Origin of the sequence: Trichocoleus sp. FACHB-46 (assembly GCF_014695385.1) — a bacterium.
Lineage (GTDB): Bacteria > Cyanobacteriota > Cyanobacteriia > FACHB-46 > FACHB-46 > Trichocoleus.
In genome coordinates this window covers 1-57,671 of record NZ_JACJOD010000030.1, presented here as the reverse complement: position 1 = coordinate 57,671, position 57,671 = coordinate 1, and the positions used below count along the sequence as shown (strand labels likewise).

Here is a 57,671-nt window from a genome sequence, read left to right as displayed (position 1 = left end):
AGATGTCACCAAGCCATTGCCGTAGTCATTATTAATGGTCAAAATTGCCACTGTTTGAAAGCCTTGATCTTTCGCTAGTTTTGCTAGGGCTTGCCCCTGAAAAGTATCGGGTGGGGCAGTGCGAAACCAAAACCCCTGAAAGTCACCGTTTTTAGCTCGTTCTGTGAAAACAGGACTCGTGCTAGCAGGCGAGATTTGTGTCACTTGATTCCGAACAGCAATATCGACTGCTGCACTCGAAACGGCACTTGATGCGCCTCCCACAACACCAGCTACTCGATCGACTTCGGCCAATTTAGTCATGGCTGAAGCACCAGCCGCAGGTTCAGTTTGGTCATCTTCTGAGATCAGCTCTACTGGCTGGCCTAAGACTCCACCACAGTTATTGACCGTCTTCACCAGCAACCGAGCACTGTCTTGCATAGGTGAACCATACTGGGCCAAGTCCCCTGTAATTGGTAGCAACGTGCCCAGTTTCAGACCGTTGCTGGATTGAGTGGGAGACTGACAACTCGATAAAGTCAGCAATAGAGCGATCGCAAATTGGGCTTGTACAATTCTGCTTACAGCCCCATGTCGTATCTCATCTGCGACCCGCTTAACTTTAGACTTCTTGCGATAGGAGCACTCAAAGCTTAACCAGATAAAATTCATAGGGTTAATCTGAGGTTTGTGTCGGTAAAATTTAGTTGCTAACTACAGTTACAATTCAAACGGCACAGTAGTACTAAACGAAAGTTATGTATTTAACCAAGTGTGCACTAATTAAACATCACACTGACGAACCTAAGTTAGGCGTTTAACCAAGGCAAAGACCTAACTCAGTTTGTGTTAGTATCCTACAAGTCTGCTGGCTCATACCAAGAAAAAGGCTTATTGAATCGATAGAGCCGTTTCCTTACTTCCCCTGGAACCATTTTCTCTAAGGCGAAGTCACCTGTAAATGACATTAGGAGTACGCGGATCATTCATCAATGCTTCCGGTTCAACCATTTCTTCTCATGGAGTGAATTAGTGTAGAACTAATCTGTGAAGCTAACTGAGAAACGATAACTTTGCCCGATCTCCAGCTTGAAATTTGGGTGGTGCCAGTGATAAAAGACACCCTAGATTCAGTGAACTTGCAATTGCATAATTAGCGAACAGCCAGCAAACTAATTCATGACAATTGGCAAGTGAGCAAACTATCAGCCGCATCTCGATTTTTCACTCGCAAACGCTACTTAAAAGCGTAAATATTAACTCCTTTACAATCTTTTTCCAGGAGCAACTAATGAAGTCTTTTGTCCGTTGGAGTGCAGTTTTGAGTCTAGTTGGAGGCGCATTACTAGGCCCCTCTATTGCAGGTAACATGCAAGCTCTGGCCCTACCTAAAGAGCAGGTGCTACAAAAACTACGTGCAGTTCCAGTGTTCACGATCGCTGACGCTCAGGGAGCACCCCTAGTTGCTTCTCCCCCCAATGCTGCGAATGGTCAAAAGAATGCGCCTGTCGCAGGGGTTTTTGTTAGCCAGCAAGATGCTCAAGCTTTTTTGGACCGACTGAAAAGCAAGAATCCTGAGCTAGCCAAGAATGTGAAGGTGATGCCCGTTTCGTTGGCAGAAGTTTATGAATTGGGTCTGGCCAACAAAAATAAGCCTAATGGCCTCAACTTTGCCTTTGTACCCACTCAACAGCAAGTTGCCTCAGCCGTTGCGCTCTTGAAGCAGAGTGGTCAAAAGGTAGAGCGCTTTAATGGCGTGCCTGTCTTTATCGCTAGAGGCGGGAAAAACAAAGGGTATTTGACTGTGAAGCGGGGTAATCAACAGATTATTCCTCTGTTCCTGAAAAAAGAGGAATTGCAAAATATGGTGCAGCGCCTCAAGCAGCAGCAGCCTGACCTAGCATCCAGCGTGGATATTCAGGTGGTTAACCTTGAAGGTGTGATCCAGACTCTGACAGATAGCAATAACAAGGAACTGGAAGAAATCGCTATTGTGGCACCGCAAGAGTCGATTGAATTTCTGCGATCGCTCCAGCCCGCCCAGGGTCAAGCTAGGCCCAAAGCTAAGTAACCCCTCAATCTCAACAACCTTCCCTCGATTGTGACTGTTCCGTGACAAGCATGTATTCCCCCAAGACTTGGGCGGTTTCAGGGCAGGAGCTTTGGCAATGGCGGGATGAAGCTTGTGCCGCAGCTACCGCTGCGGCAATTTCGTCTGCCGAAGTAGACTGGCTGCTGCAAGAGTTGGCTGGGTTAGATCGCTTAACCTTGCGTCTAGAGTCTTTCAAGCATTGGCCACAAGTTCAATTGCGGCTATCTTTATCAGAACTCACAAAACTGTGGCAGAAGCGGATTGAGGCTCGCGTTCCAGTTCAATATTTGGCTGGAACGGCACCTTGGCGACAGTTCAATTTAACGGTGTCTCCAGCGGTTCTAATTCCACGGCCAGAGACAGAACTAATCATTGACTTAGCAGTTGTTGCAGCCCAGTCCTCTAGCCCTGAGCTTGGCAGTTCGGCACCAGAGGTTTGGGCCGACCTAGGCACAGGTAGCGGTGCGATCGCAATTGGTCTAGCAACCGCGTTTCCAAAAGCGACAGTCTATGCCGTAGATTGCAGTCCTGACGCGATTGCTGTGGCCCAACAAAATGCAACTGAGCTCGGATTGATCGATCGCATCCAGTTCTTTCAGGGTGCTTGGTTTCAGCCTTTGAATGGCTTAGAAGGTCAGTTGCGGGGTATGGTGTCAAACCCTCCCTATATTCCTAGTGCGATGGTGTCTAGTCTGCAACCAGAAGTTGCTTGGCATGAACCGCATTTGGCTTTAGACGGCGGGGAGGATGGGTTAGACTGCATTCGCCATCTGGTAGCAACAGCCCCCACTTATCTCAAGCCAGGTGGAATTTGGCTAATCGAGATGATGGCAGGACAGGCAGAGCAAGTCGTGGAATTATTAGAAAGGCAGGGCGACTACGATCGCATTCAAGTTCATGCTGACTTGGCAGGAATCGATCGCTTTGTCTTAGCTCATCGTCGTTAATGCCACTCGTTGTAATTCAGGGTTCCTCGTAGCTCCTCTTCCACGACATGCCTCAAGTTTCCTTAACCGCTTTAGTAACTCATGCCAAAGCGGGCGATCGCGTGATTAGCTTTCCGACCGATACGGTACCCGCTTTAGCCGTCCGTCCAGACCGTGCTGATTTAATCTTTGCCGCTAAACAACGGAGTCAAGAGAAGCCACTAATTTTGATGGCGGCAGCACCAAATGATTTATGGCCGTTCGTTGAGGGTGAGGCAGAGGCGCAGCAAATTTGGCAAGAAGTAGCCACCCGATATTGGCCTGGAGCCTTAACGCTCGTTTTACCTGCCAGCGATCGCGTTCCCAGCGCCATCCATCCTCAGGACTCGACGAGTATTGGCCTGCGAGTACCTAACCATCCAGTCGCCCAAGCGATTTTGGCCCAGACAGGTCCCTTAGCGACAACCAGTGCTAATTTATCGGGTCAGCCTCCTCTAGAAACCATGACTGCGATCGCCGCTCAGTTTCCAGAAGTGCTGCTGCTCTCACCGGAGGAATTGGCCTACCTAATCCCAACGGGCGAGGCTGCCGCGAACCACTGGAGCGAATCAGCTTCTGGTGTCCCTTCCACTGTCATCAAGTGGAGTCATTCGACCTGGCAAGTTCTTCGCTCTGGAGCAGTTAAGCTAGAACTTTAAGTCAGTCAGCAGGGCACGTCGATGGCAAACCAAGAGAGTAGCCAAACAATTTCAACATTGCAACAAGAGCTGGAGCAAACGCGACTGGCCTATCAAATGGCAGTAGAGATGCACCAGTTTAAATCTGGGTTTCTAGCTAGAGTCTCCCATGAGCTGCGATCGCCCTTAAACGGCTTGATTGGCATGCATCAACTGATCCTGTCTGACCTCTGCGATGACCCAGCAGAAGAAAGAGACTTCCTTGGCCAAGCAAATCAGTCTGCCCTAAACCTGATGCAGTTATTGGACTTAATCTTGGATGTGGCTCGATTAGAGCATGGCTCTCGGCAGATGCAGCTTCAGCCGCTAAAACTAGGCCAAATCCTCCAAGAAGTTTACAACCTGACTCATTTGCAAGCACGCGATCGCAATATTCGCTTGAAGCTCCTGCCAATTCAGGAAGACATTTATGTCCAGGCTGATCCCAAGTGGTTGCAGCAAACATTAGTGAGTTTGCTGGACACTTCCATTCGTTTAACGCCTGAAGGCACCATTTCGCTGTCAGCCACAGTCCAACCAGAAACAGAGCAGGTTACGATTTGCATTGAGGCTCCTTACGCTGCAAGCCTCTGGAGTGAACCTGCTCAAATTTTATCGACTCAGGCTTTACCAACAGCGCCCAATACCCCAGCAGCTTTGTCACCCGGTCTTGCTCTCTTGATGCACCAAAGCGTGATTGAGCGCATGCAAGGTCGTTTGGAAATCATCGCTTTGCCCAGTGAACCAGACAGCAACGCAAATCCGACAGACGCGACTGAATCTACTCGTATTCAATGCCTGATGCCCCTGGTGATGCCAGAGACTGATTTAGCCTAAGTGCTCATTAGAGCATATAGATCCAGAGATCAAGCACTTACGAGGTTTGAGGCATTTCTACAACTGCAGGAGTGGGTGGTTGCTCCATGGGTTGATTGCACAAAACCATTGTGGTGCTGGCATTGAGTTGAAATCCAATCCGCTCGTAAAACTGTTGTTGATGGGTCGTCATCAAATACACCCGCTCCACCCGATTCATCCGGGGATGAGTTAAAACAGTTTCGACCAACTTCCGACCCAAGCCTGCGCCCTGGTAGTCAGGATGAATCACCACATCCCAAATCGTGGCGCGGTAAATGCCATCAGAGGTGGCACGAGCAAAACCAATCATCTGGTTTTGGTCCCAAACACTAATCACGGGGTCGCTGTTGGTGATCGCGATCTCTAGCTCTTCAACCCGTCGGTCCTTGGCCCAGAAAGCTGCAGCTTGAAACAATGCCTGGAGTTGCTGCAAGTCAATGCGAGACCGCTGATGGCAAAACTGAATATGACGACAATCCATCACAACTAAATTTCCTCTCCCTTAGGGAAATAAGTAGTGGTTCTGTAGCGCCTGCAAGAACGGTAGTGGGCTCCGCTGCTTGGGTACGACTGCTGAACAAGGCAGACACCTTGCTGACTTAAGCACGAATGCTTAATCAAAAAGATAATGCCTATTTCCCCAATCTGATGCGGGGCGATTCCTAATTCCGTGGAGAAATGCTGACAAGCCAATCGTGCTGCGCTAATTTGGTGGCCCTAATTTGGTGGCCCTAATTTGACGACCACTTTATTAAGTTTTGCATTTAATTTTAGCGATCGCTCTGCTTAAGCTATCTATAGCTCTCGGTAGAAATCACCCCGGCCTTTTGGTAGGTTAGTTTTCAGACCGATAGTAGAAATCATTTCCCTCTCTAGCCCGCCACATTACTCTGATTGAGGTTCTGGGATGAGGCAGTCTAGGCACCTGTGAGTTAAAGATAACGTCACGACAACTGTTAACATCCTGAAGTTCTTGGTAGTGAGTTCATAAGCATGTCCCGCCCTTCTCAACCAACCGATGCCAGAGAATCTCATCCCACTCTGGAGGAGAAGCCAAACTCCAAGCGACGACTCCGCAGGCGATCGCCCGTGATTCTCTTGGTGTTAGTTCTATTGTGGAGCGTGGCGTTGGGATGGGGTTTAGCCCAAGCAACAGAAACGCCCCAAGCGGCTCAACTCGCTCAATTTACCCCTAGCGTTGAAAAGCTCACGCCTGCCGCAACTCCTGTGGGCACCGTAGACCCAGTACCCGCCAAATACCAACTCGGCCAAGAACTCTATTTAGAAAACTGCGCTACCTGCCATATTGGCTTGTCCCCCGCAGTTCTGCCCACAGAAACTTGGCGCCAAATATTGCAAGACCGCCAACACTACGGCCAGCAGATTAAACCCCTCGTTGACCCGCCCCGTCTCTTGGTTTGGGACTACTTACGTACCTTTTCTAGAGTTCAAGATCGAGAAGAAGAAACACCTTATCGCATCGCTGACTCCCGCTACTTCAAGGCTTTGCATCCACGAGTCCAGTTGCCGCGATCGCTGACGATGGCCAGTTGTGCCAGTTGCCACCCTGCTGCTGCCCAGTTCAACTTCCGCCGCCTGACGCCAGAGTGGGAAAATTCGCCCTAATTTCTTAGGAAATCATCTCTAAACGCGGACTAGTTGATAAAGGGTTGAGATTACCACCAAATCAGACGGCGATCGCGCCATGCTATCCCGCCTCAGGCAGGGCCAAAATGATACGATAAATAATGATTTGGGTCGGCAATCTGAGTCTATAAGCACATCGGTTGCTTAGCTGCATAGTTCTGCTGCTTCTATTCACTCAATCAGCCGTTAACTTACAGGTTGGTTGAAACTCCCAGACCTAGCTTTGTTACATTGGACTTTTATCTCGTTAACAAAGCGCTTTCAAGGAAATATCTCTCCCTCCTGCCATGCTTAAGAATCTGCTAGGCGATCCCAACGCACGCAAGCTCAAAAAATATCAACCCATTATTACCGAGATCAACCTGCTCGAAGAAGAAATCCAAGGGCTCTCTGACCAAGAGTTGCGTGGTAAGACAGCAGAGTTTAAACAGCGGGTTGAAAAAGGGGAATCCCTTGACGACCTTCTACCAGAAGCCTTCGCCGTTGTTCGAGAGTCTGGTAAGCGTGTGCTGGGGATGCGCCACTTCGATGTCCAGCTCTTGGGCGGCATGATTCTCCACGACGGCCAGATTGCCGAGATGAAAACTGGGGAAGGTAAGACCCTGGTTTCTACATTGCCAGCTTACCTAAACGCTCTCCTGGGTAGAGGTGTTCACGTCGTCACCGTTAACGACTACCTGGCTCGTCGGGACGCAGAGTGGATGGGGCAGGTACACCGTTTCTTGGGCTTGAGTGTCGGTCTGATTCAGCAGACCATGACCCCCAACGAGCGGAAACGCAACTACGACTGCGACATCACCTACGCCACCAACAGTGAGTTGGGCTTTGATTATCTGCGCGATAACATGGCTACCTCAATGGTTGATGTGGTGCAGCGGCCATTCCAATATTGCGTCATTGACGAAGTGGACTCAGTGCTAGTCGATGAAGCTCGTACTCCCCTGATCATTTCGGGTCAAGTAGAGCGACCCAGTGAAAAATATATTCGGGCGGCTGAAGTGGCCACTCGGTTGGAAACAGAGACCCACTATGAAGTGGATGAAAAAGCCCGCAACGTCCTATTAAGCGACGAAGGCTTTATTGAAGCAGAAAAAGCCTTAGGGGTTCAGGATTTATTTGACCCCAAAGATCCTTGGGCGCACTATATCTTCAATGCCATTAAAGCTAAAGAACTCTTTATTAAAGATGTAAACTACATCGTCCGCGATGACGAAATCGTGATTGTGGATGAGTTTACGGGACGGATTATGATGGGTCGTCGCTGGAGTGACGGCTTGCACCAAGCGATCGAAGCTAAAGAGCACGTCGAAATTCAGCCCGAAACTCAGACCCTCGCCACAATTACCTATCAAAACTTCTTCTTGCTTTATCCCAAGCTGGCAGGCATGACTGGCACCGCCAAGACGGAAGAAGTGGAATTTGAAAAGATTTACAAACTCGAAGTCACGATCGTTCCCACCAACCGTAGAACGGGTCGGGCTGACGTCTCTGATGTAGTCTACAAAACTGAAGAAGCAAAGTGGAAGGCGGTTGCGGCTGAATGTGCCGAAATCCACCAGTTGGGCCGCCCGATCCTGGTGGGTACGACCAGCGTAGAAAAATCGGAAGTACTGTCTCATCTGTTGCATCAGCAAGGCATTCCCCATAACCTCCTGAATGCAAAGCCAGAAAACGTCGAGCGAGAATCAGAAATTGTCGCACAGGCGGGTCGCAAGGGAGCCCTGACCATTGCCACTAACATGGCGGGTCGAGGCACAGACATCATCCTGGGTGGTAACGCGGACTACATGGCCCGTCTGAAGGTGCGTGAGTACTTCATGCCTCGGATCGTGCAGCCAGAGGATGAAGATACTTTTGATGTCACCAGAGTCGCAGGCGCAAGTGAAAGCCGAGGGGGTGGACAAGGGTTTGTCCCAGGCAAGAAAGTCAAAACCTGGAAAGCTTCTCCTCAAATTTTCCCTACTCAACTGTCGAAAGAATCCGAGCAAAAGCTGCGAGCAGCAGTTGACTTTGCGGTGCAACAGTATGGGGAGCGATCGCTGCCAGAACTAGAAGCCGAAGATCTGGTTGCGGTGGCGTCTGAGAAAGCGCCCACTGACAACCCAGCGATTCAGCGACTGCGGGAAGTATATAACTTGATCCGCAAGGAGTACGAACAATTCACCGAACGCGAACATGAAGAAGTGATTCGTCTCGGCGGTCTGCATGTGATTGGTACAGAGCGTCACGAGTCTCGCCGGATTGACAACCAATTGCGCGGTCGGGCAGGACGGCAAGGTGACCCTGGGTCTACCAAGTTCTTCCTCAGCTTGCAAGACAACTTGCTGCGGATCTTTGGTGGCGATCGCGTGGCAGGTTTGATGAACGCCTTCCGCGTCGAAGAAGACATGCCGATTGAATCTGGTCTTCTGACGCGATCGCTAGAAGGAGCACAGAAGAAAGTCGAAACCTACTACTACGACATTCGAAAGCAGGTTTTTGAGTACGACGAGGTGATGAACAACCAACGTCGAGCTATCTATGCCGAAAGACGCCGCGTTCTCGAAGGGCAAGACCTGAAAGAGCAGGTGATTAAGTACGCCGAGCGCACGATGGATGACATTGTGGAAGCTTACGTCAACCCTGACCTGCCTTCAGAAGAGTGGGATCTTGGCAGCATGGTGAGCAAGGTGAAGGAGTTCGTCAACCTATTGTCTGACCTAGAGCCTGACCAGTTGATTGACCTAAATATTGGGGAAATCAAAACTTTTCTCCACGAACAGGTGCGGATTGCCTACGATTTAAAAGAAGCCCAAGTCGATCAAATTCAACCCGGTTTGATGCGGCAAGCAGAGCGCTTCTTTATCTTGCAGCAAATTGATACCCTATGGCGGGAACACCTCCAGCAGATGGATGCACTACGGGAATCCGTGGGACTGCGCGGCTACGGTCAGAAAGACCCCTTGATCGAGTACAAGAGCGAAGGCTATGAACTCTTCCTGGAAATGATGACCGATATTCGCCGTAACGTGGTTTACTCTCTATTCCAATTCCAACCGCAAGTTCAACCTGCGGTCGAGGCACCTACCGAAATGGTTTAAAGCAATGGGTTAAACCATTACATCACTGGACTAAAAGTTAAGGGACAGGTGTCTAAACCTGTCCCTTAACTTTTAGAGCTGCTTGGAGGATTCTGTTTTAGAAGAAGCCAGTGGTATTGCCTCGGTTAGCGTAGGTTTTATCTGTGGGCGTCGCAGCCGCAAGGGGAATGACCAAACGACTCAAAACGCGACCATCCTCCAGCTTGTAGAGGTTGAATTCACCCCCCATTTGTTTAATCAAAGATTGGCAAACCAGCAAATGTAAGCCAGGGGGCTGATCGAGTGTTGAGGGAGCCAGAAGGTCTACGGAGCGTCCAGTTTGTAACTCTGCCACCAACCTTGGCTCAATCACACCATTATCGGTAATTGACAGCTCTAGCCACCGCTCCTCTAGAGTGCGGCACCAGATATCAATGCGCCCACTGGGTTGACAGCGATAGCAAGCCGTCACCAGTAATTCATACAAAATTGCCTCAATTTTGGTGATATCTCCAGCGATCGTGAGGTTGCCTTCGTTGTTATGTACCTGCGACCAAAGCTGGCGTTGCTTGATTAAGTAATCAACCCGCTCTAGCGATCGCTTAAGCAGCGTAGCCAGAGGCACTGTTTCGTAATAGGCCCGTAACCGCCACGGTTCGTCTTTAATCAGTTGACCGACGGTATTGAGGGCATCTCCCATCTGGCGGAGGTTTTGTTGCAAGCGAGTGCCCACCAAGGGATCTTTCTGCGTCGAGAGTTCGCTCAGGCGCTTAAGTGTCAAGTTGAGCGAACGATACAGTTCTTCAATGCGGCGCTGTTTGTACCAGTTCAGTCGCTCCAAGCTTTCGCGCTGGGCTTTCAAGCTATCAGTGAGTAACAAGTTACGGCGTGACCAGGCTAACTGGCTGACCAGGGTACCTAGAGCATTCAAATGCCGCTCTGGCCAATGCCGCGATCGCTCATCCGCAACAATCACGATTCCAGTCGGTTCATGCTCTGGGGCGGTGCGGAGTGCTATGACTAGAACTTGACCGATTCCAGATCCAGAGAGCCACTGTCGCGTTTCTGCGGTCAGATCATCCACCGTCAAGGGCAACAGCCCATCGGCTTGAAGCGCCCACTGCACCAGGGTATCTGTCTGCACAGGCACAACTATTTCTGTGTTGAGCATGAACTGACTGTTCGCCATCACTGGAGCCACAATCCGCCCGCCTCGTCGCCCTGGTAGCCAAGTCACCATCATGGCAAAAGGTACTTGAAGAATTTGAGCAATATGTTGTAAAGCCGAGCGCTCCAGTCGGTCTGGTTGGTAGGTTTGCTGGATAGTAGTGAGGCCCCACTGAATCGTTTGAGAGATTTTCTGCTGTTGTTCGGTTTGCCGCTGGAGTTGCCATTGATGCAAGATCAAACCAATTTGTTGACTCACCACGCGGAGAATCTCTCGCTCTGGACGGCTCCAGGTACGAGTTGCTTCATGGCAAATCACCACCAAACCTTCTAAAGGATGACCAATCGAAGTACTGCACATAAGCAGCGATCGCACGCCAATTTCCAGGAAGACATCCTGCCAAGCCATCAGCTTTAAGTCTTCTTCTAAGTTCTCGATGCCCACCGCCTCAGTGCTGCGCTCCAGCATTTGCCAATCCACATCGTTCAGCATATTTAGCGGTGTGGTTGCAGGCCGACGATTCGCTGGTTGACTTTGGTAGCAAATCTCAAACTTCTCTTGGTCCTTGTCGTAGAGCAAAACTAGGAAGCGCTCCGCTCGCAACCGTTGGCAGAGCTTGTCTGCACAATTTTTGAGCGTACTCTTCCAATCTTCATCACTGTAGATGGCATGGGTGATTTCAGCAGTGAGTGCTTGATCCAACCGCGTCTGCTGAATGATCTCCTCCATCTCTTCTAGAGGAGCCGTCAAAGCAATTAGTTGGGCTGCGCCTCGAACATAACTTTTTTCTTCCTCCTCCCAAATTCGAGCCTCATTGCCTTCTACCGCGAGGAAACCCATCAGCTCATTTTGGAATAGGATTGGTGCTGCCAAGAGCGATCGCGCCTTGATTTGCTGCATCAATCGACTCGTTGTATCGGCTTTGAGCGAGCTGTGAGCTTCCCCAATCGACACCAGTTGATCCGCTGCCAGGGCTTGATAAAAACCACTAATCTCTTGAACCGTGATGCCAGAAGCGATTTGATTCGCATCACTAAATCCTGCTGTCTTCTGACGGTTACTGATTCGCCGCCAAAAATAGCGCCGTTCGCGTTCAAACCAGTAAATATTCGTGCGCGAAGGGCCAATAAATTGATGGGTTTCTTCCACCATTGCTTCTAGGCGTTGTCCCAAAGTTGGCAACTGCCGCAACTTAGACAGGAGGGTCAACAATGGCTGTTCTGGACGCTTAGTTTGCTGTCGCTGCCAATCTGCTTCGATTTGATAAAGCGCTGCGGCCAACCCGCCAAAAATCATTGAGAGTCGCGCTTTCTCGTCGGAGCGAGGAGAAACCCCCCAAAGCGTTGACCCTAGTAGAGACACGCCAAAGCAGCGATCTTTGTAGCGAATCGGAAAGAGCATCGTGCCTTGAATATTGAATTTCTGAGCCGCCTTCCGCCACTCTCCAGCCCTTGTTTCTTCTCGCAAATCTGGTACGCCGACGGGACGCTGCTGAATTACCACCTGCTCCAAAAGATCGCCAGGAGACAGCACGAAGCGTTGCCGTAGAAACGAACTGTCGCCATTGGGCATGACACCGCCTTTACCAAACAGACGATGCTCTAGGCGATCGTAAAGCCCAATCCAAATCAAGCTATAGTCGAATTCATCTTGTAGATAATTGAGTGTGGTTTCAATTAAAACATCGACGCTTTCCTCTTCCCTCAGGGTCTGGAGGACACGACCTAAAGCAACTAATTGTTTTTCGTAGGTTGTCGGCTCTTTCTGCTGACCCATGTTATTTGGACTCCGGTTCCGGGCAGCTTATGCTTTTTGCACAAAGGATGGGAAGAGAGATCCTAGGCACCTTTAGACCTAAAAGGGTACTTGCAGCCTGGATCACCATATTTCTAACTCATTTATCAGGTTGCGATGGATAGTCAACCCATTGTCGATAAGATCGATGGCTGACAACGAGCCAGTTGGTAGACAACAAAAAGAACTATTTTCTCAAGCTCTCAAAATTCTATCTGGTGATGCCCCTTTTCCTCATAGATCTACTCAACCAGTTATTCAAGAGAGCCTGTAATATCTAGGATGCCCATAATATTAATGAGTGTTTGCGTTCGCTCCTAAGCTGGCAATTTTACTCGTCCCTATTTATTTTTGTCGTTCGATCCCTGACAATTGCACCCAAAATTGGACATCTATCAAGTTGGTTTACGTCCCCTTCTTTTCTCTGGACTGAAAGCAGATCCGGAACAGTTGCATCGGCAAGCGCTTCAACTTCTGGATTGGCTAGACCATACGGGCAACCGTCCACCTGCTAGTTGGGTTCAAGCTCGATTGCTGCAATCTTGTGGCTTCTCAGATTCTCGACTAGAGCGATCGCTGTGGGGATTAAGCTTCCCTAATCCTGTTGGGTTGGCCGCCGGTTTTGATAAAGATGGTGTGGCCGCCGGCGTTTGGCCTAGTTTGGGTTTTGGGTTTGCCGAAGTTGGCACTGTGACGTTTCAGGCTCAGCCTGGAAATCCTCAGCCGCGTTTGTTTCGCCTACCTCTAGATCAGGCGGCCTTAAACCGGATGGGTTTCAATAACCAAGGCGCAGCGGCGATGGCGGCAATGTTTAAGGCGAGAAGTCAGCGACAAACAGAAAGGCCAGGCGCTTCTCAGCTCAAAATTCCTATTGGCATCAATCTGGGCAAGTCTAAAATTACGCCCTTGGAGGAAGCAGCCGCAGACTATTTGGGCAGTTTCCGGTTGCTCAAGGATTGGGGCGACTATTTTGTGGTTAATGTCAGCTCCCCAAATACTCCAGGCTTGCGATCGCTCCAGGCTACCGAACAACTAGAACCGATTTTGGCAGCTTTGCAGCAAGAAAACCAGCGACAAAAGCCGATGTTGATCAAGATTGCGCCTGACCTGGAATGGGAGGCGATCGCGGATGTGATCGCTTTGGCACAAAAACATCACTTAGCTGGGATCATTGCCACCAACACCACCATCCGCCGGGATGGCCTCAAGACAGAAGTGCTGGAAGCTACAGGTAAATCAGTGCAAGACGAAGCAGGCGGCATTAGTGGTGCTCCAGTCAAGCAACGCTCTACAGAAGTGATTCGCTTTATCTATCAGCAAACTCAAGGTCAGTTGCCCATCATTGGGGTGGGGGGCATTTTTACCGCAGAGGATGCTTGGGAGAAAATTACCGCCGGAGCCAGTCTGGTGCAGGTTTACACAGGCTGGATTTATGAAGGTCCGTGGATGGTACGACGAATTTTGACAGGGTTGGGGCAAAAGCTAGAGCAACACGGACTAGCCACTCTAGCAGATGCAGTCGGACAAGAAACCTAGAGGTGTGAAAAATGCCGTTTCTACCTAAAGCGATCGCTAGTCACCGCTATTCGCTCTTACTTTACTTAGCAACGGCAGATGTTGGTTTCACCTTAATTTACCTGGTTAGTAGTCTGCTTCAGAATCAGGCACTACCTTTATTTAGCTTTGAGCAAAAATTTACGATTCCGGTCGTCTATGCCGCTATTAAGCTATTTTTGATCGGCTGCTTTTTAGTCACCTCGGCTCTTTGGAAATATTGCTTATTTCAGCGCTCCTCTCGCTATCTCCTGCTAACAATGGGAGCAGGATTTCTGTATCTCTCAACAGACAAGCTATTCAAATTTCATCATCTGTTACAGCTTCCCAACTGGATGTCGAGCCTTCCCGGAGGGGGAGGAGCCTGGATACTTTTTTACTTATTCATCCAGTTACTCATTGTTACTGTTGGCTTTCGCGATCTCACCAAGCTTTGGCGTTTTTACCCTCAAGGGGCATTAATGATTTGCCTAGGCATTGCTTTGTTTATAGTTGGAGGTCTCGGTACTGAAATTTTTAACCATCAAATCTTACAGCCGCTACTTTGGCACATGGGGTGGGGCGATCGCGCCACTTTCTCAACTCTAAAAAATACAGTGGAAGAGTCCTCAGAACTATTAGGAGAGAGTATTGCGTTGCAAGGCTTGGTTTTATTTCTACTGAAGCAGCGTCATCTATTACTTCAACCTGCAAGCTAAAAAACTTAGTTAGCTCCCTGTATTTTTTTAGGCAAACTTTTACATCGACTCAATCTTACGCTTGCGCGATCGCCATTAGAGTTACCTCCCAAACCAAGCGAGGCTGAGCATAACTGAGGAGAGCTTGACGAGCTTTCTCTAAATGTTGTAACAGTTGGGGTTGCCGCCGCGATCGCCAAAGCGCATGTTGCAAATAGTCTATCAACCAGAGTTGCGCCTCTGTATCTAAGGCTTTGTCCAAACGCCGAGCCAACTCTAAAGCTTCACGTGCTGCGCGCAGGGGTTGAGTCAGGGTGGCTAGCAGGTCTGGAGGAATCGCTTGCAACTGCTGCCAACTGGCGATCGCTTCTCCAGGACTTCCTTGGGCAATCTCCAATAATTCTGGATGCTGCAAAATCTCGGCATGGCCCGCCTGTTTTAATACTTGCCCTAGTGCTTCCGGGCTCAGCCGATAAAAGGGAATCCGCTGGCAACGAGAAACCAATGTGGGCAATAGCGCTTCGGCTCCCGGCGCAATTAAAATCAGCGTTGCTGGTCCTGGTTCTTCTAGCGTTTTCAGCAAGCCATTTGCCGCTGCTTCTGCCATCGTTTCTGCCTGCTCAATCACCACAACCGAGCGAGCCGATTCCATCGGTGGACGCCCCAAAAACTGAGCGAGTTGTCGCACTTGATCAAGGCGAATTTGCGGAGGGGCTTTGCGTTTCAGCCCTGCTGCGGCTGCTTCCGCTGCTGACAACAATTTTCCCTGATGCAGATAAGTTGGCTGCACCCACAGTAAATCAGGATGATTCCCTTGTTGTAGCCGATTTTGCAAGCCTTGTTTTTTAGCGGGGAGTACATCTAGCGCTAACAACGACTCCAGAAAACACCGAGCCGCTAAGCTGCGCCCCACACCCGAAGGGCCTGAAAACAAGTAAGCAGGAGCGACTCGCTGCTGGAGCACCGCTTGATGCAGCAATTCTATAGCCTGCGATTGTCCAATTAGGGGTGCAAAAGCGGTTGATACCATTGCGTTAAGCGCTGACTGAGAACTTGTTGAATCTGGTGGGCGACTCTCTGTTCACTCTGACTAGCATCAATGCGAACAATCCGCTCTGGGTACTGCTGATGTAAAGCCTGAAACCCCTGCTGCACCCGCTGATGAAAGGCTAAATCAGCTTGCTCAATCCGGTCGGCTTTACCTCGCTGTCGCATCCGAGCCAAGCCTAGTTCGGCATCCACATCCAACCATAAAGTCAAATCACTTTCCAGTCCACCCGTTGCAGCTTGGTTGAGTTGGTCAATTAAAGCTAAATCCAACCCCCGCCCGTACCCTTGATACGCGATCGTAGAGTCGGTATAGCGATCGCATAAGATCACGGCTCCTCGAGCTAACTGCGGCTTTAAATAACCATCTACATGCTGAGCGCGATCGGCGGCATACAGCAGCAACTCGGCTCGATTTTGGATTGCTTCTTGACCTTGATAGCCCAGTAATAACTGCCGCAACTCTAATCCCAGCTCTGTCCCTCCTGGCTCCCGCGTTACTAGTATGGGTGGAGCTAAATCTTCTTTGAGTGACTGGAAACATTGATTCTCCAGTAGCCATGCTTGCGATCGCAGCATTTGAGTGGTTTTTCCACTGCCTTCAACTCCTTCAAAAACAATCAATCGACCTTGCATAAGCTGCTATTGAACGACTCCTGACTCCGCACCCAGATTCCGCTCGAAGTGTTATTAGCAGGACCACTCCACGAATTGATTCATTGACCCTTGCCCCGACGCACTCTAACAGAAATTGGGGACCGACAGCACACGCAAGATCATTCCATCAGAAAAAATTGATTTGATGTTGCTTCGCCTAACCTCGACTTTCTGAATTAGAACCATTCTGTCCGGATCGGAGGCTGGTATGCTAGAAGCTGGTAAAGGCCAAACCAATTCAAATTTGGGCTCATTACAAAGCTTCTCGCTTTTACGCAGCCTGAAATCTGAATCGTACGATTGGCCTTTATGCTTGAGTCTTGTTATAGCTACTAACCTAAGTATGACTTAGCCATGCTTAGCGAACGTTATGATAAGAAGGTCTTAAAACTGCCACGCCTGGGGTTGCCTATGGCTCGCTATACTTGTCTGTTTACCGTTGAAGTTCCTGTTAACAATCTCCAGCATCTGCTGATTGAGATTCTGGAATCCTGCAATCTCGACATCATTTATGACACTGGGGATTACATGATGGCTCGTGAAGTCCCTGGTCATGTCTCCTTCTCTAAATTAGTGACGGTAGAAGTTCTAATTGATAAGTCGGTCGCTGCCGAGCGAGAAATTCGCCTGAATTTTGTAATCAAGAACGAAGAACTACCCTTGCATCTCGACAATCACTGCCACCAAATGTATGAGCTTGTCAGCCGAGCTGTAGCGGAAAATCGGCATTGGCAGTTAATTGAAGCCGTTGCTGGGTAACTTTTCTTAGAGCGGCTAGCCCCAAATTAGATGCTCTGATTAGTCCATTACAACGTCCATTAAGACTTAGACTCAGCTCTAAGTCAGCTCTTCTGGTTCACCGATCATGCCCGGACTAATCAGTGTAATGTCAAACTCATCGGGGGGCACAGTTGACATCCCGTCTTGCTTCAGTAAGTAATAGACGGCTTTGACTTGTGGCCCAAATACGATCTCATCTTCATTTCGCAAATCATGAGCTTGTAGCTTACGACCATTAATTAAGAGGCCATTGGCGCTCGGTTTACCTTTAAGGTTGCCATCCACCACTCGATAATAATAAGTGCCATCTTCATGGGGTAGCTGCACCAAAGTGGCATGACGACGAGAGACAAACTGCGAAATCAAGCGAATGTCACACTTAGCATCTCGACCAATTGAATAAATGGGATTATTAAGAACAAACTCTCGGCGGCCTTTGTCGTCATCAATAATTAATAAATGATTTTGGGGCGGTTCTGGTGCCATTGCCAAGTAAGTGGTGCCGTGAACAAGTGAATAAGTCAGGATTGTGCCTGTATCCTAGCCTATTTTCCCTAATTATCGACCTAATTGAGTCGTAATAGGTCTTTAAGCATGCTGCAACTATAACGAGTCACTGCTGCCAATTTATGCGAGCTACAGCAGCGATCGCCTCTCAATCTTCAGGAGCAACACCCACCATTTTGGGATCAATTAAAGTGATATCAAATTCAGGGATGTCCCAAGTATCGGGATCAAAACTGTTGATCGTGCCGTCTTCTAGGATGAAGTAGATTACACGGACGCAAGGGCCAAAAACAACCACATCTTCGTTTTTTAGGTCATGGCCTTGAAGCTTGTGGCCGTTGATCAGCAATCCATTCACACTAGGCTTACCGTCAAGATCACCATCTACGATTCGATAGTAACAGCTTCCATCCTCATGGGATTTTTGAATCAAGTTCGCATGATGACGGCCTACAAATAAGGAAGAGAGACGGATATCACACCCGACATCTCGACCAATTGAATAAAGAGATTTACCAAGAACAAACTTGCGCCGACCTTTGCCGTCTTCAATGATTAATAAGTGATTTTGGATCGGTTCTGATGCCATCGCCAAGTTGTGGGTGCAGTGGACGAACTTATTTCAGTTATAACTGGCAAATGACGCCAGGTCCATTCAAAGTGGCAGGGTTTGGAGTTAGCCGTCAATCTTCCGAAGCAACACCTACCATCCGAGGATCAATCAGCGTTACATCAAATTCCGGGATCTCTAGATCGTCAGGATCTAAGTTGGCTAGTGCATCTTCTTCCAAAACAAAGTAAATGATCCGAACCGAAGGACCAAACACCACTACGTCTTTGTTTTGCAGGTCGTGTCCCTGTAACTTATGGCCATTGACCAACAACCCATTCACGCTAGGCTTGCCTTTGAGACTGCCATCCTGAATTCGATAAAAGTAGCTACCGTTTTCCTTTGGCAGCTTTACTAAGGTGGCGTGCCGTCGAGATACAAATAGTGAAGCAAGACAGATGTCACATTTAACATCTCTGCCAATCGTGTATACCGAGCCATCAAGGGTGAAGTGTCTTTGCCCCTTATCGTCTTCAATAATCAAAAGATGATTTTGCTTAGGTTCTGAAGCCATAACGCTGAATTTCAAATAACTGGAAAAAACTTATAATGCAGAGCCTGACGAAAGTTTGAGAGGTTTGTGCCTAAAAATTACTCATAGTAGCCATGTCTTAATTAGTTTACCCATTTGAATCAATAGATAGAGGTTGATGGCTCTTAAACAAACATTTCAGGTTTTTAACAATCGCTTGTAATATCAGAATTCAATTAAGCTTTGCCACCCGTTTCATTCTTAAGGGGAGACTGGGTGTAACGAAGTAAAAGTGAATTTGTCACCACACTGACAGAACTAAAAGCCATCATTGCTCCCGCCGCCGCTGGGCTCAGAACAAACCCTGTTGCCACTAGGAAAGTACCCGCAGCGAGAGGAATCCCTAGGATGTTGTAAGCAAAAGCCCAGAACAAGTTCTGACGAATTTTTTTAAAAGTGGCGCGACTCAGTCGAATTGATTTTACAACGTCCATCAGGCGATCGCGCATCAGCACAATTTCGGCGGTCTCGACAGCCACATCTGTACCAGAGTACAAAGAAATACCGATATTGGCTTGGGCCAGCGCTGGAGCATCATTGATACCATCGCCTACCATCGCAACTTGATGACCCAGTTTTTGTAATTGAGCGATCGCGGCAGCTTTTTCCGCAGGCTGAATTCCAGACTGTACGTTTTCCGCAGCAATGCCCACAGATTTAGCAATCAGAGCCGCAACCTCGTGGCGATCGCCACTTAAGAGGTGAACCCGCAAGCCCATTTGTTGTAGCTGTTTGACAGTGGCATGGGCATCAGGCCGCAGAGGATCAACAGCAGCAATTAAGCCAACTAGTGTGTCTGCGATCGCAACATAGACCACAGTTTTGCCAGCTTGTGCTAATACTTCTGCTTGAGCCTGAGCAACGTCACTCACCACAATCCCTTGGTGGCTCAGCCAATCGGCATTACCCAACACCACTAAGCGATCGCTGACTAAGGCCGAAATTCCCCGTCCTGGCTCCGTGTAGAAATCTTTAGCGGGTAAAAGATCTAACTTCTGAGTTTGGGCTTGTTGCAAGATTGCGGCAGCTAAGGGATGACGGGCTCCACTTTCCACAGTGGCAGCGAACTGTAATAAATCTTGAGGAGAGAGCGGTTCAAGATTGGCGTTAGCAGTAACTAGAGGTAAGCAATCAGTAACAGTCGGCTGACCCGCAGTCAGAGTCCCAGTTTTATCAAACACGATGGTGTCGAGGTGATGGACTTGCTCCAAAACATCTCCGCCTCGAATTAACAGACCCTGCTCAGCGCCCAAGCTAGAACCCACCAAGATCGCGGTTGGAGTTGCCAAACCTAAAGCACAAGGACAGGCAACGACCAACACGGCGATCGCTAATTTGAGGCTTAACAACAACGGTGAGGTCTGCGTCGGCAAGTCTGCTAAGTGGCTCTGCTGCATCAGATGAGCATGAGTCGTGAGGGACGCGATCGCGATGTGGTGGCTTAGCACTTCAGGCCAAACGTGAGTGCCAATTCCGTACCAAAAGACAAAGGTGACAGTTGCGATCGCCATAACTGTGTAGGTAAAGTACCCAGCCACAGTGTCAGCTAAATGCTGGATCGGGGCTTTGCGAGTTTGAGCCGTTTCTACCAGAGCAATGATTTGAGCCAGCGTCGTGTCCTTGCCTGTGCGGGTGGCTTGGATGGCGATCGCCCCTGATTGATTCAGGGTGCCTGCTGCGACCAGCTCCCCAGGCTGTTTGAGCACGGGTAAAGCTTCTCCGGTCAGCATCGACTCATCGACTGTGGTTTGCCCAGCCACCAATTTGCCGTCCACAGGCATCTTTTCTCCCGGTAGCACTTGCAGCCACTCCCCTACCCGCACTCGCTCCGCCGGAATCTCTACACAGGTCTGTGAGGCGATCGCAGTTTGATTGCCCGGATCAATGGTGGGTTGGGGGATCAGGCGAGCAACGCGCGGTTGAAGCGCGATCAAAGCCTCAAAAGCGGCAACGGCTCGGCCTCTAGCTCGCTGCTCCAGCGTACGGCCTAACAAGATAAACCCCACTAACATCACGGGTTCATCAAAGAAACACTCCCAGCCCAAGCTGGGAAAGAACAGAGCAATACAACTAGCGGTGTAAGCAGTGAAGGTGCCCAAACCAACGAGCGTATTCATGTTGGGGGCGTTGCGTCGTAGCCCTCGCCAGCCTTCGACCAAAATGAACCGCCCTGGCCCTACCAGTGCTATTGTTGCCAGTCCCCAATGGAACCAAATATTGCTGAGGATGGGAAGGGTTAACCAGCCCCACTGTCCAACGTGGCCTAACCCAGACAGCAGTAGGAGTAAACCTGCGATCGCAGTTCGGCGGGTTTGTTGTTGAATTTCGAGTTGATGTCGTTCTCTAAAGCTTGTCGAGGTAGAACCAACCCCAGGAGTAGCATCATTCTCTGCGGCTACAAATCTCGGTTGTGTCGGGAAGCCTGCTTCGGTCACGGCTTGAGCCAAAATAGCAGGATCAGCAATGCCTGCTGCACACTCAACTGTTGCGACTTCAGTTACTAAGTTGACAGAGGCAGAAATTACTCCAGGGTGTTGGCTGAGTTGCTGTTCTACCGTTCGGACGCAGCCTGCACACTTCATCCCCGCAACTTCTAAAGTTACAATTTCTGAGGAGTTTGGAGTTGCAACAATTTGGTCTGGAGTCAGTTGCATAAGCTTTTCGATCTACCGCCATCACGGGATACCTAAATGGGTATCTCTTCTTTGAGGGTAGGCGAAGACTCCAAAAATTGCCGTAAAGCCGCTAAGTTTTTTGCTCTCAAGCCCAAATTTGAAATTTTAATTGCTCAGCCGCATGCTGCAGCCTAAGTTGAGCCACTGCCCAGAATAAAGAGACTCAGCAAAGTGCCGCTATTCCAAAGGCTGTGCATCAGCATGGGAGCAAGGAGATTGCGCGATCGCGTGTAGACAAACCCCAACACCATCCCCAAAACCATCAGCGGTAATATTTCTGACAGGCTCAGGTGAGCCAGGGCAAATAGAAAAGCACTGATAGTAATCGCTCCCCAGACAGGCACGTAGCGGGTCAAGGATGGCAGCAGGAAGCCCCGGAACATCACTTCTTCAAACAAAGGAGCCGCGACCGAGGCGGTCAGGAAAAAGATTACCAAGGCCACATTATCTCGGCCCTCTAACACAATCGGCAAAATGGGATTGCTACCTCCCTGTCCTTGCCAAAACTGTTGGTTGATCAACGACACCAAAATTACTAGAGGTAGAGCCATGAAATAACCGCCCAGTCCCCACCAAAACCAGTTGCCTCCGCCCTTGATGCGGAACCAGTCTTCATACTCTTCATCAGGCAAGGGTAGGAATGGCTTCAAAGAGCTGTAGAGAACCAGAAGCCCGACAGTTACAAGCAAGGCATACACAGCCAGAATATAAATGGCTTGCGTCCGGCTATCAAAGCTAGCAGGGTTGATGCCTAAAAGTTGCAGCCCCAAGGGCAAGGCAATTTGACCGACAAAAAATTGCCCTACGAAAAAGAGGACTAAAACTTGCCAAATAGTTTCGCCATTCCAAAGAGTCGGCCAACTCAAGGCTCCATTTTGCACTAACAAGGCTTGCTTACCTTTCACGAGCCATTGCACAACTAAATAGACCAAAATGCCAATGCCAATCAAAAAGCCAAACACTGGAATCCCAGCAATGAGTAGCAACTTCAAAGCGGCTTGCTGAGCCAGGTCTTGTTCGGTAGTTTGCAATTCACTGAGACTCGTTTGGCGTTGTTGCAATTTGTACAATCGCGTCAGAGCTTGGTAGCGAAACCAGCCATCTAATTCTTGTTTGATTTGCAGTTCAGCATCGGGTAGAAGGCTGGAAGGAGTACTCCACAAACCTACTAAAGCCGTTGCTGTCTTACCCAGACTGCTGAATTGGCTACTAGGTTGAGTCGTGTCAATCAACTGGTTCCAAGTTGCCAAAGCCGCATCGGTTTGTTCTTGTTGGGCCTGTAAAACCCCTAACCGCAAGTCCAGCTCATGAATGAGGCGAGTCATCTGAAGAATGGGTTCTTGGCTTTGTTGGGCTTGAGTTTTGGGAGCGGGTGTTTCTGTGGCTGGAGCAACTTTAGGCTGCGTTTCAGGCTTTAAGGTGCGAGCTAATGGGCGATCTTCTAATGTAGGCTGCGATCGCGTTTCCAATTTAGCTAAAGTGCCTGCCACCGATTGCCGAGCTTCTTGGTACTGTTTCAAAGCGGCTTTGACGGGTTCATCGCCAATCAATTTATCCCGTGCGTCTTTGAGATCTACATCGCTATTGGCATCGCCTTGCCACTCGGAAGCGTGCAGCAACAGATTGGTTTGATAGAGTTCTAGACGGCTCTGAACTTGAGGCTGACTCCAGCTTTGGGCTAAAGATAAACCAATAAAAGCGATCGCAATAATCGTCAGAACCCCTAAAATCAATTGCTTCAGTTTCATTCCCTTCCCCAGCAGCAAGTGCAGTGATTTCACCCCCAATTTGGAGTGATGAACCCGTTCAGCTCGATCAATGTGAGTGCAATGTTAATCAGCCTCAAAGGCATTATCTCATTGCTAGTCCTGCTCCGTGGCCTATCAGCAGTTAGAGCCATCAGCTTCTCAGGAGAGATAGGCGATCGCGGCTAGTACAAACAGCAGCATAGACCGTATCTTTCGTGATCCAGCGCGTCTCCTCGACGGGGTAAAATTCTTCTGGTCTCTTTTGTATGGGTCTTTAATAAAGACTCTGCATTATTGGCGATCGTTCGCTCTATTTCTGACACCCCTGCCCTGATTTGATTGGAGGATAAAGCCCTGAGTACTCGTGTCATTCTTGTGCGCCACGGCGAGAGTAGCTATAACGTTGAGCGCCGTGTTCAGGGTCACTGTGACCAATCAACCTTAACTGAAGCAGGTCGTGCTGCGGCTCAAAAAGTTGGGGCAGCTTTGAGTGGCCTCACCTTCGATGCGGTGTATAGCAGTCCGCTGAAACGAGCGAAAGAAACAGCTCAGCTAGCGCTTTCCTGCTTTCCGACGGCTACTCATTATCCTCCCGAAATCCAGCTAACCGACAACCTCAAAGAAATCAATCTGGTGCTCTGGGAAGGCATATTGTTTGATGAGGTCGAAGCTAAATTCCCCGAGGATATCCAGTTGTGGCGAGACCAACCGCATAAACTACGGATGGAAATCCCTGGACCGAACGGCACAGTTGATTTCTTTCCAGTCCCAGCGCTTTACGAACAAGCTCGACAGTTTTGGCAAGAAGTTTTACCTCGGCATGGGGACCAAACCATTCTGGTTGTCGCTCATAGCGGCATTAATCGAGCTTTGATCAGCACTGCCATTGGTCTAGATTGCGATCGCTACCAATCTTTGCAGCAATCTAACTGCGGCATCACTGTCTTGAATTTTGCAGGTGGCTTAGACGCGCCTGTGCAGGTAGAGTCTCTGAACTTGACCGCTCACTTTGGCGAACCGTTGCCAAAGCGTCGCTCTGGTCAAAAGGGGCCCCGCCTCTTACTGGTGCGGCACGGAGAAACAGAATGGAATCGGCAGAAGCGCTTCCAAGGTCAAATTGATGTCCCACTCAATGACAATGGGCGCGAACAAGCTCGACAAGCAGCTGAGTTTTTGCGCTCCATTAGCATTGATGCGGCAGTAAGTAGCTCAATGCAGCGGCCCAAAGAAACAGCAGAAATTATTCTGCAATACCACCCCAACATTGATTTAAAGCTCGACGATACCTTGCAAGAAATCAGTCATGGTTTGTGGGAAGGCAAGCTAGAGTCAGAGATTGAGGCAGAGTTTCCTGGTGAGTTGCAACGCTGGCAAGCCACCCCCGAAGCCGTGCAAATGCCTGAGGGTGAGAACTTGCAACAGGTATGGGATCGGGCGATCGCAGCTTGGAACGCCATTGTCGAAACAGCGGCTGCATCTCCCACCCCCCAGACCGTATTGGTGGTGGCTCACGATGCCATCAACAAAGCCATTTTGTGTCATGTGGCAGGTTTAGGGCCAGAAAATTTCTGGAACTTCAAGCAAGGGAATGGTGCGGTGAGTGTGATTGACTACCCCAAAGGCCCAGCAGGGCACCCTGTCTTGCAAGCAATGAATATTACGTCTCACCTAGCAGGTGGAGTTTTAGACAAAACGGCAGCAGGAGCTTTGTAAGTACGAAGGCATCATGACTAATGAACTGCTCCAACAAGTCCGGGTCTTAGATCCTGCGGCGATGACCGATCGCGTGGCCGATGTCTTGATTGTCGATGGCAAGATTGAGGCGATCGCAGACTCTATCTCTGAGTGGCCCACCGATAGTCAGGTACGAGATGGTCGAGGCTTGATCTTAGGGCCAGGGTTAGTCGATTTGTATAGCCACTCTGGCGAACCCGGATTTGAGGACAGGGAAACCCTACGTTCTTTACAGCAGGCCGCGATCGCAGGTGGATTCACGCGCCTAAATATCCTGCCTGACACGACCCCCGCTCTAGACAATCCCGCTGGACTCGCTTGGTTACAAGACAAACGGCAATTTCAGCTTCCAGTCCAAGTTCGGGCATGGGGCGCTTTGACGCTAGGAGTGCAAGGACAACAAATGACCGAGCTAGCCGAGCTAGGAGCAGCAGGCGTTGTGGGTTTTGCCGATGGCCGAGCTTTATCCAGTTATGGACTCCTGCGGCGACTTTTGGAATATCTCCAGCCATTGCAAAAACCTGTGGCGCTTTGGCCTTGCGACCCCAAGCTAACAGGGAATGGGGTGATGCGAGAGGGACCAGAATCGATTCGCTTTGGCTTGCCTGGAAGTCCTGCGATTGCCGAAACCACTGCGATCGCGGCTCTCTTCGAACTCGTTGCAGCGATCGGTACGCCTGTGCATATCATGCGAGTCTCGACTGCCCGTAGCGTGGAATTGATTCAAGTGGCTAAGGAACGGGGTCTGCCCATTACGGCTAGCACCACCTGGATGCATTTGTTGCTCAATAGTCAGGCGATTCAAACCTACGACCCCAACTTACGGCTGGAGCCTCCATTAGGCAACCTAACGGATCAAGCCGCTTTAATTGATGGCATCAGGCAAGGCGTGTTAGATGCGATCGCGATCGATCACACTCCTTACACCTATGAAGAAAAAACAGTGGCTTTTGCCGAGGCTCCTCCAGGCGCGATCGGATTAGAGTTAGCACTCCCTCTGTTATGGCAACGCTTTGTCATGAGTGGTGAATGGACAGCGCTAGAGCTTTGGCGCGTACTCAGCAGCAATCCAGCCAAATGTTTGCAACAGCCTGTCGCCACAGTCGCACCTGGCCAACCTGCTGAACTGGCTTTGTTTGACCCCAGCCAGCCTTGGGTGGTGAGCGGGCAGTCTCTTAAGTCTTTATCTATTAACACACCTTGGTTGGGTCAAGAGCTGCTTGGTCAGATTGTGCAAACCTGGTGTCCTAGTTCTTAAAGAATTACTGAGCAGACTTAAGTTCATAAGCTGGCTCTTGGCCTAACTCTCCAACTCGATTGGGAGGCCAGAAACGCACCACAGCTCGACCAATGATGCGATCGCGAGGGACAAACCCCCAGTAGTGACTGTCGTAGCTGTTATTGCGGTTGTCGCCCAGCACTAAATAAGAGTCAGAAGCTACCTGCACAGGCCCCCACTGGTAGCTGGGTTTCTCGTCAATGTACTCTTCTCTCAACGGTTGGTCATTGATATAGACTCGCCCTCCCTTGACTTCTACCTTCTCACCCGGTAGACCAATCACCCGTTTGATGAATGCATCCTTAAAGCCTTGGTCTTTTAAGGTTTGAGTTGGAGAGAACACGACAATATCGCCTCGCTCTAAGCTATGGAAGTGGTAGCTTAATTTATCTACAATCAAGCGATCGTTGATTTGTAGCGTTGGCAGCATTGACCCGGATGGGATATAGCGCGCTTCAGCGACGAAAGTGCGAATTCCCAAAGCTAAAATGACACTCAGCCCAATGGTTTTGAGTCCCTCTAACCAAGGATTTTCAACTTGTGGTTGGGTATTTTCGTCAGACGCTTGATTCTGCACACGAGTCATAGGTGTTTACTTACCAAGGAAAAGAGCGGTATCAATTCAGAGTTATAAGCGTTACTCAGACTACCAGCCTATCAATTCAATCCAACAAATGGGTTTGATACTGCCATGTAACGATGGGGAGCTTGTAAAACTCTGACATAAAAATCGATATTTAGACACGCATCAATTTACGTTATCTTAGCCAGTTGCTTATCTCACAAACGGTTAGCGCCATGCATTCTGCCTCTCATCTACTCATTCGCCAGGCCCAAGTGCTCCTACCCAGTGGTGAACTCATGGTAGGAGATGTACAAATCGAGGGACTATTATTCAGGTTGCACCCGACCTCTCCGATACGATCGATAGCGCAGTCAGCCAGGAAATAATAGACGCTCAAGGACTCACTTTGTTGCCAGGAGTGATTGACCCGCAGGTTCACTTCCGCGAACCAGGTTTGGAGCACAAGGAAGATTTATTTACCGCCAGTTGTGCCTGTGCCCAGGGAGGCGTTACTTCTTTCCTGGAAATGCCCAACACCCGCCCACTAACCACTAACCAAGCCGCGCTAGACGATAAACTGCGCCGAGCGGCGGAAAAGTGTTTGGTGAATTACGGCTTTTTTATCGGGGCAACGGGTGACAACCTCACGGATTTACTAGAGGCGCAACCAGCTTGTGGCATCAAGATTTTCATGGGCTCAATGCATGGCCCTTTGTTGGTAGATCAAGAGTCAGCCCTAGAGTCCATCTTTGCCACAGGCGATCGCCTCATGACAATGAGGCGTTATGGCAAGCCTTACTCGATGACGTAATTGACTTTATTGCCACTGACCACGCCCCACACACCTTAGAAGAAAAAGCCCAAACCTACCCCAACACACCTTCAGGCATGCCAGGTGTTGAAACCTCGCTGCCTCTGATGTTGACTCAAGCTAAAGCGGGACGCTGTACCGTGGCCCAAGTAGCTCATTGGATGTCCACAGCCGTTGCCAAGGCTTATGGCATTCCGAAAAAAGGCGCGATCGCTCCAGGTTACGATGCTGACCTCGTACTTTTGACCTAGAAAACTATGCTTCAGTCAGGCGTGAAACCCTCCAAACCAAGTGTCGCTGGAGTCCCTTTGAAGGTTGGGAGTTAACAGGCTAGCCTGTAACGACTATTGTGGGAGGCCAAGTGGTTTATGACCCCGGGAAGCTGAACACAGAGGTCCGGGGTCAAGCATTGACCTTCAGCGAAACTTGAGGAATTCACTAACAGTCTAATCCGGACAGGGAGCCACAAATTCAGCAGTTGCGGTTTGCACAACCCTGGAAACTTTAAAGAGATGGTGTAGTCAAACTGCAACCGCTAAAGCTGGGGTTAATTCCAGATAAACTCCTATTAGTGACGTACCAAGTTCATCTAAGTAACTGGGCATGCTTAAGGTAAAGAATTCCATTAAGTTCTCCTTTGAGCTGTCTTGGCTCGCTTAGGTGCATTTTTCCAAACAAAAATCATGGCAAATACAGAGCTGCTACATTCGATCGCCCATGACCTAGAACAGCATCCAAACTCAATTCGGATTAAAAAGCTAATTTTTTATATTTGCAAAAATTTTTGGGAAAACAATTTAGATATTATCAACTCTCATTCTCTAAAAAATCTTATTCAAGAATTACTTAGCCTTCATCCCACTTCCAGCGCTCTCAACTCTCATCTAACCAGGGTCGCTCAAGGTTTGAGCAAACCAGCGGAGTACAGTTTAATTGCCAATCTTATTTTCCAAAAAATCAAAAGTCTTTATTCTGAGATTTCATTAGAGTCAAATATTACCTCAAAGCAACAAGAGGCACTTAGAGTCGCTGGTAGGCTTGCTCAAGACAAAAACTCAATTAGAATCAAAAAAATCCTCACTTATATTTGCAAAAATATTTGGGAGAATAACTTAGATCAGCTCCAGCAATACCACTGGCAAGAGTTAGTCGAAGAGTCTTTGGAGCTAGCACCAACTCTAGAGAGCCTAGAGCTAGTACTTAACAGTATTGTAAGAACCCTTAATCGCCAAACCGAATATTCTCTGGTTGTGGGTAGCATTATTAATTGTTTCAGTACCTTATACGCTGAGAAGCCAGCTTCAACTCAGTTAATGAGTGACAACGGCGATACACAAATAGTTATTCAAACTGAGCAGACGAATTTGGTAGTTGAGCCTCAATTTGCTCAAGAAGCTTATTCCAAAGAGTCAACTTGTTACACACAAGTTTCCTCCCATCTAGAAGCTCAACCAGAGAAGATTCGGATCAAAAAGCTAATTCTTTGCGTCTGTAGGAATTATTGGGAGAATGATCCAAGCAAGCTACAAGCAATACCCCTAGAAGTTTTAATTGCCGAGCTACATGCGATCGCTGGCAACCTCACTGACCTAAAACTACTTTTAAGCAGTGTTGTTAGTACCTTAAACCGGAAAGCAGACTACTTTTTAATTGCCGATACAATCACTCAGTCTCTTGAAGCCCTCTACTGCCAATCCATTAATTCAGCCCCAGTAGCTCTGCCTTCAAATAATCAAGCTGAAGCTAGTTTCACCCAACCGATAGATCAACATTCAGCTTCTCAGGTAGCGCGATCGCCAGGAATAGAGACAGAGCTAGCGAAAAGTGCGTATGCTCCTTTTGAACTACGGCTCGAAATCATGAAATATACCAATCCTCTTCGAGCCAAAATTTTGCTCTTTTCAGTACTTCAGCATAAGTTCTCTTTTAGCGCTTCTGATTGGTCAGCTCTCAAAGCTTGTGAATTTGATTATTTACTACAACAACTATTTGAACAGTGTGAAACCCTGTCCACCCTTGAATCTCGGCTAGAAATCATTGCCAGCTGTTTAGAAGATCCCTATGAGTACAATCAGGCAGCGGGAGCCATCATTCAGTGCGTTAAACCCTTTTATTCACTCATACAACGCCAGCCGAAACTTAGTTCAGCTGAGTCTATATCATCACCAATTTACTCAGAGCATTTCTCCCCTGAGCAAACCAGGATTAAGTTCAATTTTGAAGAAACCCTCTTAACTTCTGGCCATGTTGATATCGAGGTGGAGACCGAGCAGACTTGCCAGTTTGGCTCTACTGCGAAACCCGTTTTTAAGGATGAAGCGCGATCGCTAGATGACTTAGATCAAACCTGCGAACTATCGTCTACATTAGCTCCTAAAATATCAGCTCAAAGCTGAAATAAAATTGCTGATTAGGATGAGGCTTTGGTCATAAATAATTACAAGTAACTTCTATGAACGCAGATGAATTAATTGGGCGATATGCTGCTGGTGAGCTTGACTTTAACGCCTTGAGTTTGAGCGGCATTAACTTAAACGGAGCTGATTTAATTGGAATCAACCTCTCTAAAAGTGATTTGCAGGGTGCATCATTCATTTTTGCCTACCTCAGTCGAGCTAATTTAAGTCAAGCCAACTTAATAGGTACAAAGCTGAGTGGAACTAACCTCAATCAAGCAGATCTACACCGCGCCAACCTTCATGATACTGATCTGCATGGTGCTAGCTTGCAAGCTGCGGATCTACGCAGTGCTGACATTACTTTGGCTAATTTACTCGATGCCAATCTAATCGACGCGGATCTACGCAATGCCAACTTAAGCGGTGCGAATCTCACAGGTGCCTGTTTACGAGGAGCTAATTTTCGCCAAGAGAACCGTCAATATGTTGCTAATCTGAGAGGCGCAAACTTAGCTAAAACCGATCTGAGAGGTGTTAATTTAACAGGTGCTGACCTAGCAAGAGTGAACCTGCGCGGCGCAAACTTGAGCGAGGCTATGTTAAGAGACGTTGATCTGAGTGAAGCAGATCTCACAGGTGCTATTCTTAGTGGCGCTTTTCTCACAGAAGCTCAACTCAGCGGTGCCATTCTAGTCGGAGCAAACTTGGTCAACGCCAAACTGGAGCGAGCTACATTATGCGACGTTGATCTAACAGGCGCGAATTTACACAACGCCATCTTGCCTGATACCAAGCTGAGCAAGGCTAAATTAGAGCAAGCTAATCTCACTGCTGCGAAGTTGAGTCGAGCCGACCTAAGCCGTACCAACCTTCGCCATGCTAACTTGACTGACGCTAACTTGATTGATGCCTATTTAGCGAGAGCCGATTTGAGTTACGCCAATCTGACTGATGCCAACTTGGTCCGAGCCGAGCTCAGTAGCACCAATTTAATGAATGCCAACCTCAAGGGAGCTAAAATGCCTGACGGCAAAGTTAATAGCTAACTTAACTAGAATAGTTGTCCTTACGGGCGGTTAGGAGAAGCCAAGTTACGAAAACAGGTGAACTGCGGCTCAAATAGCAGTTTTACCGTTCCCACCGGACCATTACGATGCTTGGTAATAATCACCTCAGCAATTCCGCGATCGGGTGTATCTGGGTTATAGTACTCGTCGCGGTAAATCATCATAATCAAATCCGCGTCCTGCTCGATCGATCCCGACTCCCTCAGGTCAGACATCATGGGTCGCTTGTTAGTCCGAGATTCCACACCTCGGCTTAACTGCGATAAGGCAATCACTGGAACACCGAGTTCCCGTGCTAAACCTTTCAGTCCGCGAGTTACTTTCGACAACTCTTGAACTCGGTTGTCTGAGCCGCTACCCTCCATTAACTGCAAGTAATCGATCAAGATAAGTCCCAAGGGTTTTCCATTCTCTGCCTGCAAGCGACGGGACTTGGAGCGCATCTCGGTCACACTGATGTCCGGCGTATCATCGATGTAAACATTTAGCTGTGACAATGTGCTGATGGCGTGCCCCAAAGGTTCCCATTCAGTCTGGCTGATCCGCCCAGAGCGTAAACGCCCGCTCTCAATGCGAGACTCACTGGAAAGTAAGCGGTAAACCAACTGCTCCTTGGACATCTCCAAACTAAAAACTGCTACGGGTAGCTTGTGAAACGCGGAAATGTTTCGAGCAATATTTAAGACGAAGCTGGTTTTCCCCATTGACGGACGACCCGCCACAATCACCAAATCCGATCGCTGGAAACCTTGGGTCATGGCATCCAGGTCGTAAAAACCACAAGCGATCCCTGGCATCACCATGCCTAAAGAGCGGCTTTCAATGTCGGAGAAAGTGTCTGTGAGAATATCGGAAGTGGGGACTAGACCTTGTTGCGGGCGGTCTTGAGTAATGCTGAAAACTTTTTGCTCAGATTGATCGAGGATCTTGACTAGTTCGCTATTAGTTTCATAACCGAGTTGCGCGATCTCTGTGCCAACTTGAATCAACTTGCGGCGCAAAAACTTATCCATGACCAGCGAAGCATACTGATCAATGTTGACGGCGCTGATCGTGCGATCTACTAGTTGAGCGAGTCGGCTTTGCCCACCCACTTTTTCTAGCAGGCTGTGATCTTGCAGCCAGCTTGTGAGGCTCATGAGATCGGTCGGCTTACCTTGGCTATGGAGCGTGACCGCTGTTCGATAGATTTCTTGATGCGCACTAATGTAAAACGCCTCAGGCCGCAGAATATCAATCACTCGATTGATGGCTTCTGGGTCGAGCAAGATACCGCCCAAGATGGCTTCTTCCGCATCAATGTTTTGCGGGGGCAGGCGATCGCTCAGCGGTTGGAAACTTAAGTCGTGAACCATAACAGGGACAACTGTAAAAAGGTTTGGATCAAATGAGACGGATGAGTAGCTGACTCACCCGTCCTACACTGAAGAACAAAACTGGTCAGTTGCAGCCTCTATGGGGCCTCACACACTAGCCTGTTATGTATATCAGAATTCTACCGACGCCAAGCGGCAAGAATTAGCTAACCAGAATTAGCTAGCAACGACTTCAATCTCTACTACAGCGCTCACATCAGGATGCAGTTTGATTTCTGCTCTGTAAGTTCCAACTTTATTAATGTCGGGTAGAGAAATTTCGCGGCGATCGACATCTTCACCTGTCGCTGCCTGAATTGCTTCTACGACTTCACGAGCTGTAACCGTACCGAAGATGGCATCGCCTTCACCCACCTGCTTCTGAATGGTGAGACGAGTTGCCTTCTCTAGAACTGCTTTTTGCGTTTCAGCTTGCTGCTTTTGTTCCAGCAATAGCACACGCTCTTTCTCTTTACGACGCTCTACTTGCTTAAGAATGCCAGGGTTGGTCTTAACAGCAAAGCCTTGAGGAATCAAGTAATTGCGGGCGTAGCCGGGAGCAACTTCTACCAGATCACCTGTTCTCCCTAGCTTGCTAACATCCCGATTTAAAACTAACTGAACACGTTTCGCCATGATCTTTCCTGTGATTAACTGTGCGTACCTTGGGAGGTGTTGTCGCTGTCGTCAGAACACTTTATCGTATCGAAATGTGAGGAGCGATCGCAAGTTTAGTGACCATCTAATTTCTGTCAACTCCTAGTATCCCCTCACATTTCGTTTTGCCCAGTCACTTAGTACAGGTGCCACTATTCTCTAAAACTGCTCCTTAAGTTGCCGTAAACGCGCAAAAGTTTCCACTTGCTCAGCCATCTTGACGGCTTGTTGAATACGGGGCACATCCCAGCGCAGGAAAGGATTTGTGCGTTTTTCCAAACCCAAATTTGAGGGTACAGTCGCTTCCGAACGCTGACGCATTGCTTCGACCTCAGCTAAGCGGGTTTGCAAATCTAAGTTAGCGCTCTCCACGCTTAAGGCAAACTGTAAATTCTTTAGGGTATATTCATGGGCGCACCAAACCCTGGTGTTGTCTGGCAAAGCTCGCAACTTGCTTAAAGATTGCACCATTTGCGTCGGAGTCCCCTCAAACAAGCGACCACAACCGCCTGCAAAAAGTGTATCCCCACAAAATAGCTCTCCTGCGTCCTCGGGGTTAGTAGGTGGAAAGTAATAGGCGATGTGGGCGCGGGTATGCCCTGGCACAAACAACACTTCTGCTTCTTGGTCTCCAAATGGAACGCGATCGCCTCCTTGCAGAAACTTCTGTTGTCCTGGAATGCGTCCGCGATCGCCCTCCCCTCCATACACAGTTAAGGTGGGGAATTTGCGCAGCAGTTCTGCGTTTCCACCCACATGATCCCCGTGATGGTGAGTATTAAAAATCGCTACTAATTCTGCACCAAGCTGAGCCAGAAACTTTAAGACTGGCTGCGCCTCTGCTGGATCTACCACTGCTGCTATCCCCTGGGCAGGAGCATGCAGGACAAAAATGTAATTATCGGAGAGGGCTGGGAGTCGATAAACTTGCATCAGTCCATTTTCTCATTGGTTTCCCAGAATTGAACGACACTTTAGGCTTAAGTGCCCCTCAAGCGACTCAAGGAATTTGACTACTTAGCGATGGGTGGCAATCAACTCACACCTTAATGAGAGAGATTTACACAAATTCACTAAGTCTTCATTGTGTGCTCATTGCAGCTTTGCCAAACCGCTGAGATAAAGCTATGACAATAGCTTTATGAGGACTGCCTCAGCCAAACGTTATCAGACGTATCAGGACAAGTCATACTCATGGTGTGGACAGCGCAAAGTAAATCAAGCCTAAGCATAAAAATAATTACAGAGCAAATTATTCAAGCTGGACAGCTGAGCCGCCGAGAGCATTTGCAATTAACTTCTATAATTCTTTCCGACTCTAAGCTTTCTTCTGAAGACCGACGGCAGATCAACTTAATTTTTGACTATCTGCAAACGGGTCGCCTCAAACTAGCCGACTAAATCTTCTGGTAGCATCACTGTATTCCATCCTTCTACACTCTTGAGCCCCCAACCCGCTAAAAATCGCCAGAAAATTTCTGTCATTACACCCGACTTATCAGGGGGTGGAGTGACAAGGGCTTATTTGTTGAGCCAAGTTCTACAAAAACTTGATTATGACGTAGAAGTTGTTGGGTTTCTCTTCGGTCCATCCATCTACCCCAATCCACCCATTGGCCTCCCAGTTCAGGCATTTCCTGGCTGTAATTATCCAAGGCTACTGAGTCCAGCCAAGCAACTGCTTGATCAGGTGAATGGGGATATTATTTACGCCGTCAAGCCCAGGCCCACCAGCTTTGGTATGGCTTTATTGAAGCAATTATTTTCTAAGCGTCCAGTCGTCTTAGATATTGATGACTGGGAGCTAAGCTGGTACGGCGGCGACAAATGGGCCTACCGTCCTACGGTGAAACAGTTAGCGAGGGATGTGTTGAAACCGGAAGGGGCATTAAGACAGCCAGAACACCCCTTGTATTTGAAATGGAGCGAGAATCTGGTCAGTCGGGCGAATGCCATTACTGTAGACACTCAGTTTCTCCAAAATCGGTTTGGCGGCATCTACCTACCCAATGGGAAAGACACCGCTTTATTTAATCCCAAAAAATATGACCCTGAGACGAGCCGGGAGCGCTATGGTCTTGCGGGATATAGAGTCCTGATGTTTCCTGGAACACCCCGTCCTCACAAAGGTTTAGAAGATGTTCTGCTGGCTTTAGAGATGTTGAACGAGCCAGATTTAAGACTCGTGATGGTGGGTGGCCGTAGACCAGACGACTACGATCGCCAACTGGTTGAGCGCTGGGGACAATGGATTATTCAATTGCCGAGATACCCAGTTGAGCAAATGCCTGAAATTGTTGCGGCAGCTCATGTAGTAGTGGTGCCACAGCGGGATACACCAACGGCAAAGGCGCAATTCCCACTCAAGCTAACCGACGGTATGGCAATGGCAAAGCCAATTTTGTCTACCAAGGTTGGTGATATTCCGACTATTTTGGCTGGAGTCGGATACCTAGTTGAGCCTAATTCTCCAGAACAAATTGCTGAGCAACTTCGAGCCATCTTTCAGGACTGGGAGTCAGCTTGCCAATTAGGTTTGAAGGCGCGGCAAAAATGCGTAGAACACTACAGCACCGATGCAATGGCATCTACTCTAGAGAAATTGCTTGGACAGCTGAAGTGATGGAGGCCGACAGTTCCTCGAAACCTAAAACCTAACCCCCGACCCCTCCCCTAGGCTCGACACGCTTTTCAGCTTGAGGGAGATTTGGGAAGAGGTCAGCTCAAATGAAAAAACTTGCCAAGAATTAGCTGATTTTCAGCAGCTCAACATCAAAAATCAAGGTGGCATTAGGAGGAATCACGCCGCCAGCACCACGAGCACCATAACCTAGTTCAGCGGGAATCACGAGTTTGCGACGGCCACCGACCTTCATGGTGCCTACGCCTTCATCCCAACCCTTGATTACTTGACCAACTCCAATTTTGAAGCGGAAGGGTTGACCGCGATCGCGAGAGCTATCAAATTTTGTGCCGTCTTCTAAAGTGCCTGTGTAGTGCACTACGACAGTTTGTCCAGTCTGAGGAGTTGCTCCAGTTCCTGCTTCTATTTCGGTGTACTGCAACCCTGAAGGAGTTGTGACGACATCATTACTATCCATTACCACCTCAGTATTTTCGGACTTCTCTGCGTTGTTAGATAGGGGGTTCTGCGCAATTAAGCTGCTGCTCACTGTTTGTGATACTGCTGGTTGGGGTTGAGTGTTTTGCAACTCCCCAGCGATCGCGGAACTGCGACCACTAATCTGCGTGACGACTAGCAGTACACAGCAAGCTAGCATCAGTCCCAAGCTAATTAAAATCTCTCGCAAAATTCAATTCCTCCTAGCATCGAAAATACAACTAACTTTACAGCCAGCATCCAGTGCTGTTTCAGGTTAGCGTATGCTTTTCAGTTTAAGCTCTGAGTTGAATACTGCGATCGCCCGTTTTAGCGCCACGACTTATTTTCTAAATCCCGCACTTGCCGCTCCAAGCGATCAAGCCGCCCCCGTAGCTCATCCATTTCAGATTGCTTGGGCACACCCAGATCCTGCAAAACGTTACGAAGCTGTCGCTGCATCTGAGCGTCTAAATTGCCTTGCTCAGACTTGAGATGAGTCATCAAGTCATCTGCAAACCTCTTGGCTTGTTCAGGATTGAGTTGTCCTGTTCTCACCCACTCATCGCTGACCTCCCTTAGTTTTTCTGCTACTAGAGAGGTTGTACCCACTCCAATCATCAGTAGCTGCTTAATGAAATTATTGTTGTCCATGCGATTTCTCAGATTGTGCGATTGCAACAGTTGTAAATGTAGGCTTTTGTGTAATTAATGAAGTTTTAGTGTTATTCTTCAAACCGGACTGAACCCAGCCTACAGCTTTATTCTGTCAAATCTAAAGCGTTCCTAACCTGCTTTGGCCAACAAAAAACCACTTGCCGTCTTTAGGTGTAGGTTGTGGGATTTGAGTTTGTTAGACTCACTCGTTACTTTGTGGCCATCAACGACGACTTAGATGGATTAAATTACTCTACAGGAAACATTAGACTGGGTTGTTTATGGTGATCGAGTGGCTCAAAATCAAGGTTGCTCCTGAAATGCGAGAGCAGTACATCCAAAAAGATGCCGAAATTTGGACTGCGTTTCTCTCTGAGTATCCTGGGTTTTTAGGCAAGGAAGTTTGGATCAATCCGGATAACTCTACAGAAGTTATTTTGGTGATCCGCTGGGCTAGTAGAGAGGCTTGGAAATCTGTGCCTAGCGATCGCTTAGCAGCCATAGAGCAGCAATTCGCCCAACAACTAGCTGGCAGCTACCCCATCATTGAAGCGGGGGAGTATCAGGTGCGGAAATTTCCGCAGTCATAAGAGACGATCTCCTTCGAATTCCCTCAAGGCGCTGTAGGGCTTAGGCTAGCATACGAAGAAGACCCGAACCTTCTCTGCTCCAATGCCTGAATGCCCCCGCTGTCATCAAACCGTTAGTTCACAAGCTATCACCTGTCCTCAATGTCACCTGGCGTTGAAAGCTCACGGACATCCTGGGATTCCGTTATATCGAGCTGATGAAGCTACTTATTTATGTGACACTTGCACTTATCACGACGATGACACTTGCAATTTTCCTCAACGACCTTACGCGAAAGAGTGCACACTCTATCAAGATCGCGCCCAAAGCTATGCAAATCTGAGCGCAAGTAAAAGCTACACCAATCAAACCTCTGGCCTCAGTCAGCTCAAAACTTGGATCAAGCGCAATGCTGGCTGGTTAGCACTCATTGGTTTAGTGGTGATTAGCTTGCTCCTGTCGTTGTAGGTGATTCAAGATTGACTTCACGTTTCTACGGACAGCACGCTTATCGTAGCCCCAAGACGGAGTTTAAGGTAGAGTCGCAGGTACAGATGCCACATTCGCATCAGTCGTGTGGTCCACCGCCGGTAAGCTTCCAAGTAACGAGGCTGCTTCTTGAAAAACAGCTAAGTCAAACCAGAAGGTCGTTCCCACACCGACTTCACTCACCAAATGTACGGCGCTGTAGTGTTTTTCAATAATATTTCGCACAATCGACAGCCCTAAACCTGTCCCTTCTAGAGTGTGAACTCGGTTTTCAACCCGGAAGAAACGGTCGAAAATTGCCTCTTGATCTTCTTGATCAATGCCAATTCCCGTATCAGATATTTCAATCCGAACAGTCCGAGGTTGGTTTTGTAGGGCGACTGATTTTAACCGGAACTGCGACTGAAGCACATAAGCTCGAATCGCGACTTTGCCACCGGATTCAGTAAACTTCAGGGCATTACCGACTAGATTGGCAAACACTTGCAGTAGTAAATCGTAGTTACCCACAACTGCTGGCAAGTCTGGTTCAATTTCGTGGCTGAGTTCGATGCCTTTGTCTCTAGCATTGAGCTGATAAGTTCGTAGCGTCTGCTCAATGGGTTGACTGACATCTACGGCCTCGAAGTGATAGCGTTTACAAGATTCTAGACGCGATAAATCCAAGACATCGTTGACTAAACGAGTCAGGCGATCGGTTTCCCGATTAGCCGTTTCTAAGAACTCGCAGCGTTCTTCCTCGGTGAGTTCTTCTCCGTACTCATGCAAGGTTTCAATAAACGATTTGATGTTAAATAGGGGGGTTCTCAATTCGTGAGAAACGTTGCTGATGAACTGGCTCTTAGCTTCATTCAACTCCACTTCACGGGTAATATCTTGAACCGTGATCGCTACCCCCTTGACAGTCTCACGATACTGATCAAAGACAGTCGTAAGCAAAATCCGAACGGTACGGCTAGTTGGCTCTAGTAGGGTAATGCGGAATTCTGCTCCTTCGCGATCGCCTGCCGTCAACTGATACAAAGGCCGATTTAACTCGACTTGCACCGACGCTGGTAAATGGTGCAGCACATTAGCCCCAATCAAATTTTTGCCGTCCCAACCAAAAATGCGCCGAGCTGTAGGGTTCACTAGGACGACATGCATACTGGAATCGAGCAGAACCGCGCCATCGGCAATGGTTGAAACTAGGGTTTCCAGTTTCGCTTTTTCGGCTGTCAGCTCCTCAATATTCTGTTCTTCATAGCGCTCTAAGCGCTCTGCCATGTCGTTGAAGCTGAGAATTAATTCACCCAGCTCCCCGCCTAGAGGCAAATCAATTCGCTGCCTAAAGTTGCCAGCTGCAATATTTTTGACACCCACCAGCAATTCTTTAATGGGTTTTGTAATGGTGAGGGCATTAAACACCGCTCCCAAAATCACCATGACCCAAATCGAGACAAAGACCGCGATCGTCACGTCGCGAGTCAGATTGGAAGAAACCACTACAGTCGGGTTAGGGTTAATGCCGATCGCTAGAACTCCCAGATATTTGCCTTCATGCAACAGCGGCACAAAGACATCGGTGACTTCCCCGTCAGGGGTGAGGTGTTGCCGCACCATGGGGAGTTCCGAATGTTCAGCATAGTTATCGGGTAACTGAATGCGTCGCCGAATGGTCAGCGAATTCTGCACTTCCGATTCAGAAAAGGGAATGCCAAAGAAGATATTGCCATCCTCGTCGGCGTAGAGCATGTAGCGAATGCTAGAAGTGCTGCTGTAGAAGCGATGAGTAAAGCGAGCCAGCTCTGTCCGGTTATCGTCCGCAATTAGAGGCGCAACGTTGGCTGCCAGTAATAGCCCTAAATCCCGACCAAAGCGAGTATCATTCAACCGGGCATCTTGCTGAATGGTATTTACTGCCCAGAAGGTGAGGCCACTCATAATCAGTGACACCACCAAGGTAGCCGCCGCCATCAGTTTGGTCTGGAGCGTGAACTCAGACCACCAGCGAGCCAAGACTTCTCTAATCGTTTTACAAAGCGCTAGCAAGGTTAATCTACGCAACGAGGACAGTAGCACTCCTTAAGGCTTCCCAGAACTTCCTGTCTTCACAGCTACAGTTCTAATAGAAGCGCTCAAGTACCTATATTTTATACATGTTCCTTGAGGAGATCTGTTTCTCAAGGTAGCTCTGCCCTCTAGCCAGATTTCTCAGACTGAAATTAAGGAAATTATCAGCTCAGTGAAGAGCTAGCTGTGCGGACCCGATACCCGATATCGCGACGGTAGTAAGCTCCTTCAAATTGAATTCGCTCTACCGCTTCGTAGGCATTCGCGATCGCTTGATCAAAGGTGTCCCCAATCGCCGTCACACCCAAGACCCGACCCCCATCACTCAAGATTTTTTGGTGCTTGAGTTGGGTACCTGCATGGAAGACCACGGCTCCGATGCTCTCGGCATCATCCATTCCAGTAATCACTTGGCCTTTTTGATAGGTACCCGGATAACCCCCCGCCGCCATCACGACACAGGCCGAAGCACCAGACTTCCAGACGATCGGGGGCATCTCTCGCAGGCGTTGCTGAGCACAAGCCATCAGCAGATCTTCCAGGGGAGTTTCTAGCAGTGGCAGAATTGTTTGAGTTTCTGGATCACCAAAGCGGCAATTAAATTCCACCACTTTAGGTTCGCCCTCAGGGGTAATCATCAGCCCTGCATACAGCACACCTCGGTAGTCAATGCCGCGTTGCCGCAGAGTGGCGATCGCAGGCTCCAAAACTTCTTGCTGAACTCGGCGCATCAATTCTGGGGTCATAATTGGCGCTGGGGCGTAGGCTCCCATGCCTCCGGTATTCGCTCCAGTGTCACCATCGCCAATGCGCTTGTGGTCTTGCGCTGGGAGCAGGGGCCGAATCGTCAAGCCATCGGTTAAGGCCAACACAGAGACTTCTTGCCCTGTCATAAATTCTTCAATCACGACGCGATGACCCGCCGCGCCAAACTGACCATCAAAGGCTGCGGCGATCGCAGCTTGAGCCTCCTCGACAGTCATGGCTACCGTGACTCCTTTCCCTGCTGCCAAACCATCTGCCTTGACTACAATCGGGGCACCTTGAGCCGCCACATAGGCCTGGGCAGGTTCTGCTTCCGTAAATACAGCCGCCTGCGCGGTTGGAATGCCTGCCTCGGCCATCAAATCTTTGGCCCAAGCTTTACTCGATTCAATTTGGGCTCCTGCCTGAGTCGGCCCAAATACCTTTATATTTTGTTGTCGTAGGTAATCTGTAATTCCTAGAGATAAGGGCAGTTCAGGACCTACCACCACCAGAGAAATATTATGAACTAGCGCAAAGCGAGCCATCCCCGCAAAGTCTTCTACTTGCAAGGGCAGATTTTGGCAACGATTTAAGGTCGCAGTGCCACCATTTCCGGGAACACAAACAATCTGCTTCACTCGGTCAGATTGCAAGAGCTTCCAGGCTAAGGCATGCTCACGCCCCCCATTGCCAACAATCAAAATCTTCACGCTATCCTCACTCGCCACGCTTGTATGTGTGCAACCAAAATTCTCAGTGTTTAAGTCAAGCACCCGTCCTAGAGCGCTGACAACTACCTTTACGGGTGGTAACTATATCTGCATTCGTGGATTGTCTATCCAGGTCTTTTAGTCGTAGTCCTCAGCAATTATGCTGTCAAGGATTTCAACTCTTTAGGAAATTGCATGACCTGTAGCACGAATAAGTGCCCATTATCCCATGCCATCCCAGAACTTTAAGGCGTTTTGTTAAAAATCCCTACAGTTTACCTAAAGATAGCTGAACTTAACCACGCTAAATTTAGCTGTCTCCAGATTGAATCAAGTGCTAAAGCTGAAACTTTCAGGCCAAAATTAGATTCTGCTCTTTATATAGATGCGTGCTTTAACTTAGGATGCGGCAACACAATTCAGCCATGACTTTACCCTTCGGTTCCCTCAATCGGCTAGCCAGCCTTACTAGATGGCTGCGATCGCCACAAGTATTGCAGCGTGGCAGCATCATTGCAGCTCTAGTTGTGCTTGGTCTAAGTAGCTATGCCCCCAGTGCTGCCGCCAAGAAAGCAACCCAACCCGATGAATTTCCACCGAATCCTTTGGAACTGAAACTTCCCGATCCTTTGTTACCAGCAGCCACGAGCGATCGCCCTCTGACGGATCAGGAACAGCAAACCCTTAGGACGGCCTTGGATGAACTTAACGCTCAAGCCACTGCGCAATTCCGCTCAGGACAACTAGAAAGCGCTTTTGAAATTTGGTACCGAGAGTTACGCCTGCGACGAGCGTTGGGTTTATTGGAAGAAGTAGCAGCGTTGAACCGAGTGGGTAGCATAGCTTGGGAAGAGAACCGCACCACCGATGTCAGACAAATTTCTGAGCGACTGCAAGCCATTCAACAGCAAGCTCAATCTTCTAATAACTTGGAACTTTTGCGATCGCTGGGGCAAGCTTATCAGCAGCTGCGAGCGAAAGATTTAGCCGTGGCTGTGTACGAACAAACTTTGGCGATCGTGCGCCAGCAGCAAGACTTAGCGGCAGAAGCTAGTACCCTCGATACTATTGGTCAGCTTCACGTCAACTGGTTTTCCTACAACAATGCAGCTACTACCTATCAACAACTCCTGACTTTGGTTCGCAATCGAGGAACCCTCCCAGGAGCCACTCCTAGCCGAACCTTGACTGAAACTAGCCTACTCCAACAGCTTGCCTACATCTACGAACAAGGCAAACAACCAGAGCCCGCGATCGCTGTTCAGCAAGAACTGATTAATCTTTACCAAGCTCAAGATGCCACTCAAGTACCCAGATTAAAGCTGGCGATCGCTGCCAATTATCAAGCTCTAGGGCAACTTAATCAAGCCATAGAAAACTATCAAGCCACTTATCTTCTAGCCCAATCCCTACAACAATTCGCTCATGCCAGCGAAGCTTTGAAACGTTTGGGCGAACTTTACCAAGCGCAAAATGAGCTAGACAAAGCCTTACGTATCTATGGGTTTTTAGTAGATGTAGAAGCCCAGTCCTACAATGTCTACGGCAGAATGAATGCTTACGACAAGCTGGGCCAAATTCACACAGCTCGTAAAGAATACGCCCAAGCAGTTGCGGCCTTCCAGCAAGGTCTCACCCTAGCTCAGCAACTTAACCACCAGCAAGATTATTTCACTAAGCAAATCGAGCTAGCTAATCAGCCTCAACCTGAATCACAAACGAATCCGTAAGGCTAAGGCATGAGGAACTAGGGTTGGCAAACGACTAACCTGATTGAGGTTCGCCTTATTCACCACCAATGTTGAGGTTGGTGCCAAAGAGCTGCGTACCAGCTAAGTTGGCTCCATTAATCGTGGCACCTTGCATGTTGGCGTGATGGAGCTGAGCACTGGCAAGGTTCGCGAGATTCAAATTGGCTTGGTCAAAGACAGCATCACTAGCAAAGGCTCCTGCCAAGTTAGCTCCTTGCAAATTAGCGCCTGTGAGGTCAGACCCTTCCAAATTGGCACGGTTCAGCAATGCCCCTTGTAAGTTTGCACCTCTTAGGTCAGCGCCTAGTAGATGAGCACCTGTCAAATTGGCGCCTCTCAAGTCAGCACCCGTGAGATTACACCCACTGCAAACTTTGGTGCTTAGAAGTTGCTTAACATGGTCAGGGTCTTCAGCTTGGGCTGGCATAGCCATCCACAAAGTTGTCAATAATGCAGTGGCTGCTAACAGTTCTCGTTTCATATTCCTTGCCTCCAAGGAACGCTTGGCTCTATATCTAATCTCGCTTAACTGCCAAACTCTTGCCTCCTGCAACAGGACGAGCTGCAAGGGTGAAATTACTGCGGTCTTGGCCTGGCAGAATGATGTTCCTACCTACTTCAGTTGTAAATCTAATTCGACTCAGTTCAGCCATTTGAGGGAGATTCTTAACTCAGACGGACCCTAGTAGCGAATCCGAGGATCAACATAGGCATTTAAGAGATCGATCGCGATACTGGCCAAAACAACGATCGCCGCAAAAAATACCACAATGCCCTGCACCGTAGGATAATCTCGCTGATTGATCGCCTCGTACAAGCGGTTGGCTAACCCTGGCCAAGAGAACGTCACTTCTGTCAAAATGGCACCTCCCAGCATCGCAGCGAGAGTCAATCCTAAGACCGTGATCACAGGAATCAAGGCATTTTTGAGGGCATGCGACCACAAAACTTTGCCTTCAGAAATCCCCCTAGCTCTGGCAGCTTCTACATAATCCGCCTTCAGGGTTTGCTTGAGATTCACTCGCACCATCCGCTCAAAAATGCCACTGAGTAAAATTCCTAAGGTGAGGCAAGGCAAAGTGAGATAGTAAAGCGCAACTCCAAACTGCGCGAGGTTGCCGCTGAGAAGACTGTCCACCGTGTAGAGCCCAGTTGGCCCTTGTGGTACTGGCACCGTGATTGGAAAACGGCTTCCAATCGGAAACCAACGGAGTTGCACTGCAAAAATAAGTTGCAACAACATGCCTGCCCAGAACAGGGGCACCGAATAAGTAATGATGCCGAACAGTCGCCCACCCGCATCAAACACAGTATCTGGCTTGGAAGCTGAGAGAATGCCAACGCTGACGCCAACTAGCAACGCGATCGCCATGCTAAAGACCGCTAACTCTACCGTGGCGGGGAAATAAGCTTGAATGATTTCCCATACCGATTGGCCTCGGACAGTTAACGAAGTGCCCAGATCTAGACGTAGCAAATCGCCCAAGTAGTTGAGATACTGCTGCCAAAGAGGCAAATCCAACCCTAACTGTTGCCGTAAGGCTACTTTTGCGGCCTCTGGTGCTCTCGGCCCCAAAATCACATCTACGGCATCACCAGGAGTAGCCCGTAGCAACAGAAACACAACTGTAGTGATGGTCCAAAGCATCAAAGGAGCTAAAAACAAACGAGCAACAACGTAATATTGCAGCGCTTTCGAGCGAGACATAGGGCTTTAGTACTAAGTATCAGAATTTTGTGGGTTGATACTGAACATAAATCGAGAATGTAACAAGGGCAACTAAACTTTCTAAATGGTTTGCTCTTTAATAATCAGCATCACTGCCTAAAAATTACAGTTAACAAGCAGAAAGCTGACACCGGATGCTGGTTTTAAGGGATACCACTTAGAAAACTAAGTTCTTATGCTTGTTTTTGTTGTTCCTCTCAAAAGTTCAAGCGTTTCTAATTCGTGGGAAAGAGTTTCTCAGCTCTTTGAAAGATGTATAAAATCAATTTGCAATCAAACATCACCCAACTTTAAAGTGGTGATTGCTTGCCATGAGATCCCTGACATTAAGTTTAGCCATAGTAGCATTGAATATGTGCCAGTAAGCTTTGATCCACCCAGATTGGATGTTTTGGATGACAAACTTCGAGATAAGCTACAAAAGGTTTCATTTGGGTTGACCTTCGCCGAGAAATTTAACCCTTCACACACCATGCTTGTAGATGCTGATGATTGTGTGAGCAAGCACTTAGCAGCTTTTGTGAGCCAGAATCCTCAAGCTAACGGATGGTTTATCAATCAAGGTTACGAGTATGAAAATGGGAGCCGATTAATCTACCGGAACCAAAGCAGCTTCCATCTTAAATGTGGCACTTCAAACATCATTAAATACAGCGCCTATAAGCTATCAGAATTCTCTGGAGAGACTAAAGAGCAGGCCTATTGGATTGGGCATAGAAATGTAGAGAAATCTATGAAAAAAAGAAATATGCCTATTGATCCTTTACCGTTTTCTGGAGCAATTTACAATGTTTTTAATGGAGAAAACATTTATTATCAGAAAAATCTAAGTGATCCCAACAACCCTAGAAAAGCTCACAATTCTGATAGCTTTTTCCTACGTAGTACTAAGCGAGCAGGCAAGCTACTAGCATCTCAATTGTTAACAAACTCAATTCGCGACGAATTTGGTTTGTATCCAATCCATTAGTCTTGCTAGTAGCTTGAACTAGGGTAAAACGATTAACTAGATTAACTAACGGAATTACCCCTTTTTAAGGGAGCTAAACGGAACTTTTTGGGTTGCTTCTAGACGGGCTCCTGAGATGCCTTTTTGAACAAATAAGTACTCTTTATTTTGCCAAAGGGGAATAAAGGGTACGTCCTTCACCAAAAGTTCTTGAATTTCTCCAAAGATTTTTTGGCGGGCCTGGGGATTTCGTTCTTGACGCTCTTGGTCAATTAGTTGATTGATGCGATCGCTGTAGTAGAAAGAGCCTTGGCCCTTGCTAGCACCCTCTTGGCAACCTGTGGTTTCTGAGCCTTTAGCACAAGCTAAGAAGGGCTGAATATAGTTATCTGCATCTAAAAAGTCAGGAGCCCAGTCCAAAATAAACATCGGATAAGCGCCTTTATCCAAGTTTTGGTAAGCAGTCGCCGACTCTACACTTTTTAGGTCAATCGTCATGGCTCCACCCAGTTTTTGGGCAGCTAAAGCCTTGAGGGTGGTAGCAACCAACTCATTGCTGGTCAGGTTAGAACGATACCAAAGTTCTAGTTGCAGCGGCTTGTCTTTGGAGTAGCCTGCTTTTGTCAACAACTCCTGAACTTTTGCAATATTGCCATCCCCATAAGCCTGTTGAAACACAGGGCTGTAGGAATCTAAGGTGGTAGGAATCAAACTGTAAAGTGGCTCCACCTGGCCTTGAAACACCCGTTGTTGCAAAAGAGGGCGATCAATTAGGGCAGCGATCGCTTGTCTGACCAAGGCTTGATCCAGCGGTTTGTCTTGCAAGTTCAAGGTTAGGTAGTAAATGCCATCACCTCGGCCTTCAATCACCTGCCAACCCGATCGCTGTGCTCCCTGTTGTAAACTCCGGACCTGATCTAAGTCCAGGTTTTGGTAAGCAACATCCACCGATCCTGTCTGAAAAGCGTTATATAAATTGGCTGGGCTCGAAAGATTCTGGATATCTACGCCTTGATTCGCAGGCTTTTCACCCCAATACTGGGCAAATACATCCAGCTTTAAGGAATCGGTGCCGTACTGAGCCAATTTATAAGGTCCAGTCCCGACAAAAGTGGCTGGCTTAAATTTGCCTTGGCCGACCTCGTAAGCTTTTGGGGATACAGCGACCGTCCCTGAGAAGGCGAGTAAATTGGGGAAAGCAGCAAAAGGCTTCTTCAGTTGAATGGTTAGCTCACTCTCTCCTGTGGCTGTGACTGACTCCACCGTGTCACTAAGCAAAAAGGAAGGCTGTCCCCCATTCTCAATAAAGCGACGCAGCGAGAAAGCCATCGCTTCGGCGTTAAAAGGGGTGCCATCGTGGAAAACCACGCCTTGCCGCAAAGGAATTTTGTAGGTCAGGCCATCTTCACTCACCTGAGGCAGGGCAGTTGCCAGTTGCGGCTTCAGGTTGGTTGTGCCCGCTTCATAGGTGTAGAGGCGATCGCCTAAGTTGTAGAGTAAATTGCCCGCCCAAATATCGTAAGCATCGGCTGGGTCGAGGGTCCGCACTTTGGCAGTTGTCCCTAAAACGATGCGATCGCCAGTGCTATTGGCCGCAGGAGAACCAGTTGGCTGGGTGGCTTGTCGAGAAGCACAACTGATGGCAAGAAAGCAACACAAACTGAACAAACCCAAAAACTTGCCCAGCGATCGCCACTGCCGGACGGACAAACTCAACCAGTTCATAGCGTACGATTCCAAGTTATGAGGCGTAGGATAGGCACCCTAGCACTGCCACTCTCTAGTAGCAATCACTATTAGCCCTCTTAGATTAAAGCCGAAAGTAGGACCATCAGGTGAGGTACTGAGGACCACCACTGCATCCCTTCGCGATCGCCACAGTGAATCAGGAAAGTTTCGGATAGCTTGACTGATTGAACTTAAGCTCAGGCCAGAGCAATTACTTAGGCAATCACTTGGGCAATTACTTGTGCAAACTCAAAGCCTTACAAACGCAAATTTAGATGGAGTAGTAGATGGGGAAGGATTTTGCTTCCTTAGGCTTCACGTAGACCCGCTGCTCAGGTTCCAGGTTCAATTCATTGAAGCGCTCTCGTGTTAGGTGCGCCGTCACCACTTGGCCATCATCCAAGGTCAGCTCGGCTTGAACTTCCCAACCCAAGTGAATTAAGCGACTGACTCTGGCAGCTGCCGTCACGCCATTCGGGGACGTTTCAATCAGCACATCCTGAGGCCGCAGGAATACTTCTGGGTGAGCTGAGTCGAAACCATTGTCTTGGAAAATGCGAGAACTACTGGGCAGCACATTGACCGGACCAATAAAACTCATGACAAAGGCGCTAGCAGGATGATCGTAAATCTCGGCGGGTGAGCCCATTTGCTCAACACGGCCCTTATTCATCACCACAATCTCATCTGAGACTTCCATTGCCTCTTCTTGGTCATGAGTAACAAATACTGTCGTCACATGCACTTCATCATGCAGTCGCCGTAGCCAGGCTCTTAAATCTTTCCGTACCTTGGCATCTAGCGCCCCAAAAGGTTCATCTAGCAGTAGCACTTGCGGCTCCACTGCTAACGCCCTTGCCAAAGCAACTCGCTGCCGTTGGCCCCCAGAGAGTTGTGACGGATAGCGATCGCCTAGCCCTCTGAGTTGAACTAGGTCTAGCAGCTCTTCCACCCGATTTGTAATCTTTGACTTGGGAGTTTTGCGGATTTCTAAAGAGAAAGCAATATTTTTCCGGACGGTCAGATGCTTGAACAAGGCATAGTGCTGAAACACGAAGCCAATATTGCGGTCTTGGACACTTTGATAAGTCGCGTCTCTACCCGTTAGCAAAATTTTTCCGCTGTCTGGCGTTTCTAACCCTGCTATCAAGCGCAGTAGTGTGGACTTGCCTGACCCTGATGGCCCCAGCAAAGCCACCAATGAGCCAGTTTTTACTTCCAAGCTCACCTGATCTACCGCTTGAAAGCTACCGAACTGCTTAGATACGTTTTCGACTACAATGCCCATTGCTACTGACCTAGGAAGGGTGAAAGCGACAGGATCAGCGATGAGTCGCGCTTAAAATCCCGGTTCACCGATGAGATTACTGTAGTTTTATACCATGAACTGTATCTAATTCACTTAATTCTGTACTTAAATTCCACAGATTACAGACAAGTCTGTTACGAACTGAGCTTTTACAAAAGTGCTTCAGGGCATGAGTCAAACCACCCAAATTCATGTCGGTATATTAAGGTCTGTTGCATTTCAGTCATATCTCTTCTGTTGAGTCTGCTGGAGAGAAAAAGTCCGTGATACCATCTCCTCTTGTAGCCGTAGAAGAGATTGGGAGAAAGACCTTTGGCACTAAGGGTTGCTGTTGTTGGAGGCGGTCCAGCAGGTTCTTCCGCTGCTGAGACATTAGCAAAAGCTGGTATCGAAACTTATTTATTCGAGCGCAAATTAGATAACGCCAAACCCTGCGGTGGAGCCATTCCCCTCTGCATGGTGGAGGAATTTGACTTGCCCCTCAACATCATTGATCGGCAGGTGAGAAAAATGAAAATGATCTCACCGTCCAACGTTGAGGTCAGCATTGGCAGCACGCTCAAGGAAGGCGAATACATTGGCATGTGCCGTCGGGAAGTCCTCGATGGTTTCATGCGCGATCGCGCAGAAAAGCTAGGCGCGAAGCTAATTAATGGCACTGTTCATAAACTTGAGATTCCCAGCAACAACAAGGACCCTTACACACTGCACTATGCTGACCACTCGGATGGCAGCTTAGAAGGCACTGCTAAGACTTTGCAAGTTGACTTGGTCGTGGGGGCAGATGGGGCTAACTCCCGGATTGCCAAAGCCATTGACGCAGGAGACTACAACTATGCGATCGCCTTCCAAGAGCGGATTCGCTTGCCGGAAGACAAAATGGCTTACTACCAAGATCTGGCAGAAATGTATGTCGGTGACGACGTTTCTACTGATTTCTACGCTTGGGTTTTCCCCAAATATGACCACGTAGCGGTGGGCACGGGCACAATGCACGTGAACAAAGCTGACATCAAGAAGCTGCAAGCAGGGATTCGCGCCCGTGCTGCTAAGCGTCTCGAAGGTGGCGAAATCATCAAGGTAGAAGCTCACCCCATCCCTGAGCACCCCAGACCCCGCCGGGTCGTGGGTCGTGTGGCTCTGGTCGGTGATGCTGCGGGTACTGTCACCAAGTCTTCGGGTGAAGGGATTTACTTTGCGGCGAAGTCCGCTCGGATGTGCGCTGAAGCCATTGTGGAATTTTCTAACCAGGGCCAGCGGATTCCCACCGAAGCTGATTTGAAGGTGTACATCAAGCGTTGGGATAAAATGTACGGCCTCACCTATAAGGTGTTGGACATCTTACAATCTGTCTTTTATCGCTCAGATGCCACCCGCGAAGCGTTTGTAGAAATGTGCGCCGACATGGATGTGCAGAAGCTCACATTCGACAGCTACCTTTACAAAACCGTTGTGCCTGCTAATCCCTTGGTACAACTCAAAATCACGGCTAAAACGATTGGTAGCTTGCTGCGCGGTAACGCCCTCGCTCCCTAACTGATTTAGCGCTAAGTTTCTCAATTCGCAATTACTCCAATCGCGATCGCTTGACTTAATAGTTGGGCGATCGTTTTTTATGCTAATTAAAAATATTTCTTAGATTTTGTGAAATTAAGTTCAAAACTTACCTTCACAAAATCTAACCACTAAAAATTGTAACAATTGGGAAAACTATTTTGTGAGACAGAGAAATATCAGCTAGGAGATCTGGATGCCAACGAGAGTATTTTTGTGTAATAGAGAAACCTGGTATCACGGTGTTGAGGATGAAATAAAAGAAGCAAAAGAATTATTGTCCAGAGGTAAAGTTCATCGAGGTGTATGGACTTGTGGCAGTGTTAAGTCCATAGAAGTCAATGATGCCGCTTACTTCAAAAGAGTAGGCAGTGAACCTCTAGGCTTCTTTGCATACGGACGCATTGTTGCTGCTGAAAAAGAGTATCAACTCAGGCTTTTAGAAAAAAACTACAGCAATGTCAGTGAAGCATATCAAGCATGCTATGACGAGGAAGGAAATGTAATTTTAGCTGTTGCTCATGAATGGTACTCAGTTGTTGATTACAACCAACCTCTAGAAATCAAACGGCTCAAGCAAGATCCACAGTTTTCAAAAGCCAACTTCCATTTCCAGGGGTCTGGAGGAAGTTTTAGAGAAGAATGCATCACCTTATTAAATGAGTGTTGGGAAAAACATGCTTTAAATCTGTCAAGGCAAGGATTTGGGGTGCATTTAGCAGAAGCCCTCTACAGAGCAGGACAAGATAGTATCAACCAAAAACTATATGTAGAAGCTATTGACAAATTCTCGCAAGCAATTCACGTCAACCCTAACCTAACCAAAGCATATATCGGTCGAGGCAATGCATATCAAAAGCTAGGAAAACAGCATGAAGCATTGCAAAACTACACTGAAGCAACTCAAATAGAGCCTGCTGATAATTCAGTTGCTTATTACCAACGAGGAATTATTCATGCTGAGTTAGGCAACAAACAAAAAGCTATAGAAGATTTTACCGTAGCTCAAAAACTATTTCTGGACAAATCAGATTTAGTTAACTCTAAAAACGCAGGGGAGAAAATTAAGATATTAGCTTCTAGTAAAACGCTGGAAGTTAGTGAGCTTTCTCGTATAAGAAAGCATATTATCGATGCTCCTGGGGTAGCCAAGAATCTTCAAGAGGCTAAAAGAAAAATTCTTGTTTCTATTATTCGACGGCAAGGGCAGTCTCTATTTCGACAAAATTTGATTGATGTATATGACAGCCGATGTGCCATAACAAACTGTGATGTAGAAGAGGCTTTAGAAGCAGCTCACATTATTCCTTATAGCGATAATGGCAGCAATCAAATTGTGAATGGACTATTGCTAAGAGGTGATTTACACACGCTTTTTGACCTCAACTTAATTGCCATAGAGCCAGAAACTCATACAGTATTGCTTCACCCTAGCCTTCGCCAAAGCAGCTATAGCGATCTGCATCAGAAAAAGTTGCGCCTTCCTTCAGCTACAACTTACAAACCTAGCCAAGAAGCACTTCATCAACGCTGGAACCAGTGTGAGTGGGCTAGAAATCATGAGTAAGAATAGCAGTCGCAACACCAAACAAAAGCTAGCCTGCATTGAGTGAGGAGCGATTGCAGGCTGAGCTGTTATCAGTGGCAGAATAATTTTCAGAACTGCCGGGAATTACTCCACCAACAGTTCCTCTGAATTTTCTGACTTTTCATTACCGGGTAGCTCTAAGCAATAGCCTGCGCCATAGACAGTTTTGATATAGCGCGGATGGCGAGGGTCGGGTTCCAGTTTGGTTCTCAGATGTCTCACATGCACCCGAATCGTTTCAATGTCATCATCTGGGTCATAGCCCCAAACTTCCTTGAGGATTTCGCTGGGAGAAACCGTCTGGCCGTGCCGCTGCAACAGACAATGTAATAGCTCAAATTCTAAATGAGTTAACTTGACGGTGTGATCAAACCAAATCGCCTCAAACCGCTCCGGTACAAGGGTAAGAGGGCCGTAGTTAAGAATCTCACTGTGCTTAGCAGCTTGGGGAATGCGATCGGTCCGACGGAGCAAGGCCCGCACCCTTGCCAGCATTTCTTCTAGCTCGAATGGCTTCGTCAGGTAATCATCGGCCCCTGCATTAAAGCCCTCTACCTTGTCCTGAGTTTGGCTCAAAGCAGTCAGCATCAGCACTGGAATATCAGCAGTGCGTTCATCTCGGCGCAGTCGCTGGCACACTGTAAACCCGTCCACCTTAGGCAGCATCAGGTCCAGCATGATTAAATCTGGCTGCAATTGCAGAGCTATAGCTTGACCTTTAATGCCATCCGGCGCTTGGCTGACGTCATACCCAGCCATTTCTAGGTTGACTGCCACTAGCTCTGAAATCGCAGGATCGTCATCAATAACAAGTATCCGGGGCATCATTAAGAAGTCTTCTCTACAGTAATTTTTTAAGGTTCCATACGAACCACTTGAGGAATGCGAAGATTCCTGTACAGATTATAAGCAAGGATTCTAAATCCTTCCTAAAGGATGATGTAAGTTCTTCTCAACAATTATTTTTAGAGTGAATTTCGCAATTTAGCTGCATATCTCAGCTCGGCGCGGCTTAATCCTAAATTTTCCTTAAATTCGCGATAACTAAGATGAAATGATAGGTGAGCGCCTTTTAAGTAGGTAAAACATTGATATTGTCAGCGCTGCTACTCCTATCTTTGGTAGGAATTATTCTTTTTTCATCGAAATTTCGGCAATCAATTGAGGCTGCGCCAAAGCTCTCAGTTCTACCAATCGACACGATCGCTACTGAGCAACTACCGCGCCTCTTAGTCATCATCCCTGCCTATAACGAGGCAGAAAACATCCAGGACTGCGTTACAGCAGTGCTAAACAGCACTCAGATGCCCCCAGAGCAATTTGAACTGTGGGTAGTGGATGACCAATCTTCCGATAATACGCTTGCGATCGCTCAAGCTCTGCAACTGAGTCTAGGTGATCTCCGGCTCAAAGTTTTAGCGGGGCAGCCTCGGCCAAATGGGGAAGTGTGGGCTGGCAAAAACTGGGCTTGCACTCAAGGCGTTGAGCAGGCAAGCGGAGACTTCTTATTATTCATTGATGCTGATACTCGCTTGCAGCCAAACGGCATCGAGACAGCCCTCCAAGCCGCAGTTCAAGAGGAGACTGACTTGTTAAGTTGTGGTCCTGGTTTAATCTGTGGTTGCTTGGCAGAGTGGCTGGTGCAACCCTTAATGTTTAACCAACTCATTGCTGCTTTTAACTTCGCCGAGGTCAACGATCCAGCCGCAACAGCAGCATTTGCAGCGGGGCCATTCATGTTGTTTCGTCGTGCTGCCTACGAGCAGCTTGGCGGTCATCGAGCCGTGGCTAATCAGATCGTTGAGGATGTGGAACTGGCTCGACTAACCAAACGAAGTGGGCTGAAGCTGCAATATGTAATTGGTACCAATATCGTCAAAGTGCGGATGTATCGCTCTTGGGCAGCTTTGTGGGAAGGCTGGACCAAGAATTTGTATTTAGGGGCGCACCGTAGCGTTGGGTTGATGCTGTATCTGGCTTTGATTGTTCTAGTGGTTTACTCACTACCCTGGCTAGGGCTGGCGATCGCCCTTTACGGAGCCTGGGGTGCCTCCTACACTTGGCTTCCTTATGTAGACATTGGTTTAGCTCTCATCATCATTGCGCTCCAGTATCAGTTACGGCGCATTGGTAGCCAAGTCTCGGGCAGCTCGACCCAGTATTGGTGGCTGAGCGGGGTGGGCGGTGCTTTAGTGGCCGCGATCGCCATTGGCTCAATTATTAAGACCGAAACAGGCTGGGGCTGGACCTGGCGAGGTCGCGTATTGCAGTTGCCCGAAGAACCTATTTCTTAAACTTTTCCTTTGCCAAAGGCTGCTGTCCTTTTATCCTGCTTCTGCTGCTAGCAACTTTACTAGCGCCTGAGCCAAATATTCATATTGCAACACTGTGTTGTAAATCTGCGCGGCTACCCGGACTAAGCGCTTTTGTCCCCCAGGCCAAGGCACAATGGGCACTTCGATGCCGTATTGGTTAAGGAGAGAGATTTGCAACGCCTGGTAAGAGCCATCCGGTAGCGGCACCACAGCTAAAGCCGCAATCATTTCATCGGGGCAGGGGGGCGAGACGTTTAGGGCTTCACACAAAACCTTTCTAGCTGCTAGAGCCTTGGCACGATTTCTCGCCATCAATTCTGGCCATCCTCCAGGCAGCAATCCCCCCAGGAATTCGATCGCTGTAGGTACAGACAGATAAGCACTCGGATCGTAGGTACCAGGCCAGTCAAACTCCAAACGAAATCGTGAGCGATCGGTGCGGGGAGAGTTGGCTCCGTGACTGATGGTCAAAGGGCGAATCTGGGCTTGGCGATCGCGCTGTACATAGAGAAAAGCGGCTCCCTTGGGCGCACACAACCATTTGTGGCAATTCCCGGTATAATACGTAGCCCCAATCGTAGGCAAACTCAGTGGTATGGTTCCTGGCGCATGCGCTCCGTCTATGAGAGTATCGATCCCCCGTTGGCTCAATTCTCTGACTAACGCCTGAATCGGCATTACCAAGCCTGTTTGACTGGAGACATGATCTAGTAGCGCTAGCCGGGTTTTAGGCGAAATCTTAGCAACAACTGCTTCAATCACTTGCTGCGGTGATTCGATAGGCAAAGGAATTTCCGCCACTACTACCTGAGCACCAGAACGAGCGGCGACAAAATCTAAGGCATTGCGGCAAGCATTGTATTCATGGTTTGTCGTTAGCAGCTCGTCGTCAGGCATGAAATGAAGCGATCGCAAAACTGTGTTGATGCCTGTCGTAGCATTCGGCACAAACACCAGATCTAATGGGTCTGCGCCAACAAATTCAGCTAATACCTGCCGAGCCGAATCCAATAAACCTTCTAGATCTTGAGCCAGGAACCGCAGCGGCTGTTGCTCCAAGCGCAAGCGAAATTGCTGTTGGACTTCTAGGACTGGTTTAGGACAAGCCCCAAAGGCTCCATGATTCAGAAAGGTAACATCCGGTTCCAACCACCAGAACTTAGACCAATCTTTGTCAGGCTCAGGTCTCACCTAATATATGTCCTATCTTTGATTAAACTCCCCAGGCAGGACTCGAACCTGCGACCAATCGGTTAACAGCCGACCGCTCTACCACTGAGCTACTGAGGAACGTTTCAGCGCGCGAAACCTATAATAACCAGACTGTTCCTATCTTTGCAACCCCTTTTGAAAACTTTTTTTGGGGAAATTTAGTATTTTCTGAATTTTTTCGGTTTCACACCCATGCGTAGCTCTGCCAAACGCTGTTGAGCAGCGGGATCGAGGGAATTAGCCAAAAACCGCTGAGGCGATCGCTGAGTGTTACGTTGCTTGCGATGGATGCGACGGGCAGCCGTCTCCACCTCAAAAGCTAACTGTTGCGACGACATCCATTCCGCTCCATACCCAACCACTGTCAACTGTTGAGCCCGATCAGAAGTCGCCACAATCAGCCGACTATGAAATTTACGAATATCATGGCGAAACAAAGCACAGGCTCTTTCGATAAAAGTATCTGCGGTCTGACCAAAATCTGTGTAGTGAACAGATAAATTTTGGGTGACAATTTCGCAGTTACTGGCGGTATCGCGATATTGAGCGTCGAAGACAACTTGGGTGTCGTAGCCTTGAAAAGCGCTGTAGTTCGTTAAAGCTTCAATCAGTTTCCATCTGGCCGCCTCTAAGCCATCACAATCACGCGCTTGTTTCAGCTCAGGCCAAGTTCCGACTACGTTGTAGCCATCCACTAATAAAACAGCCTGTAGCAAAGAGCGGGGCATTGTTGAAAAAAGTTTTAGGTTTGCATAAATATATAGTCCGTACTGCCAATCATGGCATTTTTTGTTGCGTTCTGTTGCAAAAACGGCGACAGAATCACTTCTATCGCCGCTGACTATTGATTCATATTTGACCAGCAAAACTAATTGCTGACTCGGTTGCTTTCAGAGGCAACTTCCTGAATTTGCATTAGACGCTGCTTGAGGCGCTCCGGCTCACCCGCATCAATCACGCTGCCTTGGTCCAGCAGAAAGGCACCATCGCAATAATTCAATTCATCTAGACGATGCGTCACCCACAAAGCCGTTAGCCCTCGACTTTTGACCAAGCGTTGCACTTGAATGACTAAATCCAGTTGACTATCTGGATCGAGTAATGCCGTTGGTTCGTCGAGTAGCAACACTTCACAATGCCGGGCGATCGCGCCTGCAATGGCAACCCTTTGTTTTTGTCCACCACTCAAGGCATAAATGGGGCGGCGCTGGAACGCCAACAAATTAACCGCGGTCAAGGCCTCTTCCACCCGTTGACGCACCTGCATTGGCGAAAGCCTTTCTTCTACTAAGCCGAAGGCAACATCAGCTCCAACCGTTGGCATTACCAACTGATGGTCAGGATTTTGAAACACAAAACCCACAGGTTGTGCGGTGCGAATCTCGCCTGACTGAGGGCTGAGTAGACCTGCCAGCAATCTCAGCAAGGTCGATTTTCCACTGCCATTGGTACCCAAAAGCATCCAAAATTCGCCTTCAGGTACTGCTAGCGAGCAACCTTGTAGCACCGTATCCCCTTTCGGCCATTTGAAGACGAGCTGCTCAACAACTACGGCTGCATCCGTTGTTTCGGGCTGAGTAGCTGCGTTCATTCAGCGATCGCAAAGAAACCAGGGGTTTTACCCGAACCTGCACCGGATTTTTCCGAAATCTGGACACCAGAGATTTCGCTGCTGAGCACAGCAATCTTTTTATCTGGCTGGCGATCGCAAGACAATTCCAACACTTGACCACTCCCAGATTTAATTGCGTCCAGCACCTGTCGGTAAGTAGTCTCAGCATCCTCGCTTGACTTGCGCTGGATGGACAGCGTTAGGGGTGTGTTTTTCAGAATCAAATCGATGATGAACATGTAATTCAGAATTTAATGGAAAGTTGACTTCAGTATCTCAACTATAGACAGATTCCGGATTAGGTGAGGTATCAGGGCAATTACAGCTTTTGCCTAGATTTTCATTAGAGGCCAGATTCTGGGCCATCCGGGATGCATAGAGTCCGGATTTAAGAAAAATGGGGATCAGCTCTCAGCAACAGGGGGATGAAATTTCAAAAAGTTACTCATATAATGAAATGCATAGTAAAGAAAAGTAAACTCTACTCACATTTCAACGTTGCTGCTTTCATTTTTTAGATAGGAACTGTTGATTTGTTAGTAAAGTACTTTCTTTAAGTACTCATAACTTAATCTTTGGAGATTTGCGCTATGACCATAGCAATGGGACGCGCGCAGGCAGAGCGGGGGTGGTTCGACGCCCTCGACGACTGGCTGAAACGCGATCGCTTCGTCTTCGTTGGCTGGTCCGGCTTGCTGCTGTT

At 48.4% G+C, this 57,671-nt stretch carries 51 protein-coding genes, 1 tRNA gene and 1 pseudogene (1 of these 53 running past the window's edge); 25 read left to right on the top strand and 28 right to left on the bottom strand.

Going from position 1 to position 57,671, the window contains the following annotated elements; all coding sequences use genetic code 11:
* On the bottom strand, nt 1-654 hold the start of the coding sequence (locus H6F72_RS16810; protein ID WP_190437969.1) for an ABC transporter substrate-binding protein. It extends 687 nt beyond the left edge of the window; only the first 654 of its 1,341 coding nucleotides appear in the window; its start codon is at nt 652-654; the stop codon falls past the left edge of the window.
* 619 nt (nt 655-1,273) lie between these two features.
* Between H6F72_RS16810 and H6F72_RS16805 the strand changes: the two genes are divergently transcribed.
* The 4 genes from H6F72_RS16805 to H6F72_RS16790 are packed head-to-tail and all read left to right on the top strand — an operon-like array spanning nt 1,274 to nt 4,553.
* Nucleotides 1,274-2,053 carry a Tic22 family protein gene (locus tag H6F72_RS16805; RefSeq protein ID WP_190437967.1) on the top strand — a complete coding sequence of 260 codons (780 nt, stop codon included), beginning with the start codon at nt 1,274-1,276 and terminating at the stop codon, nt 2,051-2,053.
* Nucleotides 2,054-2,103: 50 nt separating this feature from the next.
* Nucleotides 2,104-3,021 (top strand): peptide chain release factor N(5)-glutamine methyltransferase, encoded by a 918-nt coding sequence (gene prmC / locus H6F72_RS16800; RefSeq protein ID WP_190437965.1) that lies wholly within the window; start codon nt 2,104-2,106, stop codon nt 3,019-3,021.
* Between the two features lie 47 nt (nt 3,022-3,068).
* Entirely contained in the window at nt 3,069-3,698 is a 630-nt protein-coding gene (locus H6F72_RS16795) for an L-threonylcarbamoyladenylate synthase (protein WP_190437963.1), read from the top strand.
* 21 nt (nt 3,699-3,719) lie between these two features.
* Nucleotides 3,720-4,553: a sensor histidine kinase gene (locus H6F72_RS16790; protein WP_190437961.1), complete on the top strand. Its 834-nt coding sequence runs from the start codon at nt 3,720-3,722 to the stop codon at nt 4,551-4,553.
* Between the two features lie 37 nt (nt 4,554-4,590).
* Here H6F72_RS16790 and H6F72_RS16785 read toward each other — a convergent pair whose 3' ends face one another.
* On the bottom strand, nt 4,591-5,055 hold the full coding sequence (locus H6F72_RS16785; RefSeq protein ID WP_190437959.1) for a GNAT family N-acetyltransferase: 465 nt from the start codon (nt 5,053-5,055) through the stop codon (nt 4,591-4,593).
* 512 nt (nt 5,056-5,567) lie between these two features.
* On the opposite strand from H6F72_RS16785, the gene H6F72_RS16780 reads away from it, so the two are divergent.
* Entirely contained in the window at nt 5,568-6,200 is a 633-nt protein-coding gene (locus H6F72_RS16780) for a diheme cytochrome C (protein WP_190437956.1), read from the top strand.
* A 308-nt stretch (nt 6,201-6,508) separates the two neighbouring features.
* A complete protein-coding gene (gene secA, locus H6F72_RS16775) occupies nt 6,509-9,301 on the top strand; it encodes a preprotein translocase subunit SecA (protein WP_190437953.1) in 2,793 nt (930 codons plus the stop codon).
* A 97-nt stretch (nt 9,302-9,398) separates the two neighbouring features.
* On the opposite strand, the gene H6F72_RS16770 is transcribed toward secA, so the two are convergent.
* Entirely contained in the window at nt 9,399-12,224 is a 2,826-nt protein-coding gene (locus H6F72_RS16770; RefSeq protein WP_190437951.1) for a GAF domain-containing sensor histidine kinase, read from the bottom strand.
* A 390-nt stretch (nt 12,225-12,614) separates the two neighbouring features.
* Between H6F72_RS16770 and H6F72_RS16765 the strand changes: the two genes are divergently transcribed.
* Nucleotides 12,615-13,778, top strand: coding sequence for a quinone-dependent dihydroorotate dehydrogenase (locus H6F72_RS16765; RefSeq protein ID WP_370527515.1), 1,164 nt, complete (start codon nt 12,615-12,617; stop codon nt 13,776-13,778).
* 11 nt (nt 13,779-13,789) lie between these two features.
* On the top strand, nt 13,790-14,494 hold the full coding sequence (locus H6F72_RS16760) for a hypothetical protein (protein WP_190437948.1): 705 nt from the start codon (nt 13,790-13,792) through the stop codon (nt 14,492-14,494).
* 55 nt (nt 14,495-14,549) lie between these two features.
* Here the strand turns inward: H6F72_RS16760 and H6F72_RS16755 are convergent, their stop codons facing one another.
* Both H6F72_RS16755 and tmk read right to left on the bottom strand, forming a co-directional pair.
* Nucleotides 14,550-15,503 carry a DNA polymerase III subunit delta' gene (locus H6F72_RS16755; RefSeq protein ID WP_190437946.1) on the bottom strand — a complete coding sequence of 318 codons (954 nt, stop codon included), beginning with the start codon at nt 15,501-15,503 and terminating at the stop codon, nt 14,550-14,552.
* Entirely contained in the window at nt 15,476-16,156 is a 681-nt protein-coding gene (gene tmk, locus H6F72_RS16750) for a dTMP kinase (protein WP_190437944.1), read from the bottom strand. The genes H6F72_RS16755 and tmk overlap by 28 nt, the downstream gene beginning before the upstream one ends.
* Before the next feature lie 432 nt (nt 16,157-16,588).
* On the opposite strand from tmk, the gene H6F72_RS16745 reads away from it, so the two are divergent.
* Nucleotides 16,589-16,936 carry a hypothetical protein gene (locus H6F72_RS16745; RefSeq protein WP_190437942.1) on the top strand — a complete coding sequence of 116 codons (348 nt, stop codon included), beginning with the start codon at nt 16,589-16,591 and terminating at the stop codon, nt 16,934-16,936.
* A 78-nt stretch (nt 16,937-17,014) separates the two neighbouring features.
* On the opposite strand, the gene H6F72_RS16740 is transcribed toward H6F72_RS16745, so the two are convergent.
* From H6F72_RS16740 to H6F72_RS16720, 5 genes are all read right to left on the bottom strand, one after another.
* Nucleotides 17,015-17,443 carry an FHA domain-containing protein gene (locus tag H6F72_RS16740; protein ID WP_190437940.1) on the bottom strand — a complete coding sequence of 143 codons (429 nt, stop codon included), beginning with the start codon at nt 17,441-17,443 and terminating at the stop codon, nt 17,015-17,017.
* A 169-nt stretch (nt 17,444-17,612) separates the two neighbouring features.
* Complete coding sequence (locus H6F72_RS16735; protein ID WP_190437938.1) at nt 17,613-18,053, bottom strand: FHA domain-containing protein; 441 nt, start codon at nt 18,051-18,053, stop codon at nt 17,613-17,615.
* Between the two features lie 94 nt (nt 18,054-18,147).
* The gene (locus tag H6F72_RS16730) at nt 18,148-18,588 is read right to left on the bottom strand and encodes an FHA domain-containing protein (protein ID WP_190437935.1); all 441 of its coding nucleotides are present in this window, start codon (nt 18,586-18,588) and stop codon (nt 18,148-18,150) included.
* Nucleotides 18,589-18,782: 194 nt separating this feature from the next.
* Nucleotides 18,783-21,260, bottom strand: a complete 2,478-nt coding sequence (locus H6F72_RS16725) for a cation-translocating P-type ATPase (RefSeq protein ID WP_190437932.1) — start codon at nt 21,258-21,260, stop codon at nt 18,783-18,785.
* 152 nt (nt 21,261-21,412) lie between these two features.
* A complete protein-coding gene (locus tag H6F72_RS16720; protein WP_190437929.1) occupies nt 21,413-23,029 on the bottom strand; it encodes a CPBP family intramembrane glutamic endopeptidase in 1,617 nt (538 codons plus the stop codon).
* Between the two features lie 375 nt (nt 23,030-23,404).
* Here H6F72_RS16720 and H6F72_RS16715 point away from each other — a divergent pair, with 375 nt between their 5' ends.
* Both H6F72_RS16715 and H6F72_RS16710 read left to right on the top strand, forming a co-directional pair.
* On the top strand, nt 23,405-24,742 hold the full coding sequence (locus H6F72_RS16715; RefSeq protein WP_348252039.1) for a histidine phosphatase family protein: 1,338 nt from the start codon (nt 23,405-23,407) through the stop codon (nt 24,740-24,742).
* Between the two features lie 13 nt (nt 24,743-24,755).
* Entirely contained in the window at nt 24,756-26,021 is a 1,266-nt protein-coding gene (locus H6F72_RS16710) for a dihydroorotase (RefSeq protein WP_190437926.1), read from the top strand.
* Nucleotides 26,022-26,025: 4 nt separating this feature from the next.
* Here H6F72_RS16710 and lepB read toward each other — a convergent pair whose 3' ends face one another.
* On the bottom strand, nt 26,026-26,628 hold the full coding sequence (gene lepB, locus H6F72_RS16705; RefSeq protein WP_190437923.1) for a signal peptidase I: 603 nt from the start codon (nt 26,626-26,628) through the stop codon (nt 26,026-26,028).
* A gap of 385 nt (nt 26,629-27,013) precedes the next feature.
* Between lepB and H6F72_RS31170 the strand changes: the two genes are divergently transcribed.
* From H6F72_RS31170 to H6F72_RS16690, 4 genes are all read left to right on the top strand, one after another.
* Entirely contained in the window at nt 27,014-27,418 is a 405-nt protein-coding gene (locus H6F72_RS31170) for an amidohydrolase family protein (protein ID WP_370527514.1), read from the top strand.
* The gene (locus tag H6F72_RS31165) at nt 27,418-27,669 is read left to right on the top strand and encodes an amidohydrolase family protein (protein ID WP_370527528.1); all 252 of its coding nucleotides are present in this window, start codon (nt 27,418-27,420) and stop codon (nt 27,667-27,669) included. The genes H6F72_RS31170 and H6F72_RS31165 overlap by 1 nt, the downstream gene beginning before the upstream one ends.
* 432 nt (nt 27,670-28,101) lie before the next feature.
* Nucleotides 28,102-29,814, top strand: a complete 1,713-nt coding sequence (locus tag H6F72_RS16695) for a hypothetical protein (RefSeq protein WP_190437921.1) — start codon at nt 28,102-28,104, stop codon at nt 29,812-29,814.
* 56 nt (nt 29,815-29,870) lie between these two features.
* The gene (locus H6F72_RS16690) at nt 29,871-30,863 is read left to right on the top strand and encodes a pentapeptide repeat-containing protein (RefSeq protein ID WP_190437920.1); all 993 of its coding nucleotides are present in this window, start codon (nt 29,871-29,873) and stop codon (nt 30,861-30,863) included.
* Between the two features lie 20 nt (nt 30,864-30,883).
* Here H6F72_RS16690 and dnaB read toward each other — a convergent pair whose 3' ends face one another.
* From dnaB to gloB, 3 genes are all read right to left on the bottom strand, one after another.
* Nucleotides 30,884-32,239, bottom strand: coding sequence for a replicative DNA helicase (gene dnaB, locus H6F72_RS16685; protein WP_190437918.1), 1,356 nt, complete (start codon nt 32,237-32,239; stop codon nt 30,884-30,886).
* A 177-nt stretch (nt 32,240-32,416) separates the two neighbouring features.
* Nucleotides 32,417-32,875: a 50S ribosomal protein L9 gene (gene rplI / locus H6F72_RS16680; protein ID WP_190437916.1), complete on the bottom strand. Its 459-nt coding sequence runs from the start codon at nt 32,873-32,875 to the stop codon at nt 32,417-32,419.
* 180 nt (nt 32,876-33,055) lie between these two features.
* Nucleotides 33,056-33,829, bottom strand: coding sequence for a hydroxyacylglutathione hydrolase (gloB, locus tag H6F72_RS16675; RefSeq protein ID WP_190437914.1), 774 nt, complete (start codon nt 33,827-33,829; stop codon nt 33,056-33,058).
* Nucleotides 33,830-34,090: 261 nt separating this feature from the next.
* On the opposite strand from gloB, the gene H6F72_RS16670 reads away from it, so the two are divergent.
* Nucleotides 34,091-34,297, top strand: a complete 207-nt coding sequence (locus H6F72_RS16670) for a hypothetical protein (protein ID WP_190437911.1) — start codon at nt 34,091-34,093, stop codon at nt 34,295-34,297.
* Between the two features lie 40 nt (nt 34,298-34,337).
* The gene (locus tag H6F72_RS16665; RefSeq protein WP_199299136.1) at nt 34,338-35,519 is read left to right on the top strand and encodes a glycosyltransferase family 4 protein; all 1,182 of its coding nucleotides are present in this window, start codon (nt 34,338-34,340) and stop codon (nt 35,517-35,519) included.
* 124 nt (nt 35,520-35,643) lie between these two features.
* On the opposite strand, the gene H6F72_RS16660 is transcribed toward H6F72_RS16665, so the two are convergent.
* Both H6F72_RS16660 and H6F72_RS16655 read right to left on the bottom strand, forming a co-directional pair.
* Entirely contained in the window at nt 35,644-36,207 is a 564-nt protein-coding gene (locus tag H6F72_RS16660; protein ID WP_190437907.1) for an FKBP-type peptidyl-prolyl cis-trans isomerase, read from the bottom strand.
* 119 nt (nt 36,208-36,326) lie between these two features.
* A complete protein-coding gene (locus H6F72_RS16655) occupies nt 36,327-36,650 on the bottom strand; it encodes a phasin family protein (protein WP_190437905.1) in 324 nt (107 codons plus the stop codon).
* Nucleotides 36,651-36,934: 284 nt separating this feature from the next.
* Between H6F72_RS16655 and H6F72_RS16650 the strand changes: the two genes are divergently transcribed.
* Entirely contained in the window at nt 36,935-37,243 is a 309-nt protein-coding gene (locus H6F72_RS16650) for a TIGR03792 family protein (RefSeq protein WP_190437902.1), read from the top strand.
* Between the two features lie 82 nt (nt 37,244-37,325).
* Nucleotides 37,326-37,691, top strand: a complete 366-nt coding sequence (locus H6F72_RS16645; RefSeq protein WP_190437900.1) for a zinc ribbon domain-containing protein — start codon at nt 37,326-37,328, stop codon at nt 37,689-37,691.
* Between the two features lie 63 nt (nt 37,692-37,754).
* Here the strand turns inward: H6F72_RS16645 and nblS are convergent, their stop codons facing one another.
* On the bottom strand, nt 37,755-39,758 hold the full coding sequence (gene nblS, locus H6F72_RS16640) for a two-component system sensor histidine kinase NblS (RefSeq protein ID WP_370527513.1): 2,004 nt from the start codon (nt 39,756-39,758) through the stop codon (nt 37,755-37,757).
* 170 nt (nt 39,759-39,928) lie between these two features.
* Nucleotides 39,929-41,239 carry a phosphoribosylamine--glycine ligase gene (gene purD / locus H6F72_RS16635; RefSeq protein ID WP_370527512.1) on the bottom strand — a complete coding sequence of 437 codons (1,311 nt, stop codon included), beginning with the start codon at nt 41,237-41,239 and terminating at the stop codon, nt 39,929-39,931.
* Nucleotides 41,240-41,646: 407 nt separating this feature from the next.
* Between purD and H6F72_RS16630 the strand changes: the two genes are divergently transcribed.
* Complete coding sequence (locus H6F72_RS16630) at nt 41,647-42,951, top strand: lipopolysaccharide assembly protein LapB (protein WP_199299135.1); 1,305 nt, start codon at nt 41,647-41,649, stop codon at nt 42,949-42,951.
* A 55-nt stretch (nt 42,952-43,006) separates the two neighbouring features.
* Here H6F72_RS16630 and H6F72_RS16625 read toward each other — a convergent pair whose 3' ends face one another.
* Nucleotides 43,007-43,453: a pentapeptide repeat-containing protein gene (locus H6F72_RS16625; RefSeq protein ID WP_190437897.1), complete on the bottom strand. Its 447-nt coding sequence runs from the start codon at nt 43,451-43,453 to the stop codon at nt 43,007-43,009.
* Nucleotides 43,454-43,654: 201 nt separating this feature from the next.
* A complete protein-coding gene (locus H6F72_RS16620; protein WP_190437895.1) occupies nt 43,655-44,680 on the bottom strand; it encodes an ABC transporter permease in 1,026 nt (341 codons plus the stop codon).
* Nucleotides 44,681-44,876: 196 nt separating this feature from the next.
* Here H6F72_RS16620 and H6F72_RS16615 point away from each other — a divergent pair, with 196 nt between their 5' ends.
* Complete coding sequence (locus tag H6F72_RS16615; protein ID WP_190437892.1) at nt 44,877-45,671, top strand: glycosyltransferase family 2 protein; 795 nt, start codon at nt 44,877-44,879, stop codon at nt 45,669-45,671.
* Between the two features lie 54 nt (nt 45,672-45,725).
* Here the strand turns inward: H6F72_RS16615 and H6F72_RS16610 are convergent, their stop codons facing one another.
* The gene (locus H6F72_RS16610) at nt 45,726-47,375 is read right to left on the bottom strand and encodes an ABC transporter substrate-binding protein (protein WP_190437889.1); all 1,650 of its coding nucleotides are present in this window, start codon (nt 47,373-47,375) and stop codon (nt 45,726-45,728) included.
* 274 nt (nt 47,376-47,649) lie between these two features.
* Complete coding sequence (locus H6F72_RS16605) at nt 47,650-48,666, bottom strand: sulfate/molybdate ABC transporter ATP-binding protein (RefSeq protein WP_190437888.1); 1,017 nt, start codon at nt 48,664-48,666, stop codon at nt 47,650-47,652.
* A 333-nt stretch (nt 48,667-48,999) separates the two neighbouring features.
* Between H6F72_RS16605 and chlP the strand changes: the two genes are divergently transcribed.
* Together chlP and H6F72_RS30310 are read left to right on the top strand one after the other, a co-directional pair.
* Nucleotides 49,000-50,223 (top strand): geranylgeranyl reductase, encoded by a 1,224-nt coding sequence (chlP, locus tag H6F72_RS16600; RefSeq protein ID WP_190437885.1) that lies wholly within the window; start codon nt 49,000-49,002, stop codon nt 50,221-50,223.
* Between the two features lie 214 nt (nt 50,224-50,437).
* On the top strand, nt 50,438-51,808 hold the full coding sequence (locus H6F72_RS30310) for a tetratricopeptide repeat protein (protein ID WP_190437882.1): 1,371 nt from the start codon (nt 50,438-50,440) through the stop codon (nt 51,806-51,808).
* 105 nt (nt 51,809-51,913) lie between these two features.
* Here the strand turns inward: H6F72_RS30310 and H6F72_RS16590 are convergent, their stop codons facing one another.
* Nucleotides 51,914-52,654: a response regulator transcription factor gene (locus H6F72_RS16590; protein WP_190438593.1), complete on the bottom strand. Its 741-nt coding sequence runs from the start codon at nt 52,652-52,654 to the stop codon at nt 51,914-51,916.
* A 269-nt stretch (nt 52,655-52,923) separates the two neighbouring features.
* Here H6F72_RS16590 and H6F72_RS16585 point away from each other — a divergent pair, with 269 nt between their 5' ends.
* The gene (locus tag H6F72_RS16585; protein WP_242016985.1) at nt 52,924-54,123 is read left to right on the top strand and encodes a glycosyltransferase family 2 protein; all 1,200 of its coding nucleotides are present in this window, start codon (nt 52,924-52,926) and stop codon (nt 54,121-54,123) included.
* A gap of 30 nt (nt 54,124-54,153) precedes the next feature.
* Here the strand turns inward: H6F72_RS16585 and H6F72_RS16580 are convergent, their stop codons facing one another.
* The 5 genes from H6F72_RS16580 to H6F72_RS16560 form a co-directional block, all read right to left on the bottom strand.
* A complete protein-coding gene (locus H6F72_RS16580) occupies nt 54,154-55,335 on the bottom strand; it encodes an aminotransferase class V-fold PLP-dependent enzyme (protein WP_190437877.1) in 1,182 nt (393 codons plus the stop codon).
* A 27-nt stretch (nt 55,336-55,362) separates the two neighbouring features.
* Nucleotides 55,363-55,434 (bottom strand) — tRNA-Asn (locus H6F72_RS16575).
* A gap of 80 nt (nt 55,435-55,514) precedes the next feature.
* Entirely contained in the window at nt 55,515-56,084 is a 570-nt protein-coding gene (locus H6F72_RS16570; protein ID WP_190437874.1) for an NYN domain-containing protein, read from the bottom strand.
* A 140-nt stretch (nt 56,085-56,224) separates the two neighbouring features.
* Nucleotides 56,225-56,947, bottom strand: a complete 723-nt coding sequence (locus tag H6F72_RS16565; RefSeq protein WP_190437872.1) for an energy-coupling factor ABC transporter ATP-binding protein — start codon at nt 56,945-56,947, stop codon at nt 56,225-56,227.
* Nucleotides 56,944-57,207 carry a hypothetical protein gene (locus tag H6F72_RS16560; RefSeq protein ID WP_190437869.1) on the bottom strand — a complete coding sequence of 88 codons (264 nt, stop codon included), beginning with the start codon at nt 57,205-57,207 and terminating at the stop codon, nt 56,944-56,946. The genes H6F72_RS16565 and H6F72_RS16560 overlap by 4 nt, the downstream gene beginning before the upstream one ends.
* 351 nt (nt 57,208-57,558) lie before the next feature.
* On the opposite strand from H6F72_RS16560, the pseudogene H6F72_RS16555 reads away from it, so the two are divergent.
* Nucleotides 57,559-57,671: pseudogene (locus tag H6F72_RS16555) on the top strand (photosystem II D2 protein (photosystem q(a) protein)); the annotation flags it as partial.

Bases quoted from the DNA above. Each gene is read 5' to 3' on its own strand.
- H6F72_RS16805 (WP_190437967.1), top strand. From the start codon at position 1,274: ATGAAGTCTTTTGTCCGTTGGAGTGCAGTTTTGAGTCTAGTTGGAGGC.
- prmC (WP_190437965.1), top strand. From the start codon at position 2,104: ATGTATTCCCCCAAGACTTGGGCGGTTTCAGGGCAGGAGCTTTGGCAA.
- H6F72_RS16795 (WP_190437963.1), top strand. From the start codon at position 3,069: ATGCCTCAAGTTTCCTTAACCGCTTTAGTAACTCATGCCAAAGCGGGC.
- H6F72_RS16790 (WP_190437961.1), top strand. From the start codon at position 3,720: ATGGCAAACCAAGAGAGTAGCCAAACAATTTCAACATTGCAACAAGAG.
- H6F72_RS16785 (WP_190437959.1), bottom strand. From the start codon at position 5,055: ATGGATTGTCGTCATATTCAGTTTTGCCATCAGCGGTCTCGCATTGAC.
- H6F72_RS16780 (WP_190437956.1), top strand. From the start codon at position 5,568: ATGTCCCGCCCTTCTCAACCAACCGATGCCAGAGAATCTCATCCCACT.
- secA (WP_190437953.1), top strand. From the start codon at position 6,509: ATGCTTAAGAATCTGCTAGGCGATCCCAACGCACGCAAGCTCAAAAAA.
- H6F72_RS16770 (WP_190437951.1), bottom strand. From the start codon at position 12,224: ATGGGTCAGCAGAAAGAGCCGACAACCTACGAAAAACAATTAGTTGCT.
- H6F72_RS16760 (WP_190437948.1), top strand. From the start codon at position 13,790: ATGCCGTTTCTACCTAAAGCGATCGCTAGTCACCGCTATTCGCTCTTA.
- H6F72_RS16755 (WP_190437946.1), bottom strand. From the start codon at position 15,503: ATGGTATCAACCGCTTTTGCACCCCTAATTGGACAATCGCAGGCTATA.
- tmk (WP_190437944.1), bottom strand. From the start codon at position 16,156: ATGCAAGGTCGATTGATTGTTTTTGAAGGAGTTGAAGGCAGTGGAAAA.
- H6F72_RS16745 (WP_190437942.1), top strand. From the start codon at position 16,589: ATGGCTCGCTATACTTGTCTGTTTACCGTTGAAGTTCCTGTTAACAAT.
- H6F72_RS16740 (WP_190437940.1), bottom strand. From the start codon at position 17,443: ATGGCACCAGAACCGCCCCAAAATCATTTATTAATTATTGATGACGAC.
- H6F72_RS16735 (WP_190437938.1), bottom strand. From the start codon at position 18,053: ATGGCATCAGAACCGATCCAAAATCACTTATTAATCATTGAAGACGGC.
- H6F72_RS16730 (WP_190437935.1), bottom strand. From the start codon at position 18,588: ATGGCTTCAGAACCTAAGCAAAATCATCTTTTGATTATTGAAGACGAT.
- H6F72_RS16725 (WP_190437932.1), bottom strand. From the start codon at position 21,260: ATGCAACTGACTCCAGACCAAATTGTTGCAACTCCAAACTCCTCAGAA.
- H6F72_RS16720 (WP_190437929.1), bottom strand. From the start codon at position 23,029: ATGAAACTGAAGCAATTGATTTTAGGGGTTCTGACGATTATTGCGATC.
- H6F72_RS16710 (WP_190437926.1), top strand. From the start codon at position 24,756: ATGACTAATGAACTGCTCCAACAAGTCCGGGTCTTAGATCCTGCGGCG.
- lepB (WP_190437923.1), bottom strand. From the start codon at position 26,628: ATGACTCGTGTGCAGAATCAAGCGTCTGACGAAAATACCCAACCACAA.
- H6F72_RS16695 (WP_190437921.1), top strand. From the start codon at position 28,102: ATGGCAAATACAGAGCTGCTACATTCGATCGCCCATGACCTAGAACAG.
- H6F72_RS16690 (WP_190437920.1), top strand. From the start codon at position 29,871: ATGAACGCAGATGAATTAATTGGGCGATATGCTGCTGGTGAGCTTGAC.
- dnaB (WP_190437918.1), bottom strand. From the start codon at position 32,239: ATGGTTCACGACTTAAGTTTCCAACCGCTGAGCGATCGCCTGCCCCCG.
- rplI (WP_190437916.1), bottom strand. From the start codon at position 32,875: ATGGCGAAACGTGTTCAGTTAGTTTTAAATCGGGATGTTAGCAAGCTA.
- gloB (WP_190437914.1), bottom strand. From the start codon at position 33,829: ATGCAAGTTTATCGACTCCCAGCCCTCTCCGATAATTACATTTTTGTC.
- H6F72_RS16670 (WP_190437911.1), top strand. From the start codon at position 34,091: ATGGTGTGGACAGCGCAAAGTAAATCAAGCCTAAGCATAAAAATAATT.
- H6F72_RS16655 (WP_190437905.1), bottom strand. From the start codon at position 36,650: ATGGACAACAATAATTTCATTAAGCAGCTACTGATGATTGGAGTGGGT.
- H6F72_RS16650 (WP_190437902.1), top strand. From the start codon at position 36,935: ATGGTGATCGAGTGGCTCAAAATCAAGGTTGCTCCTGAAATGCGAGAG.
- H6F72_RS16645 (WP_190437900.1), top strand. From the start codon at position 37,326: ATGCCTGAATGCCCCCGCTGTCATCAAACCGTTAGTTCACAAGCTATC.
- H6F72_RS16630 (WP_199299135.1), top strand. From the start codon at position 41,647: ATGACTTTACCCTTCGGTTCCCTCAATCGGCTAGCCAGCCTTACTAGA.
- H6F72_RS16625 (WP_190437897.1), bottom strand. From the start codon at position 43,453: ATGAAACGAGAACTGTTAGCAGCCACTGCATTATTGACAACTTTGTGG.
- H6F72_RS16620 (WP_190437895.1), bottom strand. From the start codon at position 44,680: ATGTCTCGCTCGAAAGCGCTGCAATATTACGTTGTTGCTCGTTTGTTT.
- H6F72_RS16615 (WP_190437892.1), top strand. From the start codon at position 44,877: ATGCTTGTTTTTGTTGTTCCTCTCAAAAGTTCAAGCGTTTCTAATTCG.
- H6F72_RS16610 (WP_190437889.1), bottom strand. From the start codon at position 47,375: ATGAACTGGTTGAGTTTGTCCGTCCGGCAGTGGCGATCGCTGGGCAAG.
- H6F72_RS16605 (WP_190437888.1), bottom strand. From the start codon at position 48,666: ATGGGCATTGTAGTCGAAAACGTATCTAAGCAGTTCGGTAGCTTTCAA.
- H6F72_RS30310 (WP_190437882.1), top strand. From the start codon at position 50,438: ATGCCAACGAGAGTATTTTTGTGTAATAGAGAAACCTGGTATCACGGT.
- H6F72_RS16590 (WP_190438593.1), bottom strand. From the start codon at position 52,654: ATGCCCCGGATACTTGTTATTGATGACGATCCTGCGATTTCAGAGCTA.
- H6F72_RS16570 (WP_190437874.1), bottom strand. From the start codon at position 56,084: ATGCCCCGCTCTTTGCTACAGGCTGTTTTATTAGTGGATGGCTACAAC.
- H6F72_RS16565 (WP_190437872.1), bottom strand. From the start codon at position 56,947: ATGAACGCAGCTACTCAGCCCGAAACAACGGATGCAGCCGTAGTTGTT.
- H6F72_RS16560 (WP_190437869.1), bottom strand. From the start codon at position 57,207: ATGTTCATCATCGATTTGATTCTGAAAAACACACCCCTAACGCTGTCC.